The following is a 56,787-nucleotide window of genomic DNA, read 5'->3' on the forward strand; positions in this document are numbered from 1 at the left end:
GGGACGGGCAGCGCTGGGCCACTTCGGAGTGGAGTTGGCTGATGGCGAGGAATCGCAGGCCTGGGTGGCCGAGTACCACCAGCGGCAAACGGCCTACGTGCGCGCTTTTGCCGACGTCGCCGGGGTTCTCGACGCCCTCGATGCGGCCGGCGTTCCCTATGGAGCGGTCAGCAACAATGTCCACGACTACCAGCGGGCAAAGCTGGACGGCGCGGGCCTTGAGCGGATACGGATCCTGGTGGGCACGGACACGGTTGGCGTGGCGAAGCCGGACCCGGCTATCTACCTGGAAGGCGTTCGCCTGCTGCGAACCACGCCGGGGGAGACGCTTTACGTGGGCGATAACAGGCTCCTGGACGCCGACGGTGCGACGGCGGCCGGCCTGGTGGGCGTTTGGCTCAACCGGACCGGCGAAGTAGCGGAAGGCTTTACCGGTCGCCAAGTGGACTCCCTTTCGAGCTTGCTTGTGGAGGCTCCCGCGCCGGCGTGATGACCTGTGACGCAGCTAACGCCTGGACGATTTGTGCAGGTCAAAAGTCTCGGGTAGAGTAATTACTCGTGCTGAGGGGCACGGAGGGAAAAACCAAGGGAAACCGCGGTACGGAACTCCGGTCCGAAAGTCACTTTGGGATATGGTGTAATTGGCAACACTACGGTTTCTGGTACCGTCATTCTAGGTTCGAGTCCTGGTATCCCAGCTCTGGAAATTCAGTGATAAAACATTGAAGAATACGGAGAATCCGAATTGTTGAGGCAATTTGGAAACAGGTTGAAAGTGTGAAATACTCATTCAGCTTGATCGCCGGAAACGGTGATAAAAAAGTGCAAGGCCCCATCGTATAGCGGCCTAGTACGCCGCCCTCTCACGGCGGTAACGCGGGTTCGAATCCCGCTGGGGTCACAAGCGAATCCCCCGGAACTCAGGTTCCGGGGGATTTCTTTTTGCCGAATACCTGCCTGCTTCGGCTGGCAGGGCACTATCGGCTGGCATGATGAAGCAGTGACTGCAGATCGAGGAACGTCGGACAAGGGCAAGGTCCCTGCGCTGGAACAGGCGTTGGAAACCCTGGAAAATGCCCGGGCCGGCATCGCGGGGGTGCAGTTGCCACTGGCACTTCCGGACGCCGAAGAAGCCCGCAGGGCGGTCACCGAGATATTGGCCCAACTCGATGACTATGTGATTCCCCGGTACCGCAGCCTGGACGCCCCGCTCCTGGCTGTCGTTGGAGGCTCAACGGGTGCCGGCAAATCAACGTTGGTAAATGCCCTCGCAGGATTCCCGGTGACCCGCGCCGGAGCCATCCGGCCAACCACACGCCAGCCGATCCTCCTCCACCATCCGCTCGACGCCGAGTGGTTCGAGGGCAAGCGGATCCTTCCCAACCTGGACCGAATCAGGGGTTCAGCTGCTGCGGTACCGTCCACGGCCGGCGACCAACCCGTTCACCCGGCGGGGAGCCCGGCGGTCAGTTCCCTTGTCCTTGTTGCCCACGAGCACATCCCGCAAGGAATCGCCTTGCTTGACGCCCCGGACATCGATTCGATCTCCGACGACAACCGCCGGCTCGCGGGGCAGCTGCTTGCCGCTGCGGATCTGTGGGTCTTCGTCACCACCGCGAACAGATACGCCGACGCCGTACCCTGGCGCCTGCTCCTCGATGCGGCCGCGCGGGACATCACCGTGGCGGTTGTCCTGGACCGGGTGCCGCCCGCCGCTGAAGTCGAGGTACGTGAGGACCTGCGGGACATGCTCGAACGGCAGGGACTGGCGGGTGCCAGGCTTTTCGTTGTGCAGGAAACGGCGTTGGACAATCGCGGGATGCTCCCCGCGGGAGCGGCCGATGAGCTTGCCGAATGGCTCGGGGCACTTGCTGCCAATGCAGCAGAGCGCAGCAGCGTGGCGCGACGGACTCTCCATGGTGCGATCAAGTCCGCAGCAGTTCGGCTGGAGTCCGTCGCCACAGCAGCATCGGCCCAGGAAGCTGCTGCCCAGGGACTGCACAACACGGCTGTGGAGGAATACGCCGAGGCGCTCCGGCGGATTATCGATGCCACCAAGGACGGTGCCTTGCTGCGCGGCGAAGTGTTGGCCCGTTGGCAGGACTTTGTGGGCACGGGAGAGTTCTTCCGTGCCCTGGAACAGAATGTGGGTCGCCTCCGCGACCGGCTCGGTGCGTATTTCCGGGGCGAGCCGGCTCCGGCCGTGAAAGTCGAGACCGCCATTGAATCCGGGCTGCAGGCAGTGATCCTTGACCAGGCCGCAAACGCCGCGGAAAACGTGGAGCGTCGCTGGCGGTCGGATCCAGCCGGACGCCAACTCCTGGGCGACGAAATCCCAGGTGCCTCACCAGGGTTCGATGCAAGGGCGGCGGCGGCCATCCGGCAGTGGCAGGAAGGACTCATGGAACTGATCCGCACGCAGGGCCAAGGCAAAAGGACCCAGGCGCGCTGGCTTTCCTTTGGCGTCAACGGGCTCGGGGCGGCCTTGATGGTGGTGGTTTTTTCGATGACCGCCGGGCTCAGCGGCTTGGAAATTGGTATCGCCGGCGGTACGGCAGTGGTGGGCCAGCGCCTTCTCGAAGCGGTCTTCGGCGAGGACGCTGTGCGGCGACTAGCCAACCAGGCCCGGCAGGACCTGCAGGCACGATGCCAACAGCTCCTCGACGTCGAACGGGAGCGGTTTCTCGGGCGCCTTGATACCGCACGCCCGACCGGCGCCGCGTACCTCATGGACCATTCCAGGGAACTGCGCCGGCTGGCAGGCGAAGCATGAGCCGCCACAGCGAGGCCAGGAGGGCTTCCAGGCTGCAGGAGCGCCTCGAAGCGCTGAATACGGCCAGGGAGCTGGCCGCAGGTGTGCTTCCGGAAACAGAGCTCCAGATGGTCTACGACGTCCTGGAACGGGCAGCGTCCCGCCGTTCCCTGTCAGGCGGACATACTGTGGTGGGCTTTTTCGGCGCCACCGGCAGTGGCAAATCCTCCCTGTTCAACGCCGTCTCAGGTAGCAGCTTGGCTACCGCCGCTGCGCGCAGGCCAACCACCTCGGCGCCGTTGGCCGGTATCTGGGGCGCGGCCGGTAGCGGCCCGCTCCTGGACTGGCTCGGAGTCCAGGAACGCCATGAGCTGCCCGGGGTCGCGGACTTCGCGGACGAGGATACGGGGTTGATCCTGCTGGACCTGCCCGACTTCGATTCAACCAAAGCCGCGAATCGGCAACTGGTGCAGCATTTGGCGGGGATGGTGGATGTCCTGGTCTGGGTGCTGGATCCCCAGAAGTATGCCGACGCGGCGGTCCACAACGATTTCCTGCGGCCCATGGCAACGCATGGCGCCGTGACGCTTGTGGTGCTGAACCAGCTGGACAAGCTCAGCGGGAGCGATGCCAAAGCGGTCATGCAATCCCTGCACGGCATCCTTGACCGCGACGGACTGGGAAACGTCCCGGTGTTGGGAGCTTCAGCGTTGACGGGCGACGGCGTTTCGGCCGTCCGCTCAGCGATCAGGAACGTCGTGGTGCAGCGGGAGGCCGCGACGCAGCGGCTCTCCGCCGATGTCACGGCCGCTGCCGATGCCCTCGTCTCTGCCGCCGGGCCAGGGGAAGCGCGCGGTGTCACGGGCGCTTCCAAGGCAAAGCTGGCCGCTGAGCTGGCTGCGGCAGCGCACGTGCCGGTAGTGGTTGACGCAGTGGCGCGGTCCTTCGCGAGGGAGTCCGCGCGCAGGACAGGCTGGCCAGTGACGCGCTGGTTGCTCCGCTTCCGGCCGGATCCGTTGCGGCGACTGAACCTCGGCAGGGCGGACAGGAATCCGGAGCTGAACCGCACGTCGTTGCCTCCCGCCGGTGCCCCGGAACAGGCACGGGCCGACGCAGCGGTTCGGAGCTTTGCAGAGGAAGCCGCAGAGGGTGCACCCGGTCCGTGGCACGCCGCAATCCGCGGAGCCGCACGCGAGGCGCGTGAGGGCCTTCCTGATGCCCTCGACCAGGCCATAGCGGGGACGGACCTCAAGACCTCACGCCGTCCCTTTTGGTGGGCGCTGTTCAACACGTTCCAATGGCTCGCCTTGCTCCTTGCGGTGGGCGGCTTGGGGTGGTTGGGTGTCCTGGCAGCCCTGGGTTACCTGCAGCTGCCGGTGCCCGAGGTTCCCAGGACGGAGGGTTGGCCGTGGCCCACCCTCATGGTTGCCGGGGGAGTGCTGCTCGGCGTGGTCCTTGCCATTACCGGCAGGGTGCTGGGCCGTTTGGCTGCCAAAGCCCGTGCCCGTGGAGCCGGCCGGAGACTGAAGGCGGCGGTTGCGGCTGTGGCGGAGGAGCAGATCGCCCTGCCGGTGGAAGGCGAAACAGCCCGGCTCAAGGCTTTCAATACCGCGGTGAAATCTGCCCGCACCCGCTGACGCCCCCGCGGCAAAAAGGCGTACTGCGGCAAAAAGGCGCCCTGCGGCGAGCTGACTTCACAGTGCGGCGGCTGCGTCCCTGACCTTGATGAACGTACGGAGGTTCCGGGTGGTGGTACTGGCCTTGTATCGGGCCTTGGAGGACAACTTGCTGAACGGGCTGTCCAGCGTTCCGCCGGCAGGTGCCAGCCACGCCATCGCCTCCGGCCCCAAACGGACCTGTTCCATACCGTCCAGTTCCTCGCCCGCACGGAACAACTCATCCAGCATGGCCTTGTCCGAAGCCAGGGTGATGTAGCTGTGGGTTGCCTTATCGTCGGCGGGGTAAGGACAGGCCTCCACTAATGCAGCCACCCGCGAGGCCGTGAGAACAACCACCCAGGCGTCGTAACCAAAGCCGTCCCGGAGGCACTTTTCAAATTCCGATTTGACCTTTGCAGGGCTGAGTTCGCTTTGCAGGACCACGTTTCCGCTGGCCAAAAGGGTCTTGACCTTGGTGAAGGGATAGTCCGCCAGTGCTGTTTTGAGGTCGGCCATCTTGATATTGATGCCACCTACGTTGATGCCCCTGAGGAAGACCGCGTAGTTCTCCATCGGACCGGAACTCCTTAGTCGTTGCCCTTGCGCAGGGCCTCAGTCAGGACCCGTGCGGCGTTGCAGACGACCTCGGCGTGGAGGCGGCCCGGCTGCCGGGTGAGGCGCTCGATCGGACCTGAGATGGAGACGGCGGCGATGACGCGGCCCGAGGGCCCGCGGACGGGAGCCGAAACCGAGGCGACCCCGGGTTCCCGTTCGCCGAGGCTCTGTCCCCAGCCCCGACGTCGTACTCCCGCCAGGACGGTGGGCGTGAAGCGGGCGTTCTGCAGGCCTTCCAGCAGGCGGTCGTGGTCTTCCCAGGCGAGGAGCACCTGCGCTGCGGAGCCGGCTTTCATGGACAATTGGGTACCTACGGGAATCGTGTCCCTTAGGCCAATGGGCCGTTCAGCGGAGGCGACGCACACGCGCCAGTCACCTTGGCGGCGGAAGATCTGGGCGCTTTCGCCGGTGGCATCGCGGAGTTGGATCAGCACAGGACCGGCCGAGGCGATAAGGCGGTCCTCGCCGGCGGCCGAGGCGAGCTCAACGAGGCGGCTTCCGAGGACGAAGCGTCCTTGGATGTCGCGGCTCACCAGGCGGTGGTGAACCAACGCCAGGGCCAGGCGGTGAACCGTCGGCCGGGCGAGGCCTGTGGCGGCCACGAGCTGCGCGAGCGTGGTGGGCCCGGCCTCAAGGGCGTCCAGTACCTGGGCCGCTTTATCAATGACACCGACTCCACTAGAATTGTCCATGTAATGATATTGCCGTCTCAATATCTGAGATGCAAGTTGTTTCGCTGGCCTATCCTGCAGCCGTGCTGCTTCAGTTGATGTAGACCAACCAATAGTGAAGGGAGCAGGCCGTGGGAAAGACGCTGGCCGAGAAAGTCTGGGACGCGCACGTGGTGCGCAAGGGTGAAGGCGAAGGAGCCAATGCCCAGCCCGACCTTCTTTTCATCGACCTGCACCTGGTCCACGAGGTGACCTCTCCCCAGGCCTTCGAGGGCCTGCGCCTGGCCGGCCGCAAGCTGCGCCGCGTGGACCTGACCATCGCCACCGAAGACCACAACACCCCCACGCTGGATATCGACAAGCCGATCGCCGACCTCACCAGCCGGACGCAGATCGAGACCCTGCGCGCCAACTGCAAGGAGTTCGGGGTCCGCCTGCACTCGCTCGGTGACAAGGAACAGGGGATCGTGCACGTCGTTGGCCCGCAGTTGGGCCTGACCCAGCCGGGCATGACGGTGGTCTGCGGCGATTCCCACACCTCCACGCACGGCGCTTTCGGTGCCTTGGCCATGGGCATCGGCACCTCGGAAGTCGAGCATGTCATGGCAACCCAGACGTTGTCCTTGAAGCCGTTCAAGACCATGGCCATCAATGTCGAGGGAACGTTGCGTCCGGGCGTTACTGCCAAGGACATCATCCTGGCGGTCATCGCCAAGATCGGGACCGGCGGCGGCCAGGGCTATGTCCTGGAGTACCGCGGTTCGGCAATCCGCGCCTTGTCGATGGATGCCCGGATGACCATCTGCAACATGTCCATCGAGGCCGGTGCCCGCGCAGGCATGGTGGCCCCCGACCAGACGACCTACGAGTACATGAAGGGCCGTCCGCACGCGCCCGAAGGCGCGGACTGGGATGCCGCCGTCGAGTACTGGAACACGCTCCACACCGATGAGGACGCGACGTTCGACGTCGAGGTGGACCTGGACGCCAACACCTTGGAACCGTTCGTGACCTGGGGAACCAACCCCGGCCAGGGCGTGTCCCTGTCGGCCAGTGTCCCGTCCCCTGATGACTTCGGCGACGAAAACGCCAAGCTGGCCGCTGAACGTGCGCTGACCTACATGGGACTGGAAGCTGGAACGCCCATGAAGGACATCCGCGTGGATACGGTCTTCCTGGGCTCTTGCACCAACTCGCGGATCGAGGACCTGAGTGCCGCCGCGGACATCATCCGCGGCCGCGAGAAGGACCCGAACGTGCGCATGCTGGTGGTTCCTGGTTCCGCCCGTGTCCGTTTGGAAGCCGAAGCCATGGGCCTGGACAAAGTGTTCAAGGACTTCGGTGCCGAGTGGCGTTTCGCCGGTTGCTCCATGTGCCTGGGCATGAACCCGGACCAGTTGGCACCGGGGGAGCGTTGCGCGTCGACGTCCAACCGCAACTTCGAAGGCCGTCAGGGCAAGGGCGGCCGCACGCACCTGGTCTCGCCCGTCGTCGCGGCGGCCACCGCCATCCGCGGGACGTTGAGCTCGCCTTCGGACCTTGAACCGGCCTCGGCCGGAACGCTGACCGGAACCGCAGTCTAGGAGGATCCCATGGAAAAATTCACCACCCACACCGGCATCGGGGTCCCGCTGCGCCAGAGCAACGTGGACACCGACCAGATCATCCCCGCCGTGTACCTCAAGCGCATCACCCGCACCGGCTTCGAGGACGCACTCTTCGCCGCCTGGCGCAAGGATGAATCCTTCATCCTCAACCAGGCTCCGTTCAACGCCGGCTCGGTCCTGGTGGCAGGCCCGGACTTCGGCACCGGATCCTCCCGTGAACACGCTGTTTGGGCGCTGAAGGACTACGGTTTCAAAGCCGTCCTGTCTTCCCGGTTTGCAGACATCTTCCGCGGCAACTCCGGCAAGCAGGGCCTCCTGGCCGCAGAGGTGGCCCAGGATGACATCGAGCTCATCTGGAAGGTCCTGGAAAACAACCCCGGGGCCGAGGTCAAGGTGGACCTGGTGTCCAAGACCGTCGAATGCGGCAACGTCGTAGCCCCCTTCGAGATCGACGACTACACCCGCTGGCGCCTCTTGGAAGGCCTCGACGACATCGGGTTGACCCTCCAGCATGAGGAGGACATCACCGCTTATGAGGCCACCAGGCCATCATTCAAACCGACCACACTCCCTGCGAAAAGCTGAATGCTTTCAAGCCTTGGGCGGGGGTATTAGGCTCTCTGCACGATGACCGGCGGTCCCTTTCGAAAAGGGCCGCCGGTCTTTCTTTGCAGGGTAGTAAGGTTGCGTGTCAATTCGCCGACGCGCTGCATCCGCATTTCGGTTCGGTAACACGAGCTTCTATGCTTAGCTGGAGCCTTTGAAAGTTTTGGGGGGCGAGTAGTCGTAAGGAAACCGGTATAGATGAGTAGTGTTCTGACAATCCGCGGTGGGGTCCCATTGACTGGCCGGGTGACCGTACGCGGGGCCAAGAACCTTGTACCCAAGGCCATGGTTGCGGCGCTTCTTGGCAGCGAAGCTTCCGTGCTGCGGAACGTGCCGGAGATCAAGGACGTGGAGGTGGTTACCAGCCTCCTGCAGCTCCATGGGGTAACCGTGGCCAAGGATCCGGCGACGGGCGACCTGACGTTGGACCCCACGGAAGCCAAGACCGCTTCCAGCACGGCGATCGACGCGCACGCCGGTGATTCCAGGATCCCGATCCTGCTGTGCGGCCCCCTGATTCACGCGATCGGTGAGGCCTTCATTCCTGACCTTGGCGGCTGCAAGATCGGTGACCGCCCGATCGACTACCACCTCAACGTCCTCCGCCAGTTCGGGGCCGTGGTGGAAAAGCGCCCCGGCGGCATCCATATCTCCGCACCGCACGGACTTCACGGGGCCAAGATTTCCCTGCCCTACCCTTCAGTCGGGGCCACTGAGCAGGTCCTGCTCAGTGCGACCCGGGCAGAGGGCATCACCGAACTCAGCGGCGCTGCCACTGAACCGGAGATTATCGACCTCATTGCCGTCCTGCAGAAAATGGGCGCCATCATCAGCGTCCAGACGGACCGCACCATTCGGATCGAAGGCGTCAAGGACCTTCGCGGGTACAACCACCGCGCACTTCCGGACCGCAACGAATCAGCCTCCTGGGCCTCGGCTGCCTTGGTAACCCGCGGCGACATCTTTGTTGAGGGAGCTTCCCAGCGGGACATGATGACGTTCCTCAACACCTACCGCAAGGTCGGCGGCGGGATGGATATCGGCGACGACGGCATCCGTTTCTACCACCCGGGCGGCAAGCTCACACCGCTCGTCCTGGAAACGGACGTCCACCCGGGCTTCATGACTGACTGGCAGCAGCCCCTCGTTGTGGCGCTCACACAGGCCGAGGGCGTCTCCATTGTCCACGAGACCGTCTATGAGAACCGTTTTGGATTCACGGACGCCCTGGCCCGGATGGGTGCCAACATCCAGGTCCACCGCGAATGCCTTGGCAGTGTGCCGTGCCGGTTCGGCCAGCGGAACTTCCTGCACTCAGCAGTCATCTCCGGCCCCACCCCGCTGCGTGGCACCGAGATCGACATCCCCGATCTTCGAGGCGGCTTCAGCCACCTCATTGCGGCGCTGGCGGCTACGGGTACCTCCCGCGTTACCGGCATCGACATCATCAACCGGGGCTATGAGCGTTTCACGGAAAAGCTCGCCGGCCTCGGCGCCGATTTCGACATCACCACCACCAAGTAGCAAGGGACTCCTTTGAAGGAATCGGCCAAGAGCCGTGCCACGTTCGTGTTGCTGGCAAACATCGCGCGCCCGTTGATGAACATCCTCATGGACAAGAAGTGGGAGGGGACCGAGAGGCTCCCCAAGGGTGGTTTCATTGCCGCACCCAACCACTGCACCGAGCTCGACCCCATCGTGATCGGACACATGCTCTACAACCACAAACGGCCGCCGCACTTCCTCGCGAAGTCAGGGCTGTTCAAGGCGCCGGTACTTGGTTCCCTCTTGCGTGCCACCCGCCAGATTCCGGTGGAACGTTCGACGGCGGGTGCCAACCACTCGCTGCAGGTCGCCAAGGAGGTGGTGGACGCGGGAGGTGCGATCATCATCTATCCCGAAGGCACCCTGACCCGCGATCCGGACCTATGGCCGATGAAAGGACACACGGGAGCCGCCCGGCTTGCTTTGCAAACAGGCGCCCCCGTGGTTCCCATGGCCCATTGGGGAGCCCACGAGGTGTTCCCGCGCTACGCCAAACGCTTCCACATATTTCCGCGGAAGACGGTCCGCGTTTTGGTGGGGGACCCGGTGGACCTCAGCGCCTTCAGGGACCGGCCCTTGGACCGGACCACGCTGGCTGAGGCCACGGACGTCATCATGGACGCGATAACGGAACTCCTGGCCACACTCAGGGGCCAGGAAGCTCCCGCCGAGCGTTGGGATCCCGCCAACCACCAGCAAGCCAAGCATGGTCGCTTCGTGGAACGCGGAGCCAACGCGACGCCCACTTCAGCAGTGGTTGATGATTCCGTCCACGGGGCGCCCGCGGACTCCGCGCCCGAAACCGAGGGCGGCAAATGACCCTTCCCGAGCCTGCTGTCCCCGCTCCGGGCAAAGTAGCCGTCCTTGGCGCGGGCTCCTGGGGCACCACTTTCGCAAAAGTCCTCGCTGACGCCGCGGCCGCAGCCGGTGCCGAGCGGACCATCCAGTTATGGGGCCGCAGGGAGGGCGTTGTTGAGCAAATCAACTCCGTCCACCGCAATGAGCAATACCTTGACCACATCGCCCTTCCACCAGTGATCAGCGCGTCAACCGACGTCGCCGAAGTGCTGCGCGGGGCGGAACTCGTGGTGCTGGCGGTTCCCGCCCAGTCCCTGCGTCCCCAGTTGGGTGAGTGGAAACCGCTCCTTGAACCAAATGCGGTGGTTGTCTCCCTGATGAAGGGCCTCGAAATGGGCACTGACGCGCGAATGAGCGAGGTCATAGCCCAGGAACTCGGGATTCCCGCATCGCGCGTCGCCGTAGTTTCCGGGCCCAATCTGGCAATGGAGATCGCACGGGAACAACCCACGGCCTCCGTGGTGGCCTGCAGCGATGCCGAGACAGCCGCGGCCATCGCCCTCTGCTGCACCGCGCCGTACTTCCGCCCGTACACCAGCACCGACGTCGTGGGCGTGGAGATCGGCGGAATCGTCAAGAATGTCATAGCCCTGGCGGTCGGCATTTGCGAGGGCAAGCAATTGGGGGACAACACCAAGGCCTCGGTCATTACCCGGGGCCTGGCCGAAACCTCCAGGCTGGCCCTTGCGCTGGGCGGTGAGGCTCAAACCCTCGCCGGCCTCGCGGGCCTTGGAGACCTGGTGGCTACCTGCTCCTCGGCACTGTCCCGAAACCACACAGCCGGGCGGCTCCTCGGCGAGGGCCTCACTTTGGACCAAGTAGCCGTCCGGATGACCCAGACTGCCGAGGGGATCAAGTCCGGGCCTGCCGTGCACGAGCTTGCCGGAAAACTGAATGTCGAAATGCCGATTACCGCGGCCGTGGTTGCGGTCCTTGAAGGAAAGATGTCCGTTGATGACCTGGGGCCGCGTTTGCTGGCCCGGGCACTGAAGTCCGAAGGCGACTACTGATGGTGACCGAAGAATCCATTCCCTTAACCGGCCGGAAGCCCCGCGTGGCCATCCTGTTCGGTGGGCGTTCCAGTGAGCATGCTGTCAGCTGTGTGACGGCTGCCGGTGTCATGGGTGCCATCGACCGGGACAAGTACGACGTCGTGCCCATCGGCATCGCCAAGTCCGGCCAATGGGTGCTGGCCTCGGGTGACACCAGCCAGTGGTCCCTCAGTTCTTCCGCCCTCCCGGAAGTGGCTGCCTCGGATAAGACGGTGACCCTTGCCGAAATCGGCGGTGAGCACCAACTGATCGTTGCCGAGCCCAACGCCGTACCGCAGGAACTTGGCTCGGTGGACGTTGTGTTCCCCCTCCTGCACGGCCCTTGGGGCGAGGACGGAACCATTCAGGGCCTGCTGGAACTTTCGGATACCCGCTACGTGGGAGCCGGTGTCCTGGCTTCTGCCGTGGGCATGGACAAACACTTCATGAAGGTGGTTTTCGAAGCGGCCGGCCTGGCAGTGGGTCCCTATGTGGCGGTTACCGACAGGCAGTGGCTCACCGATCCCGAAGCCGTCCGCAAGCGCGTGGACAAGCTTGGCTTCCCCGTCTTCGTCAAGCCCGCCAGGGCGGGTTCATCCATGGGCATCTCAAAGGTCGACTCCCTGGAGCACCTTGACGAGGCCATCGAGGAAGCCCGCCGGCACGACCTCAAGCTGGTCATCGAGGCAGGCATTACGGGCCGTGAAATTGAGTGTGCAGTGCTGCAGGGGCGCGGTACGGATGCACCCCGGACGTCCATGCCGGGCGAAATCGCCGTAGCACCGGGCGATCACCAGTTCTATGACTTCGCCGCCAAATACGTCGAGGACGGGGCGGCCGCCTTGAGCTGCCCTGCGGACATACCGGACGAAGCCATCGCCCGTGTCCGTGAACTTGCCGCCGTTGCTTTCGACGCTGTCGGCGGCGAAGGGCTGAGCCGCGTTGATTTCTTCTACACGCCGGCCGGTGAGTTGCTGATCAACGAAATCAACACCATGCCCGGTTTCACTCCCAAGAGCATGTACCCGCAGATGTGGGCCGCCTCGGGAATGTCCTACCCGGAACTGATTGACGAACTGATCCACTTGGCGCTGACCAGGAAGACGGGCCTGCGCTGAGCCAGGCCTGCCGTCCGCCTACTTGCTGGACGGCAGGTTCTGCAGGTCTTCCTGTCCAACGCACTGACGGGTCGACTTGATCTTGCCCGCCGCAGCTGCGAGGTCGGCAAGAACCGTGGCTGAACTGATCTTGTCGGGATCCATCAGGATTTCCGTTGCCGGTTCCCTGCCGTAGGTGGTGAGGGTGTAGTACGGATCGCCTTCCTTGATGACCCAGTCGACGTCGTTGACGCTCACGCAGCGGTCGGTGGTGGGACCCGGAATGTTGACGCCGCACCGCAGGATCACCTGGGAGGGATCACCCCAGGCCGCCGTTGCCTGGCTGTTGGTCTTGCGCAGTTGGGCGTCCCCGATTTTGTCCGGAAGGGCCACCATCATAGGAGCGCACGCCGGGTTGGCAGCGTCGCCCGCCGCGGTAACATCCACGGGCGGAGAACAGGCAGACAGTGCAAGGACGGCGGTTCCTGCGGCGGTGATGGCCGCGGCTGCCCGCCGGAAGGTCTTTCGATGCATCAGTCAAGCCTATCCCGCATTATTCTGTCGGCCGCGCGCGATAGCGTAGTGCCGTGCCTGATGAACACCTGACAGTAGCCCACCTCTCGGAGTCCGAACTCCTGGCCAGGATTTTCCCGCGCCTGCGCCGCAGTCCAGGGGTGATCCTGGGACCCGGCGATGACGCTGCGCTGGTGGCCGCACCTGACGGCCGAGCCTTGATCTCCATAGACACCCAGACCCAGGACCAGGATTTCCGCTTGGAATGGAACAGTGGATACCGGACCACGGGCTTCGATGTCGGCTGGAAGTCGGCAGCCCAAAACGTCAGTGACATCAACGCCATGGGCGGAATTGCCATGTCTTTGGTTGTCAGCCTCACCATGCCCCCGTCGACCCCTGTGGCGTGGGTAGAGGACTTCGCGGACGGGCTTACCGCTGCCATTGACGGGCTTGGTGCAAGGGACTGTTCCGTGGCCGGCGGCGACCTCGGCCGCGGCCGGGAGCTTGCGGTGACCGTCGCCGTCGTAGGTTCACTAGGCGGGCAGCCGCCTGTGCTGCGTTCGGGAGCCCGGGCGGGGGATGTCGTGGCCGTGGCTGGAACGCTGGGGCGGGCAGCTGCTGGTCTGGCCCTGCTGGAAAGTGCTGTTCCTTTCCGGAACTTTACGGACGAACAACTTGCACTCGTTGCCAGCCAATGCAGGCCGGTGCCACCCCTCGCAGCGGGGCCCCTGGCAGCGCGGGTCGGGGCCACTGCCATGATGGACATCTCGGACGGTTTAATGCGCGACGGCGGCAGGCTCGCCGCTGCGAGCGGCGTGGTGCTCGACTTCGACCCGGTGGAGCTGAAGGCCCGCGCAGTTGCGCTGGAGCCGGCCGCCGCACTGCTGGGCCAGGACCCTGTTGCCTGGGTCCTGGGCGGGGGAGAAGACCACGGGCTGCTGGCTACGTTCCCAGCAGGAATTCAGCTGCCGGAGGGCTTTACTGCGATAGGCTCGGTTCAGGCCGTTGGCGAGTCACAACGCGGCGGCGTCCGGATCGCCGGGCAAGCTGCTGACACCGTGGGATGGGATCATTTTGCAGACTAAGATCGCAGCGAATGCGCACGCCATGAAGCGTTGGCTGACCAAGGCTGAGGTTGTCCTTGGCAATCACAGCGACCGCCTGAATGCGATCAATATCTTTCCTGTTGCGGACGGCGATACCGGCACCAACCTGTACCTTACGGTCCGCGCAGCGGCGTCGGCGTCGGATAGCGGGGCCGATCCGGCAGAGACAGGCAACGATGTTGGCGCTGTGCTGGCGCGCGCGGGACAGGCCGCCATGGAGAAGGCCCGCGGCAATTCCGGGACCCTGTTCGCTGTGTTCCTCTGCGCGGCAGCGGAACCGTTGGCAGGTAAGCCCCGGCTCAGCTCCCCGTTGCTAGCGGCTGCGTTGAACCGGGCACAGATCAGGGCGTGGTCGGCCTTGAGCGAGCCGGTGTCCGGAACCATGTTGTCTGTTCTTGAGGCCGCCGCCCATGCGGCCCAGGCCGCCGATGCCGCCCAAGGCGGCGACGACAGCAACCACGCCCTGGGACTCGCCCTCGACGCCGCCGTGGAAGCGGCTTTGCAGGCGGTAGTCCGGACCGAGGACGAACTGGCTCCCCTTCAGGCCGCGCACGTAGTGGACGCCGGTGGAGTGGGCATGCTGCTTGTCCTTGACTGCCTCCGTTCGGCCGTCTTGGGCGAAGAACTGCAGGACGAACTCCTGGACGGCCTCCACGGCTACCAACTGCAGGACCCCCACATCCATGAGCACATGCCTGCAGACGAGGGCGTGGAAGTCATGTGCACCATCGACCTTTCGCCGTTGGATGCTGCAGTGCTGCGCCAGCGGCTGGACGAGATGGGCGATTCCGTCATCATGAGCCAGGTGGGCGGCGTCTCCAATGATGACGACGACGATTCCCCTATGGACGCCGTATACCGGTGGCGGGTGCACGTGCATGTTCCGGAGCCCGAGCCGGCCGTTGCCCTCATCCGTTCACTGGGCGACCCCACGGACATAGCCGTCAGCCAGTTGGCAGTACCCCGGGATGCTCTGGGTGGGCATGACGACTGAACTTGAACTGCCGCTGGAACGCCGGATCGGTAAACGCTCCGCCGCCGTTATCGAGAAGCACCTGGGCTTGCGGACAACGGGTGCATTGCTGAACTACTTTCCCCGGCGCTATTTGAGCCGTGGCGAGTTGACCCCCATCAGTAAACTTCCCCTGGATGAGGAAGTGACCCTGATCGCCAGGGTCGTATCCAACAGCACGCGCCAGATGCGCGCACGGCGGGGATCCATCACCGATATCGTGGTGACGGACGAAGCCGGGGGTGCCCATGTCCCGGGAACGCTGAAGGTCAGTTTCTTCAACGGCTTCCGCGCCAAAGCCGAACTTCTCCCGGGCCGCCGGGCCATGTTTTCGGGCAAGGTTTCACGCTACGCGGGTGCGTTGGGGCTGACGAATCCGGATTTCCTCCTGCTGGATGAAGATCCGGACGCCGAGGGTGCCGCCGATCCCGAAAAGCTGGCAGCAATGCCCATCCCTGTCTACCCGGCCACGGCGAAGCTGACCAGTTGGTCCATCCACAAAGTCATCAAAGCCCTGCTTGAGACACTCGACCTGGACTCGCTGGCCGATCCACTGCCGGAAAATGTGGCCCGGAGGGACGGGCTGCCCGGCGTTGCGGAAGCGTACCGGTTGATCCACACGCCGGAGACCGCGAAGGATTGGCAGCGGGCACAGGGCCGCTTCCGCTACCAGGAAGCCTTGGTCTTGCAGACTGCCTTGGCACGCAGGCGCGCCCAGTTGGCCGCAGAGGAAGCGACGGCCCGGCGGGCCGTTAGCGGCGGACTCCTGGAGGAGTTCGACCGCAACCTGCCTTTCACCCTGACGGCCGGCCAGTCGGCCGTCGGGAAGACTTTGTCCGAGGAATTGGGCCGGGACACACCGATGAACCGGTTGCTCCAGGGCGAGGTGGGGTCCGGAAAAACCATCGTTGCCCTGCGCGCCATGCTGCAGGTGGTGGACGCCGGTGGGCAGGCAGCGCTCCTGGCCCCCACCGAAGTCCTGGCCGCCCAGCATTTCCAGTCCATCCGGAAGACCCTTGGATCACTGGCCCGTGACCAGTTGTTCGGCGGTTCAGGCATGCTCGGTGGCGAATCGGCCGGCGACGGTGTGCAGGTGACGCTCCTGACGGGATCCATGCCGACGGCGGCCCGCAAGCAGGCCATGCTGGATGCGGCTTCCGGGAACGCGGGGATCGTCATTGGCACGCATGCCCTTTTGAGCGATAAGACCAGTTTCCAGGACCTTGGGCTGATTGTGGTCGATGAACAGCACCGATTCGGGGTGGAGCAGCGGGATGCCTTGCGGGCCAAGGCACAGCGCCCTCCGCACCTGCTGGTGATGACGGCAACTCCCATTCCCCGCACGGTCGCCATGACAGTGTTCGGTGATCTTGAAACATCCATCCTGGATGAGTTGCCTGCAGGGCGAGCCCCCATTTCCACCCACGTGGTGGGCTTGGTGGAGAACCCCGGCTGGGTAGACCGGATCTGGAAACGTTCCCGGGAAGAAGTAGAGGCGGGACACCAGGTCTACGTCGTTTGCCCGAAGATCGGAACGGACGACGACGGCGATTTCAGTCCGGGGGAGAGGGAACCGAGCGATGCGGAACTCTCCGACGAGGGCCCGGCGCGCGAGCTGGCCTCCGTTACCGCCGTCGTCGAGAGCCTTCTCGACGAGCCTGCCCTGAAAGGCATTCCTGTTGCTCCCCTTCACGGTCGGCAGGAGCCGGAGGTGAAGTCTGCAACCATGGCCTCCTTCGCTGCCAATCAGACCAAGGTCCTTGTGTCCACCACCGTGATTGAGGTTGGCGTGGACGTCCACAACGCCACACTCATGGTGATCCTGGATGCGGACCGCTTCGGCATCTCCCAACTCCACCAGCTGCGCGGACGGGTGGGCCGCGGCGGCCTTCCCGGGACGTGCCTGCTGGTGACCACGCTCGAGCCCGGGCATCCCAGCAGGCGCAGGCTGGACGCCGTCGCTTCCACCACGGACGGATTCGAATTGTCGCAGGAAGACCTGAAGCTTCGCCGCGAAGGGGACATCCTGGGCGCTTCGCAATCCGGCGGGCGTTCCACGCTGAAGTTGCTGCGTGTACTGGAACATGAAGACCTCATTGCCCGTGCCCGGGCGGATGCGCAGTTGCTCGTGGCGGAGGATCCGTCGCTGGAGCACCGGCCGGCCCTTGCAGCCGCGATCGATGACTATTTGAACCCTGAGAAGGAGGCGTTCCTTGAACGCGGCTGACATGAACGCGGCTGGCATCAACCCGGCTGGGAAGCGCACGGCTGGCATCAACCCGGCCGGGAAGCGCGCGGGCCCCGGGCCCGTCGGCTCCCTCGTTCCGGGGGCCCGCGCATGAGCCGCATCATCGCGGGAGTTGCAGGCGGCAACCCGCTCACCAGCGTCCCCGGCACTGCCACCAGGCCAACAACAGACCGGGTCAAGGAGGCCTTGTTCTCACGCCTTGAATCTTTGGCGGTCATCGATGACGCACGGGTGCTCGATCTCTACGCGGGCTCGGGTTCGCTGGGTATCGAGAGTGCAAGCAGGGGTGCCCGTCGCGTGGAACTGGTGGAGTTCGACGCCCGTGCAAGCGATGTCTGCCAGCGCAATGCGGACATGGTCAACCAGGTCCTGGGCAGCAGGACAGTCTCGGTGCACCGCTCGAAGGTGGAGTCTTTCCTCGAGCGGGCGGGGGAGGACGTCCTTTGGGACCTTGTCTTCCTCGACCCGCCCTATCCGCTCGGGGAACCTGCCCTGAGCGCTGTGTTGGAGAAGCTTGCTTCGCACTTGGACGAAGGCGCGGTGGTGGTTGTCGAACGCTCCTCACGCAGTGACGAACCTGCCTGGCCGGACGCCCTGGAATGCTTTGCCGGGAAGAAGTACGGCGAAACCATGCTCTGGTTTGCCGAACCGGCCTAGCCTGAGAGCCTGTCCAGCTCTACGCCGGTGAGCACGGCGGCGGGGTGGGGGCCGCGGGCCAACAGTTCGCGCGTCCACCCGGCAGGCCACGGATCCTGGGTGCCCACCAGGATGATGTTGCCGGGATAGCGGCCCTCGAACATGCCTGATTCCGCGAAGGCGGCAACGTCGGTCATTGCCTGCCGCATCGCGGCGGCCTGGCTGCGAACCAGCGTCAGCGCGGGTTCGTCTCCCACGTTGACTATCAGCACGCCACCGGGCCGCAACCGCTGTGCTGCCTCTTCGTAGAACTCGCGGCGGGCGATGTGAACAGGCGCCTCGGGTCCGGAGAAGATGTCCAGGATCACGACGTCGAAACGCAGGTCCGCGGGCAGTTCCGCCAGGGCTTCCCGGGCGTCGGCAATATGCGTGGCCAGCCGGGTGCCTTCCGGCATCGGGAGCTTCTGCAGGACGAAGTCCAACAGTTCCCGTTCCAGCTCGACGGCATGCTGGTCCGAGCCGGGCCGCGTGGCCTGGATGTAGCGGGCCAGAGTCAGGGCCCCGGCTCCAAGGTGAAGGGCGCTGACCGGCCTTCCTTGTTCGGCAACCAGATCCACCACGTGGCCGATTCTGCGCAGGTACTCGTAAAAGATTTCCGCCGGGTTGGCGAGATTTACATGGGATTGCTCGGCGCCGCCGATGCTGAGGATGTAGCTGCCGGGGACAAGGGTGTCCGCTTCAATGGTGGCGTGCACGCCGGTGGTCCGGAGGAAACGTGACGCCGTGTGCTCGCCGCCTTTGCTGTTCAGAGCTTTTCCTTCAGAGTCGCCAGGCGCGATGCCGCGTCTTCAAGGATCCCGGTCTTCTTGCAGAAGGCGAAGCGCAGGAGGCTCTTGGTGCGCTCGGCTCCTTCCTCATGGCAGAACACCGGAACAGGGATCGCCGCTACGCCCACCAGGGCGGGGAGCCGGCGCGCCAGGTCGACTGAGTCTCTGATTCCCAACGGAGAGGTGTCCACGTTGATGAAATAGGTGCCCTGCGGGATGTAGACGCGCAAGCCGGCCGCGACGAGCCCGTCGGCAAGGATGTCCCGCTTTTGCCTGAGCGTGTCCGCGATCCCTGCGAAGAAGGCATCAGGCATGGACAACCCCTCGGCAACCGCTCCCTGGAAAGGTGTGCCCGAACTGTAGCTAAGGAACTGCTTGACGGTACGGGCGGCGCCCACGAGGTGGGCTGGTCCACTGAGCCAGCCGATCTTCCATCCCGTGAACGAGAATGTCTTTCCCGCAGACGAGATGGTGATGGTCCGCTCTGCTGCCCCGGGAAGCGAAGCAATCGGGATATGCGGTGTCCCGAACGTCAGGTGCTCATAAACCTCGTCGCTGACAATGATGGCGTTGTATTTGCCGGCCAGTTCAACCACCTTGGCAAGGACCTCCCTGGGAAAGACCGTGCCCATCGGGTTGTGGGGATTGTTAAGCAGTACCACCTTCGTCCTGTCGCTGAACGCCTCTTCGAGGGTGTCAAGGTCAGGCAGGAAGTCGGGGGCCAGCAGGGGGGCTGTGACATGGCGGGCGCCGGTCAACCCAATGATGGCGCCGTACGAGTCATAGAACGGCTCAAAAGTCAGGACTTCGTCGCCGGGCTGAACGAAGGCAAGGAGCGAGGCGGCAATGGCCTCGGTTGCGCCCGTGGTGATCACCACTTCAGTCTCCGGATCAGGTTTGAGTCCGTAGAACCTCTCCTGGTGGTCCGAGACCGCCTGGCGCAGCAGGGGGATGCCTTTCCCGGGAGCGTATTGGTTGGCCCCGGAGGCGATGGCGGATTGTGCTGCGGCCAGCATGCCTGCCGGCCCGTCCTCGTCGGGAAAACCCTGACCGAGGTTGATGGCTCCGGTGGAGTTCGCGAGGGTGGTCATCTCCTCGAAGATGGTCACCCCGAGGTTCCCTTCGGGGGAGAGCAAATTGGCGCCCTCGGCTGCCCGCTGCCAGGGCGTACTTGCATGGTCCGGGGCGCTGGTTCCTGCCGTTGACATGTCTGCCATGGTATCCCGGCAAAGCTTTGCGGTAGGTTCGATCCATGAGACGTGCGGTTTGCCCCGGATCCTTTGACCCCATCCACAACGGACATCTCGAAGTCATTGCCCGCGCCGCCGGGTTGTTCGACGAAGTCATCGTGGCCGTGTCCACCAATTACGCCAAGAAGTACCGTTTCGGCCTTGAGGAACGCATGGAGATGGCCCGCGAGACGCTTGCCTCCCTGCGCGGCATCATCGTTGAGCCGATGGGTGAGGGATTGCTCGCCGAGTACTGCAGGCAGCGCGGTGTTTCTGCGATCGTCAAGGGTCTGCGTTCTTCCTCGGACTTCGATTACGAATTGCCCATGGCCACGATGAACAGGCAACTGTCGGGCGTTGAGACGGTCTTCCTGCCCGCTGAGGCCCATTACGTGCATTTGTCTTCCACCCTGATCAAGGAGGTCAGTGTCCTGGGCGGCGACGTTGCGGACTTTGTCCCCAAGTCCGTCCTCAGGCGCCTGCTCTCCGGCGAGCCTCCGGCAGAGCATGGCCGCAGGGGGTAGTCTTTAAGCCGTACTCCGCAGCCTGGTGCCGGAGGTCCCGCACCGAATTCCGTGGCGTTTTGGCGCGCACGGCGCCGGTTTGAGTCGGCACCCGCGATCAGGCTAAGATGGTACGTCGGTCATATGTTCTACAGGAGTTCTCATTAAGCGAGATGCAAGTTCGCCCTTGGCGCTGGTAGTCAAGGACCTTGGACGCAGTCCAGGGACCATGCGGACACTCAACGAACATGTACCAGCACCAAGTGACCTTGGTGTGGCACTCATTGGCGTGAAGGAAGGCTCGGATGTCGAGCTGGATCTTCGGCTTGAGGCCGTACACGAAGGAATTCTGGTATCCGGTACCGCATTGGTTGAAGTAACCGGCGAATGCGGTCGATGCCTGGATCCCCTTGCGTATGACCTTGAGGTCAATGTGCAAGAACTTTTCTTCTACGAAGGCGAAGAGCTTTCGGCGGAGGAAGACGATGAAGAGCAACGTCGAGTCGAGCACGATCTGATCGATCTTGAGCCGGTGTTGCGGGACGCAGTAGTCACTATGCTGCCGTTCCAGCCGGTGTGCCGGGAAGACTGCCAGGGCCTTTGCTCCGAATGCGGAGTGCGCCTGGAAGACGAGCCGGGGCACCACCACGAGGTCCTGGACCCTCGCTGGGCTGCCCTAGCTGATCTGGCTAAGACTGACCGGCAAACTGATTAGTAACTGTTGGACTAAGAGAGAAATGAGATAGCCGTGGCTGTTCCCAAGCGGAAAATGTCTCGCGCAAACACACGCGCCCGCCGTGCCCAGTGGAAGGCAACTGCCCCTGCCCTGGTCAAGACCATCGAAAACGGACAGGTCACCTACAGCCTGCCGCACCAGGCAAAGGTCGTCACCGACTCCGCCGGCACTGCGCTGTTCCTTGAATACAAGGGCCGCAAGGTCGCAGACGCCTGATCTGCCGCATAGGCTGACAAAGGATGTCTTCAACTGAAGAGCTTCTGAAGCGTCTCGGTGTCTCCATTGACACCGAGACGCTTCGTCTTGCTCTGACACATCGCTCGTACGCGTACGAGAATGGCGGAATCCCCACCAATGAGCGACTCGAGTTCCTTGGCGATTCCATCCTGGGCTTCTCCGTTACCGATTCCCTGTATCGGGAGCACCCCGAACTGCCTGAAGGCGAGCTCGCAAAGAGGCGCTCCGCCGTCGTCAGTACACGCGCGCTGGCAGGTATTGGCCGGAAGCTCGGCGTCGGCGAATTCATTTACCTCGGTCAGGGCGAAAAGCTGACCGACGGGAAGAACAAGGCCTCCATCCTGGCCGACACCATGGAAGCCCTTATCGGGGCGACGTACCTGTCCAACGACATGGAAACGGCGCGCCAACTGGTCATGCGGCTTGTAGGCCCGCTCCTGAAGGACGCGGGCGCACTGGGAGCAGGCACCGACTGGAAGACCAGCATTCAGGAGTTGGCCGCCAGCCGGCAGCTCGGGGCAATCCACTATGCCGTAGAAGGCTCGGGGCCGGACCATGCCCGGACCTTCGAAGCAGTCCTCCACGTCGGTGGTACCCCTTACGGCCGCGGCTCCGGGCATTCCAAGAAGGAAGCCGAACAGGAAGCCGCTGCCGACGCCTGGCGCGTGCTGAATACCCTCGACCAGACTTCGGCCGGACCGGCTTCAGCCTGAGAAATGCCTGAACTCCCGGAGGTCGAGGTGGTGCGCCGCGGGCTGGCCCGTTGGGTGCGCGGTCGCCGCATCACAGGGGTGGACGTCCTCGATTCCCGTTCAATTCGAAGGCACGTCCTCGGCTCGCAGGACTTCACGGGTAACCTTGAGCAGGCAACCGTCCTGGACGTCGTGCGCCGCGGCAAGTTCCTCTGGATGCCCCTTGCCATGGAGGACGCCGACGATTCCCTTCCCAAGACGGCGCTCATGGCGCATCTGGGCATGAGCGGCCAGTTGCTGATGCAGGATCCCCGTGTTCCCGATGAGAAACACCTCAAAGTCCGGATCCGGTTGAGCGAATCGGAAGGCATGCCGGAGCAGCTTCGATTCGTTGACCAGCGCATTTTCGGCGGGTTGTTCGTGACTTCCTTGGTACCCACACCGGACGGTGGACCCGGCGGGCTGGGTGAGACTCCGCTGCCCGAGATCGCCGAAGAGGCATCGCATATTGCCCGTGACCCCTTGGACCCTTGGTTCTCCTTCGAGGCGTTCTACCGCAAGGTCAAGGCGAAGAAGACCGGAATAAAGCGGGCGCTGCTGGATCAGTCGCTCATTTCCGGCATAGGCAATATCTACGCAGATGAGGCCCTTTGGCGGGCGCGGATGCATTATGCCCGGCCCACGGACAAGTTGCGGCGGAGTGATGCTGAGCGACTCGTGGATGCAGCCAGGGACGTCATGAATGCTGCCCTCGAGGCCGGAGGAACCAGCTTCGATTCGCTGTACGTCAATGTCAACGGCGATTCCGGCTACTTTTCACGGTCACTCAACGCCTACGGCCGCGAAGGCGAGGTGTGCCGGCGTTGCGAAGCCGGCACCATCAAGCGCGAGCAGTTCATGAACCGTTCGTCCTACACCTGTCCGGTCTGCCAGCCCCGGCCGCGGAACGGTCGCTGGTAGCGCCGGTTTCACAGGGCCAAAACTGTTCCGCATTCCCGGGCGCAATGGTTTACTGTCCCCATGAAAAGCTTGGCGGTTCGAATCGCCATCGCATTGGTTTTCAACGCCATCACACTGTGGGTGGCGTCAGTTCTACCCGGGGTGCGCCTGGGAGCCGGGTTCCCCTGGGCTGTAGTGGTGTTCACGGCGGCCACGTTGCTGGTCAAGCCCCTCATCACGTGGCTCTTACGCCGTCGGCGGGACGGACGCCCCCATCGGAATACGTGGCTGGCCGGCAAGGCTGCCACATCGTGCGCCGGTCTTGTGGCTACATGGGCCATCCTGATGGTGACCGGAATCTTCTCCAACGGTTTCCGCATCAGCGGCCTTGTGGGCTGGGTAGCTGCAACCGTGGTGATCTGGCTGGCCTCGCTGATCTACGATTTCGTCGATGACGGGCTCGAAGCGAGGGCCCACGAGTTCCTCGGCGGCACTGCAGGAACGGCAAAGCCATGAACGCCCGGCGCCTGGTCATCGCCGGCATAGCCCTGGCTGTACTGATCGCCGTAGTGGCCATCGTGTTCGATCAGCTCGCGGTCCGCTCCGGCCAGACCACCGCCCAAGCCTCCAACTCCGCAAGCCCGACTTCCGGCGGGGACGGTGCCAACGGTTCCGGCGCCGGAGCGCAAAGCTCCGGAAGTCCGACGTCGGGCGCTCCCTCAGGTACTGACGCCCCCAACGGGGGCGCGTCCCCGAGCTCCAAGCCCTTGGAGGTCTTGCCGCCTGTGGCTGCCACTCCCACGGGCCTGCCTGAACCTTCCAGCCCGGCACCACTGATCAAGGGAAGCCTGCCCGCCCCGGGAAGTGCCACGGGAGCCGTGGTTGCCGGTTGGCCCAGCGACATCCTGGGCCTGCCGGCAGGGACCACGATCGGAACCACGGCGATATCCACCTCAGGCAACGTCATGCAACTTACTGCCGACGGGGTGGTCGGAAAGCCGCAACAGGCAGTCATCGATTCCTTCACCGCCTCACTGGTGCCGCATGGTTTCTGGTCGGAGAGTGCTCCGGCAGCCGACGGATCCCGGGCCGTAAGGTTTGTCCGCGGCACTGACACTGTCACGGTGTCCGTTTCCCTGACAGGCACAGGAAACTCGAGGTTCCAGCTTTTGGGCAACCTGCACTCGACGGCGGAATAGGGGCATGCGTGTACATCTCACTCTCGGACCGCAGCGGCGGCAAGCGGGATAATTCCAAGAGCGCAACGACGGCACTGAAGGGCGCAGTGCCGTTTCGTTTGTCTCCCGTCATCTTGTGGCTTGGCATTGTCAGCATGGTCACCGACGTTTCATCCGAGTCGGTGACGGCGATCCTGCCTCTCTATGTCACCGGGTTCCTGGGGTTGTCCACCATCGCTTTCGGTTTCATCGACGGCATCAACCAGGGCGCGAGCGCAATAGTCCGGATCGCTGCCGGGTGGGCCGCCGACCGCAGCGGCCATCCCAAACGGATTGCACTGGCGGGGTACGGACTGTCCATGCTGGCACGCATCGGCTTCCTGTTCGCAGGCGGGTTCTGGGCAATAGCCGCCATTGTCACGGGGGACAGGATCGGTAAAGGCATCAGGACCGCACCACGTGACGCCCTCATAACGGTATCGGCCCAGCCCGAGCATCTGGCGCGTTCCTTTGGCATGCACAGGATGCTGGACAACATTGGTGCCGCCGCCGGCCCGTTGATCGCCTTCCTTGTCCTCCTGCTCATCCCCAACGGATTCAGCACCGTATTTGTGGTTTCGCTGGCTTTCGCGGTAATCGGCGTGACGATTCTGGGGCTCGTCGTACCCGACGTCCGTGCTGACGGGATCCGCGAAGCGCAACCGAAGCGCCGGCTCTTCGCTTTCTCCTGGAGCCAGCTCAAGGAACCGGGGCTGGGGAGGCTGTTGATCGCCGCGGGGCTGCTGGGCTTGGTGACCATTGGAGACGGGTTCATCTACTTGGTGCTGCAGGACAGGGATTCGTTTGCCGTGCAGTGGTTCCCGCTGTTGTTCGTGGGTACCAACGTGGTCTTCCTGCTCCTGGCTGTACCTCTTGGCCGGCTTGCAGACAGGTTCGGCAAGGTCCCGGTGTTCGTGGGCGGCCACCTTGCGCTGCTCGCCTGCTATTTCCTCGCTGCGGCGCCGCTGGGCGGCGTGTGGGCCACGGCAAGTTGCCTGGTGCTGCTGGGGGCTTTCTACGCGGCCACGGACGGCGTGCTTGCCGCCTTGGCGAGCCAGCTCACCCCTGCAGGAAAGCTTGCAACCGGCATCGCCTCGGCGCAGACGGTGGTTGCTTTGACCAGGATGGCGGCTTCTGCGGGATTCGGAGTGCTGTGGTACGCGGTGGGGGCATCCTCGGCTGTCTTGATTGCCGGCACGGCGCTTGGCGCGGCCGTGGTTGCAGTGATCTTCATCCTGCCCGGAGCCCGGCCCAAGTCGGGTGCCCGCCCCAAGCCCGGTGCCCGCCCCAAGCAGGGCAACGCATGAGCGGAACGGTCAAAGCCGGCCGGCTGCGATGGGGCATCCTTTTGGCCGTTACCGCGCTGGTCCTGGCCGCAGCAGGTGTTTACGCGGTGGGCGCGTACCAGCGGTTCGAAGAAAGCCGTACGGCTGCCCCGTCAGTTGGAGTCACGGCCGGAGAGCCCCTGCCGGGTGTCCCGTTCGTCCTCTTCCGGAACACGGCGGCGGGCCAGGGTTACGGCAACGCCGCCACGGTGTCCTTGTCCGCCCCGGCCGGCACCCGCGCAGTAAGTGACAAGGCCTGCGACAGGGTCTACGGCACGGCATCGGAAGTCGTCTGCCTCAAAGCCAACCGCGGGCTGGTGACTTCCTATCAGGCGGACCTTCTGGACTCCAGGTGGCAAGTGCAACGATCCTGGCCGCTCCCCGGCATCCCCAGCAGGACCCGCCTCAATGCCGACGGATCGATGATCGCCACCACGGTCTTTGTGACCGGCCATTCCTATGCCACGGCAGGCTTCTCCACCGAAACGGAGATCAGCACAGCATCAGGCAGCGCGGGGAACCTTGAAGACTTTGCCCTGACAGTGAACGGGCAGCGTTTGCTGGCTACGGACAGGAACATCTGGGGCGTAACCTTCGTGCCGGGACAAAGCGACGTCTTCTACGCTACTGCCGCCTCTGCCGGCAGGATCTGGCTGGTCAAGGGCAGCCTGGCTGCCCGGACCCTGACGGCGGTTCATGACAACGTCGAGTGCCCTTCCATTGCACCCGACGGCACCCGGATTGCTTTCAAGAAGAACGACGGCGGCCAGTTGACCGCGCATTGGAGCGTCGCAGTCCTTGACCTCGCGTCGGGACGGGAAACTGTCCTGTCCGAGAAGCGCAGTGTCGATGACCAGATCGAGTGGCTGGACAACAACACTGTGCTTTACGGCTTGTCCGACGAGAACTCCGAGGGGGACAGCAACGTCTGGCAACTCGGCACGGACCCTTCCTCGCAGCCCGCCCTGTTCATACCCCACGCCTGGTCTCCCAGCGTCGTGCGTTGATACAGGGTCAGCGTCAGGGAGATTCAGCAGAGGCCCAGCAGTCCGCAGAGCACGCCACCCGACTGCGTTGGCGTGGGTGACGGACTCGCTGAAGGCGTGGCGGTGGCGGTGGCGGTGGCGGTTGGCGTTGCGGTGGCGGATGGCGTCGGCGTTGCCGTCTGGGTCGGCGCCGGGGCCTGCGTCTGGCCGCCGGTGGCGTACACCACGTCCACGAAGTAGTTGGTGGCGTTCCAGGAGCTATTCGGCATCACGCCGCCGGTACCGTAGCGGTATAGGCCGTTGTTCGGTCCGGCGGCCGTGAAGACGCCGCTGGTCCAGGTGGTGTTGAAGAAGCCCTGGGTGTACGAGTACCTCCCGTTGGGAGCCCGGTAGGACACCACGTACGTCTGTCCCGTGGACAAGGCAACCGGTGTGGACAGCGTAGCGGTTTGCCAACCCGTGGCCGTCTCATTGGTGAACGTGACCTGGGCCAGGCGCGTACCTGCGGAGTTCCAGAGAGATCCGACGTGCGTGCCCGTGTTCCCGGTGCCCTTGTAGAACCGGATACCCGTGACGTTGCCCGTTTGCGAAACGGTAAAGGCTGTCCCGAGTTCCACGGACTTCGTATCGGTCGAAGCCGCCACCTGTGGAGCAAGCGATCCAAAGATGGTGCTTTGCTGGACTGTGGCGGTTGCGGTCGTGAACTGCCAGGTGCTTGGCGGCAGGGTTTGGCCCTGCGGGCTCGCGATGTTGGACACGTTGGCCGTGACGACGGTGCTGGCGGGCAGGGCCGCCGCAGGGGTGAACGTCACGGTCCTTGAGTCCGCGGACAATGCCGCAGTACCGGCAATTGACGAACCGTTTGCCGTGAGGGTGAAGGTGACACCCGGGTTGACGGCAGTCGAGAAGGTGATGGAAGGCTTCACGTCGGTCGGGATGGCTGTGGCGCCCGGGGCGGGAACCTGGGCGGTGACGCTCAGGGGTTGCGAGGGTTGGTTGAAGACCACATCAACCAGGTAGCTCGCCGTTGAGGCGGTGCCCGGGAAGTCGCTGCTGTAGGAATAGGCGCCGGAGTCCGTCACCACGTGCAGCGGGCCACTGGCGAAACCGTCTCCGAATGCGCCTGAGCTGTAGGAGTACTTTCCTGTAGGTGTCTTGTAGGCGGCGATGTATTCAGTGTCGGCCTGGATGGTGACAGGCTGGCTGAAGGTCGCTGTCTGCCAGCCCATGCTGGATTCATTGGTGAAGGTCACGGTGGCCAGCTGTTGTCCTGCGAGCGTGTACAGGGCGCCAGTGTGGGTGCCGGTGTTGCCGCTGGACTTGTAGAAGCGGATCCCGCTGATCTGCCCGGCAGTATCGCTGCTGAACCGAACGCCCAAGGCAACCGGTACGCCGTCGTTAACTTCAGCCGTGGTGGGTGTCTCCGTGTCCTGGTACAGCGTGCAGGGGCAGACGCCCGGTGTCCGCGGGGCCGGCACGGTGGTGAAGGTCCACGTGCTGCCGGTGGTCAGGGGGGTACCGGAAACGGAAGTTGCCGTGACGGTTGCCGTGTAGGACGTCCCTTGGGCCAGAGCCGCCGCGGGGGTGAAGGTCACCTTGCGGCTGGTTTGGTCATAGGCGCTGGTGCCGGCCACGGCCGTGCCGCTGGATGTCTTCACATCGAGCTTGACGCTGGAAGCCACGGCCGCCTCGGAGAGTACGCCGCTGACGGTCGTGCTGAGCGGAACGCTCGAGGCACCCGCCACTGGGTTCTGGCTCCCCACCGTGAACGGCGGAGCGGAGACCATCACAACAACGTCCACGAGGTAGCTGGCGGTCGAACGCGAGCTGGGGAAGTCGGTGCTGTACGAATACGCGCCGGCGTCCGAAACCGTCCGCAACGGACCTACGCTCATTCCCGTGCCGAAACCGTTGTTGGTGGCCGAATACGCGCCGGTGAGGGACTTGTACGCGGCGATGTACTCCGTATTGGCGGCCATCTGCACGGGCTGGCTGAACATGGCGGTCTGCCAGCCTGCGCTGCTCTCATTTGCGAAGGTAACTGTTGCCAGCAACTGTCCGGCGGCTGTGTACAGCGAGCCGGTGTGGGGGCCTGTGTTGCCGGCCGACTTGTAGAAGCGGACCCCGTTGACCGTCCCGGCCGACACGCTTGTGAAGCGGACGCCCAGGGTCAACGGCACGCCGTCCTGGATCTCCGCGATGCCGGGAGTGACGCTGTCGTCATAGAGGCTGCACGGGCAGGCCCCCGGTGCCGGAGCCGTGGCGGCCGTGGTGAAGGTCCACGTACCACCGGAAGTTACCTGGCCACCCACTGAATCGGTTGCAGCCAGGGTCGCGGTGTATTGGGTGCTGTAAGCCAAAGGGGCCGACGGCGTGAAAGTCGCCTTGCGGGCGGTCGCATCATAGTTTGTGGTTCCGGCTACCGCCCCGGCAGCCGACCGTAGCGTCAATTGGACACTGGAAGCGGTCACGGGCTTGGAGAAGACGCCGCTCACTGTGGTGGCGATGGAAACACTCGACGAGGAGGGGATCGGTGTCTGGTTCGAGACGGTCAGCGGCGAGTTGTCCACAGTGCTGAAGATGGCATCCACAAAGTAGTTGCCGCCGTTGAAGCTCGATGTCGGGAGGCCCTGTGACGTGCTGTAGACCCCGGCCGGTTCGGCACCAAAGCCACCTGCCACCTTCATCGGCGCATCATTGAACCCGGTGTAGGCCCATTGGTAGTCCTTGGTGGCGTAGTGGCCCTTCGGTGCCCAGTAGGAGACCGTGTACTTCTGCCCGGCCGTTACCGGAACGGGTTGGCTGAACAGCACGCTCTGCCAACCGGAAGCGGTCTCGTTGGCAAAGGTGGCCGTGGCAATCCGGGTCCCGGCGGCATTCCAAAGAGAGCCGATGTGGGTTCCGGTGTTCGCGGTGCTCTTGTAGAAACGGGCGCCGGTAACAAAGCCGTCAACAGAGGGAGTGAAGCGCAAGCCCATCTCGTAGGCACCGCCGTCGCCCGAGTCGACTACGGAAGGTACGGCTTGGCCGAAAACAGTGTAGGGACCGTTGAGGGTCAGGTTCCGGGTGGCGACGGCGCCGATGTTGGCGCTGTCATCAATCGCCCGGACCTGGACCGTGGCGGTGGCGAGGCCCTTTTGGGTGTAGGTGTACGTCCACGTCGACTTGCCGGTGGCCGGGTGCCAGGTGGCGCCCCCATCTGTGGAGACCTCGACGCCGGCCACTACTCCGCCAACGTCAGTTGCCGTTCCGCTGACGGTCACGTTAGCGCCCTGGGCAATCGTGGCACCGTTGGCCGGAGCGTTGATGGCGACGGTGGGCCCTGTCTTGTCGGCGCTCGCCGTTGTGGCGACCAGCCCGGCAGCGAGGGTCGCCGGCTGTGCCCCCATGTCCGCCAAGAGGTTCACCTGGGCTTGCCGCATGCGGACATCGGCCGGGGCGCCGTTACCGTCGTGTTCCTGGTCAAGTCCCCAGGTCCATTGCACGCTGCCGGCCGAGAAGACCAACGCGCCGCTGGCGGCCTTGTACAGCGTGATGTTGTGCGTGGTGGTTCCTGCTTTGACAGTGCTGCCGAAGTCCTGCAGGTATTCGGACACCGCCCCTGTGGTGGTGGACAGGCGGATCAAACCGGCGGGCCGGAAGCCGTTGTCGATGTCCTCGTCCGATTCATAGCCAATGGTGTGCGCGGCCAACGCCGTCTTTGTTCCGGCGGCCATCGAGGTAAGTGACGTGTTCCGCCAGAGCCGGGTTTTGCCTTCCTCGGCCGAAACCGTCACGGGAAGGTCGGTGAAGTTGGACATGTACAGCGTTCCGGTCAGCCCGTTCTCCGGTAGGCCGCCGCCGTTGGCTTGGGAAGCAAAACGGGGATCGCGCCAAGTTCCGGTCCATTGGGTGCTGGGGTCGATCTTTGCGTTGGACCACGTCTCCTTGTAGCAGGTCAGTGTCCGCCCGGCCGTTCCGTCCACGCTGGAGGCTTCAAAGCGCGTGCGCCAATACATCTCGTTGCCGGAAAGGAACTGGAGGTTCACGCCGGCGTCCCGGGCTGCAGTGATGTTGGCTCGTTGGTTTCCTGACACGTATTCGTCGTGTCCCACGGAGAGGAAGACTTTGTGGTTGAGCAGCTCGGCGCCACGGGTGTCCGTGTCCAGGCCGCTGATGTAACTGACGTCGTAGCCGTTCTGCTCAAGGAACCTCACCAACGGGTATTCGTTGGCGAAGTAGAAATCCCGGCCGTCGGGGCCGCTGCGGCTGGCCATGGGGCGGTTGTAGCTGATTTTGTAGGCCCTGCCGTTGACGGCGCCCTGGTAGAAGTCAGCACCGCCGTAGGTGTTGTAGGCCTGCCAGGTCGTGTCCGAGGTTTGGAAGATCACGCTGGAGCGGTTGCCGTCGTTCCGCACAATAAAAGTGATGTGGCTCTGGCCGCCTGTATCAGGCCTCGTCAGCAGGGCGAAGTAGACACCTGACACCGCAGTTGCCGGAACCTGCCACGTTGCCGAGACGGCCCAGGTTCCGCAGTCGTAGAGTTCCGTGGCCTGGTCGCTGCGGCAGGCTGGCTGGTTCTGCCGGAATGCCGACGGCGTCACGGAAGCCACCTTGCGGGCGCCGTTGCCCCCGTACCAGCCGGAACGGTAGATATCGATCGTGTAGGTGGACGCCGAGGTATCCACCTTGAATTGGATCGGCTGCCCGGCGTTCACGCTGATTGCCGTGGAGAAGCCTTGGATGCTGTCATCGCCGGCGCCGGTGATGTCCCATTCCGACGGCGGGCTTCCCGGCTTGGAATTTTCGCAGACCACCGGATTCACCACCGGATTGCACGGATCCGCGGCGACCGCCGCCGGCGCAGTGAAAGGCAACAGGGATGCAACCATGGCGACCACCAAGGGCGCGAAGATGCCCTTGAAGAAACGCTGTGGTCGGGAAGCTGAAGGACCGGGCATCAGGACTCCTGGGTGGTACGCCAATTGCAACTTTGGGTCCGCGTGTACACACGGTCCCTGCTTGCCGCTCCCCAGCCAGGGTCAAACCAAGATCTTCAGTTGGAAATACAAACCGGGCCGCCGTTGCTTACGCGTTCAAACCTCAGACCAAAACCCGGCCGGACTGATTGGACCCTCAGAACCAAACCGGATTACCGGAACGCATACGCCAAGTAACCCTTGGCAGGAGTGTAGGGATGCCGGGAGCCGGCCGCAAGGCTTTCCGGCCATGGATCCGCGGATTTCGACCAAACCGCAGTAGATTTGATGAGTATCGCCACCGGGTCCATTCCAGGAGAACCGAACCACCTTGCATCTGAAAAGTCTGACTGTCCGCGGATTCAAGTCGTTTGCGTCGGCCACGACGTTCGACTTCGAGCCCGGCGTCACCGCGGTGGTGGGTCCGAACGGTTCCGGCAAGTCCAACGTTGTGGATGCCCTCGCCTGGGTCATGGGCGAACAAGGCGCCAAGACCCTGCGCGGCGGAAAGATGGAAGACGTCATCTTCGCCGGAACCTCCGGCAGGCCGCCGCTTGGACGGGCGCACGTCTCCCTGACCATCGACAACTCGGACAACGCGCTGCCGATTGAATACAGCGAAGTCACGATCTCCCGGACCCTGTTCCGCACCGGCGGCTCGGAATACGCAATCAACGGAGCGCCTTGCCGTCTCCTGGACATCCAGGAACTCCTCTCCGATTCCGGACTCGGACGCGAAATGCACGTCATTGTGGGTCAGGGACAACTGGACCGTGTCCTGCACGCCACTCCGGAAGACCGCCGCGGATTCATTGAGGAAGCCGCGGGCATCCTCAAGCACCGCCGGCGCAAGGAGAAGACTGTCCGGAAACTTGAAGCGATGCAGGCAAACCTCGCCAGGCTCAGTGACCTGACGGTCGAGATCCGTCGCCAACTGACGCCTTTGGGCAAACAAGCGGAGATCGCCCGCCGCGCCCAGACCGTCCAGTTCGACGTTCGCGACGCGCGGGCCCGCCTGCTGGCCGACGACCTCGTCCAACTGACGTCAACCCTGGAACAGGATGTAGCCGACGAAGCCGCGCTCAAGGAACGCCGTTTAATCGTCGAAACCGAGTTGGAGCACGGCCGCCGCCAACAGGCCACCCTCGAACAGCGGGCTGCACAGGCAACCCCACGGCTCAATGCGGCCAGGGACAACTGGTATCAATTGTCGTCGGGACGGGAGCGGCTCCGTTCCCTGGGCTCGCTGGCGTCCGAGCGGCGCCGCCTCCTCGGTTCCGCAGAGGCACCGGTGGACCAGGGACGTGATCCCGGGCAGCTTGACCGCCAGGCAGCCAAAGTGCGTGAGGAACAAGCAGCGCTGGAACACGACATCGTTGCCAAGCAAGCCGCCCTCCTTGAAGCGACAGTGGCCAAGGATGCCGCTGAAGCGCTCGCAGCCGCCGAAGACAAACGCCTGACCGCCATGTTGCGGGCGGCCGCCGACCGCCGAGAAGGATTGGCCCGGCTGGCTGGCCAAGTGGCTGCGGCACGTTCACGCGCGGAGGCAGCGGAGGCCGAGCGGGGCCGTATCCGGGAGTCGCTGGGAGCCGGCGAGGAGCGGCGGAGGCTTGCACAAAGTGAGTTCACCGCACTTGAGTCACAAGTGGCCGGGGTGGAAGACGGCGAAGAAAGCCTCGATGCCGAATACGAAGCTGCAACCGAGGCCCTTGATGAGGTCATGGCCGAGATCGAGCACCTGAAATCCGCAGAGCGGGAAGCGCTACGTGAGCGCGACGCCCTCACCGCCCGCCGCGACGCGCTCCAATTGGGGCTCAACCGCAAGGACGGCTCAGGCCGTTTGGTGGATGGCCAGGCCGCAGGAATTCTGGGTCCCCTGGCCGCAATGCTCAGCATCGAGCCTGGCTTCGAGGCCGCAGTTTCGGCCGCCCTCGGACATGCCGCGGATGCGCTGGTGGCCGAGGACGCGGAAGCCGCCATCGCTGCCCTGTCACTCCTGAAGGAGGAAGACGCGGGCAAAGCGGTGCTGCTTCTGTCCAATCCGGCTGCAACCACCACGCCAACGACGTTCGGAGAGCTGCCGGCCGGCAGCCGCCGGGCAGTCGACGTCGTCACCGTCACCGATCCGGCAGCCCAAGGCGCCCTGGCGCTGCTGGCGGGGACCGTCGTCGTCGACGACCTCACCGCAGCCCAAAAAGTCGTTACGGGCCACCCTCAGGTCAATGCCGTGACGAAGGACGGCGATGTCCTCACGGGAGTAACGGCACACGGTGGTTCGGCTGCCGCGCCGTCCTTGCTCGAGGTCCAGGCCGCAGTGGACGACGCCGTTGCCCGCCTTCAGGAGGTCACTTCGGCTTTGGAACGGGGCCGCTTTGCCCTGGCCGGTGCCGAGGCGAGGCGCGCCGAGGCCCAGGATCGCGCAGACGCGGCGCTCGAAAGATTGCACGAATCCGATGCCCGGCTCGCCGCGGTCGCCGAGCGCCTGGGCCACCTGAATTCGGTGCTGCGCAGTGCAGTGGGCGAGAGCGACCGGCTGGCCGAATCCCTTGCCCGGGCCGAGGCGAATATTGCCGAGGCACAACTCGATCTCGAGGTTGCGGCCGAACGGCTCGAGGCTGCGCAGGAAGCCCCGGATGAAGAGCCGTCCACCGATCACCGCGATCAACTGGCCGCTGAAGCCAGGACTGCCCGTGCCCTGGAAATGGAGGCCCGTCTTGCCCTCCGGACGGCCGAGGAACAACTTGGAGCGCTCAGCAACAGGGCAGCTTCCTTGGAAAGGGCGGCCGCCGCGGAGCGCCGGGCCCGCGAGGAGGCGGCGCGAAGGGCCCAGCGCCGCCGGGCCCAGGCGCAACGCGCAGCGGCTGTTGCGACGGCCGTGGAACATGCGCTGCGGTTTATCGACATTTCCGTTGATCTGGCGGCTCAGGAGCGCGATCTTGCGGAGCAGGTACGCGAGCAGCTGGAGAAGGAACTTTCCGAAGTGCGGAAGGGTAACGAGGCCCTCGCCAAGGAACTGGCAGAATTGACGGACTCCGTCCATAAAGACGAGTTGGCCAGGGCCCAGCAGCGGCTTCGTATCGAAGCTTTGGAAGCCCGGTCCATCGAGGAACTGGGCATGGCAGCAGAGCAGCTTGTTGCCCAATACGGCCCTGACCAGCCCGTACCCGTCCCGGCAGGAACCGGCACCGACAAGTGGGCCGAACTGCGCGCTCCCGTGGATGAGAACGGCGAACCTGTTATCGAGGGAGCTCCGTTCGTCCGCGCTGAGCAGGAGAAGCGGCTCAAGAAGGCCGAGCGGGAACTTGCCGCCTTGGGCAAGGTCAATCCGTTGGCGCTGGAAGAATTCGCTGCCTTGGAGGAGCGCCACCAGTTCCTGAGTTCGCAGTTGGAGGACCTCAAATCCAGCCGAAAGGACCTCCTGGACATCATCAAGGAGGTGGATGCGCGCGTCCAGCAGGTGTTCACGGAAGCCTTCGCGGACACCTCGGCACAGTTCGACCACGTTTTTGCCCGCCTGTTCCCAGGCGGTGAGGGCAGGTTGGTCCTTACCGATCCGGAAGACATGTTGACCACCGGCATCGAGGTGGAAGCACGTCCGGCGGGAAAGAAGATCAAGAGGTTGTCCCTCCTCTCCGGAGGCGAGCGGTCCCTGACTGCCGTCGCGCTGCTGGTAGCGATCTTCAAGGCCCGTCCCTCTCCGTTCTATGTCATGGACGAGGTCGAGGCCGCCTTGGACGACACCAACCTGGGGCGGCTCATCACGATCTTCGAAGAACTGCGGGAATCCAGCCAGTTGATTGTGATCACCCACCAGAAGCGCACCATGGAAGTTGCTGATGCCCTTTACGGCGTCACGATGCGTGGTGACGGCGTATCCACCGTCATCAGCCAGCGGCTCGGTGCCGGGGCGTAGCTGTGTGAGAAGGTAGGGGAGTGAACGATTTCCTACCCATTATTCTGTCCATTGCCGCTGCGCTCGTCGTGGTCGGCGGGCTGGTTCCGGCACTCCTCAAGGCCCGGAAGTCCGGCTCCAAGTACCCGGGTACACGGGACGCCAACGACCCCGTCCAGTCGCCGGCCGCGGGCGGCGGAACCTTGGTGGAGGACCGTCCCGGCTCCGTGGAGGCCCCGGCCCCCGGACTGGGTGGTTCGGTGGACGAGGGCCTGGTCCCCGACGACGCCGCGGGGCTGGAAACCATTGCCGTCGAAACCCCGGCTCCCGTCGAAGGAAGGCTGGCCCGCCTCCGCGCCCGCCTGGTGAAGTCCAACAACGTCCTGGGCAAGGGCCTGCTGGCGTTGCTTTCCGGGGACAAGATCGATGAAAACGTCTGGGACGAGGTGGAGGAGACCCTGCTCCTGGCTGATCTCGGCACCGAGCCCACCATGCAGCTGGTTGAATCGCTCCGCGAACGCGTCAAGGTACTTGGCACCCGCGATCCGGAGCACGTCAAGGCGATGCTGCGCGAAGAGCTCATCAAGCTGGTCGATCCGTCCATGAACCGTTCCCTGAACGTCGAACGGCAAGGCGACCGTCCCGCCGTCGTACTCGTTGTTGGCGTCAACGGCGTCGGCAAAACCACTACCGTAGGCAAGCTGGCGCGCGTGCTGGTCGCCGAGGACAAGGACGTGTTGCTGGGCGCCGCCGATACCTTCCGCGCCGCAGCCGCAGAGCAGCTGGCCACGTGGGGTCAGCGCGTCGGCGTGCCCACGGTGAAGTCGGATATCGACGGCGCCGATCCCGCCTCGGTAGCGTATGAGGCCGTCAAGGCAGGCATCGACCAAGAGGTGGACGTGGTCATGGTGGACACCGCCGGACGCCTCCAGAACAAGACCGGCCTCATGGACGAACTGGGCAAGGTCAAGCGTGTCATCGAGAAACTCGCCGAGGTGGACGAGGTCCTGCTGGTCCTCGATGCGACCACCGGCCAGAACGGCCTGAACCAGGCGCGCGTCTTTGCGGAGGTCGTGAACATTTCCGGCATCGTCCTGACCAAGCTTGACGGCACCGCGAAGGGTGGAATCGTTGTCGCCATCCAGAAATCGCTGGGTGTCCCGGTCAAGCTCATCGGCCTCGGTGAAGGCCCTGACGACCTCGCTCCCTTCGAGGCCGAGGGCTTTGTTGACGCGCTGCTGAACTAGCCCGCCGCAACCCCGGAGGAGTGCTTCGAAGGTTCACGCGCAGGCAGCCACGCTGCCGCCGTGAGCAGAAGCACTCCTCCTGTTATTCCAAAGGCCCATCCGTAGCCCAACTGGTCTGCCAGGAGGCCCGCCACCACGGGACCGATGATGGCACCGGTGTCCGCAGCCATCTGGAACACGGCCAGCACCTTGCCACCCGAGCGTCCCCGGCCGATGACGTCGGCCACCGCCGCCTGTTGTGCGGGGCCGAGAAGACCCGAGCCGAAACCCGCCACAGCCGAGGCCACGAAGAACAGCGGCAGGCCAGTGGTCAGGCCAATGACACCGGTGGCCGCCCCGGTCACCACCAGACCGGGTATGAGAAGTGGTTTCCTGCCCCACGCGTCCGAGAGCCGACCGGAGAAGGTCAGCGCCAGTGCGTTGCCCACGGCGAAGACGGCGAGTGCCCAGGCGGCAGTTTCCGGCCGCGATTGCAGGACCGCCGTGGCAAAGAGGGGGATGGTGGCCATGCGCACGCCGAACGTCACCCAGCCGTTGCCGAAGCTGGAGAAGACCGCCGCCCTGTAAGCAGAGTCGCCGATTGCCTCTTTGAGCGACATGGCAGGAAGGTGGCCTGTTTCCTTCCTCCCCGTGTCCCGGCCGCTCAACATCGTCCGGACGACGAGGGCTGCCACCAGCAACGCGCCGGCGTACGCGAGGAACGGTACCCGCAACCCGAACCCGGCCAGGAGTCCGCCGACCACCGGTCCCAGCACGCTTCCAATGAGGAAAGCAGAGGCGTAGGCGCCTGAAACCCGACCCCGCCGTTCCGGTGGTGCGAGCCTGATCAGCAGTCCCATGGCCGCGACGGTGAACATCACGGAACCTGCGCCTCCCAGGCCACGGAAGATCAGCAATTGCCAGTAGTCCTGCGCGAAAGCGCACGCGGCTGTTGATGCCGCCACAATCAGCAGGCCTGAAACGTAGACGTTCCGTTCCCCGAACCGGCCAATGAGGGCGCCGCCGGCCGGGGCGAAGACGAGCCGCATGAAAGCGAAGATGCTGACGATCACCGCCGCAGCGGTGGCACCGACGTCGAAAGAGGTGGCGAACTGGGGGAGCACGGGTGCAACCAGCCCAAAGCCCAACGCAATCAGGAACGCGGCGGCAAGCATCACCTTGATATCGCGGGGGAGTGGTTCCTTGTCCCGCGTGCTCCCTGGCTTTTGTACGGATCGGGGCGCCTGGGGCATAGGGTGTCGGTCCTTCATTCTTCCGGTTGCGGCTGCAGTGGTGCAGGTGGCGGGTGTGACCCATGAAACATATATGTAACAACGCGGTGATGCACCATTTACGTTCGGGAGGTTGTTGTAACCAGCCCGCAACTTAATTCCCGCGCAGGTGAAACACAGCGGCACAAAACTTTATTGCAGGACGCAAACGGCGTCAGGACAGCGGTTGAACCGCAGAACCAGCAAGAGAGGAACGTGCACCATGGAACTTACCGCAGGTCACGTATGGGTCATGGTGGCGGCAGCGCTCGTGCTGTTCATGACTCCTGGGTTGGCATTCTTCTACGGCGGCATGACCCGCGCCAAGGCAGCCCTGAACATGATGATGATGAGCTTCATCTCAATTGGCATCGTCGGCGTTGTATGGGTGCTGTGGGGTTCGTCCATGAGCTCCGGCGAAGGTTTCCTGGAGATCGTGGGCAACCCGTTCGCCACCTTCGGCCTCGAAGGCATCAGCACGCCCGACGGCCTGATCAAGGTCGGCTACGCTGCAACCTTCGCCATCATTACGGTGGCCCTCATCAGCGGTGCGATTGCGGACCGCGCCAAGTTTGGCGCCTGGAGCCTCTTCGTGCCCGTCTGGGTCACCCTCGTCTACGCCCCCTTGGCCTACATGGTGTGGGGTGGAGGACTGTTTGGTCCTGAAGGCGAGATCGGAAAGGCCCTGGGCCCGGCCATCGACTTTGCCGGCGGCACCGTGGTGCACATCAATGCCGGTGTTGCTGCGCTTGTCCTGGTGCTCATCATTGGCAACCGTCGGGGCTTCGGCAAGGATCCCAACCACCGCCCGCACAACATCCCGTTCGTCATGCTCGGTGCGGCAATCCTCTGGTTCGGCTGGTTCGGCTTCAACGGCGGTGCCGCAACGACCGCTGAACAGGGCGGCTTGATCTGGATCAACACCCTCGCGGCCCCTGCCGCTGCCATGATTGGTTGGCTTGTCACCGAACGGATCCGCGATGGCCACCCGACCTCGCTCGGCGCAGCATCTGGTGTGGTTGCCGGTCTGGTTGCCATCACCCCGGCCTGTGCCAACGTGAGCCCCGTCGGTGCCCTCGGCCTCGGCGTGGTCGCCGGTGTGGCCTCCGCCCTTGCCGTTGGCCTGAAGTTCCGCTGGGGCTTCGATGACTCCCTGGACGTTGTAGGCGTCCACCTGGTCTCCGGCATCATCGGTACCGTGGCCATCGGCTTCATTGCGACTCCGAGCGAAGGCGTCACTGCGGGCGGCCTGTTCTACGGTGGCGGTTTCACCCAGCTGTGGGCACAGCTCGCAGCAGCCGGTGTGGCGATCGTCTTCTCCGCCGTCATGACGGCCATCATCGCCTTCGCCATCCACAAGACCATGGGCTTCCGGGTCTCCACCGAGCAGGAGAACGTGGGCGTCGACCTCAGCCTCCACGCTGAGACCGCTTACGAGTTCGGCGTCAACGGCCACGGTGGCACCTTCCAGCCGCTGCACGAACTGGTCACCGGCAAGAACGAGTCCACCGCAGAATCAAAGACCCCCGCCGCAGGCAAGGAGAGTGTCCAGGCATGAAGCTCATCACCGCGATCGTCCGACCCGAGAAGCTCGAGGCAGTCCGGGAAGGACTGGAAGCCTACGGGGTCCAGGGTCTGACGGTCAGCGCAGCAAGCGGCTACGGCCGGCAGCGCGGCTACACCGAGGTGTACCGCGGCGCCGAGTACAACGTGGACTTGCTGCCCAAGATCCGGATCGAGGTCCTTGCCACCGACGAGCAGGCCGACGATATCCTGGATGTCCTCATCGCCAGCTCCAACACCGGCCGCGCCGGTGATGGCAAGGTCTGGACAGTGGATGTCTATGAAGCAGTAAGGGTCAGGACCGGAGAACGCGGAGCAGCCGCGATCTAGGACCCAGCCAAACGAAAAGGGCCGGATACCACTCGTGGTATCCGGCCCTTTTCGTTTCCGCTCCCGTCGTTTCCGGACCCGTGCGAACGGCAGCCGACGACGGCGGGCGGCCGGGCCTGCTCAGCTGTCCGCGTTGGTCGACCAGCCCGCCGGACCGGCGCTTCCGGCGTCGTACTCCTCCATCGGGACGTTGTTGTCCGCCCAAGCCTGCAGGACCGGCTCGATGATGCGCCAACAGTCTTCGGCCGTGTCGCCGCGCACGGACAACAACGGATCGCCGGTCAGTATGCCTTCCAGGACTTCACCGTAGGGAAGCAGGTCAGGCGCATTCAGTTCGGCAACCAGGCTGGCGCGGTCCAGGCTGAAGACGTCCCCTGGACCATTGACGTCCACGTCCAGTTCCAGGACGTCGGGTCCGAACCCGATGCGCAGTTGGTTGGGGGAGTCCACGCCGGTAAATCCAGTGGGCAGGTGCGGGACCGGGCGGAACGTGATGACCGCCTCCTTGCGCTTGCGGCCAAGCGCCTTCCCTGACCGGAGAATGAACGGGACGCCCTGCCACCTCCAGTTGTCCACGCTGACCTCCACCTCGGCGAGGGTTTCGGTATTGCGTGCGGGATCGACGCCCTCCTCGGCCGTGTAGTCCGGAACGGACCGCTCGCCCAGCGTGCCGGCGGTGTATCTCGCGCGCCGGGTAGTCTCCGTAAAGGGTGCCTTCACGTTGCTGGCACGCAGGACGGTGGCAATCGCGTCGCGGAGGTCCCGCTCATGGAGCGTGGCAGGGGCGTCCAGTGCGAGCAGGGCAAGGACGTGGACCAGGTGGCTTTGGATCATGTCCCGGAGGGCGCCCGCACTGTCGTAGTACCGCGCCCGGCCTTCAAGGGCGAGGTCTTCATCGAAGATGATTTCAACCTTTTCGACGTGGTTCCGGTTCCAGACCGGTTCCAGGAACCGGTTGGCAAAACGCAAGCCCAGGATGTTGAGTACGGTGGCTTTTCCGAGGAAGTGGTCAACCCGGTGGATGTGGTCCTCGGAAACCAGCGTGGCCAGCGTCCTGTTGAGTTCGTGGGCTGATTCCTGGCCGGAGCCGAATGGCTTTTCCATGACCAGCCGGGTTCCTGGCGGCAGTTGGTCGCGGCGCAGGACTTCGCAGGCCTTTTGGCTGACCTGTGGCGGAAGCGCGAAATAGATGGCCACCGGTCCCTCAAGCCGGGACAAGAGTTCGGCCAAAGGGCCATCCGCAGTGACGTCAACCTGGTGGTAGGCGGTTGAACCGGCGACGGCGGCCAGCGATTCCTTTCCGGCGGAGTCGGCCTTTGCGTCCGCAGCTGCGAAGGCCTCGTCCACCCGCGTCCGCCACTGTTCGGCAGTCCAGGAGTCCGAGCCTGCGCCGACGAGCCGCAGACCGGCAGCGCGTCCGCTCGCCAGCAGTCCCGCAAGGCCCGGGAGCAGCAACCTTCCTGTCAGGTCCCCGGACGCGCCGAGGATAAGCAACGTTTTCACAGTTGTTTTGTTGGTCACTGTGCCAGCATGCCATCTTGCCGACGCGACTTGGTACCCTAGATAGTCGAGTCCCCTGCTTGGCGTGTTTTTGGTTGACTTTTTAGTTGACTCAGTCCAGTTGGGGTCGAAACAGCTTTATTGGGGCAAGAAACGTCAGGACTCCGGCGGTCCGCATTGGCCGCCATCCGCAGACCATCGAAAGAAGTGCACGGCGCGTGTTCAATTCACTCTCTGACCGGTTGACAGCAACCTTCAAGAACCTCCGTGGCAAGGGCCGACTCTCCGAGGCGGACGTCGATGCCACCGTCCGGGAGATCCGCCGCGCCCTGCTGGATGCGGACGTAGCCGTGACAGTCGTCCGCGAATTCACTGCGCGGATCCGCGAGCGTGCCCTCGGCGCCGAGGTCTCGGGCGCGCTGAACCCGTCGCAGCAGATCGTGAAGATCGTCAACGAGGAACTCGTGGAGATCCTTGGCGGGGAAACCCGGCGTATCCGCCTGGCCAAGAACGGGCCCACCATCATCATGCTTGCCGGCCTCCAGGGCGCCGGAAAGACCACGCTCGCTGGAAAGCTGTCCAAGTGGCTCAAGGCCCAGGGTCACAGCCCCTTGCTGGTTGCTTGTGACCTGCAGCGCCCCAACGCCGTCACCCAGCTCCAAGTGGTTGGCCAGCGTGCCGGCGTTCCGGTGTTCGCTCCCCACCCAGGTGCGACCTCGGAGCTTGAGCACCCCGCCGGTGACCCGGTGGCCGTTGCCCAGGCTGGTGTAGCCGAGGCCCGCCAGAAGCTGCACGACGTCGTGATCGTGGACACCGCCGGCCGTCTTGGCGTCGACGCCGAGATGATGGACCAGGCCCGGCGCATCCGCCAAGCGATCATCCCCAACGAAGTCCTCTTCGTCATTGACGCCATGATCGGCCAGGACGCCGTGAACACGGCCATGGCCTTCGATGAAGGCGTCAACTTCACCGGCATCGTGCTGTCCAAGCTCGACGGCGACGCCCGCGGCGGTGCCGCGCTTTCGGTAGCGTCCGTCACGGGCAAGCCGGTCATGTTCGCCTCCACCGGTGAAGGCCTCGACGACTTCGAGCTTTTCCACCCGGACCGCATGGCCTCACGCATCCTGGACATGGGCGACGTCCTGACCTTGATCGAACAAGCTGAAAAGGCCTGGGACAAGGAAGAAGCCGCCCGGATGGCGAAGAAGTTCGCCGACCAGGAAGACTTCACCCTGGACGACTTCCTCGCCCAGATGCAGCAGATCCGCAACATGGGCTCCATGAAGAAGATGCTCATGATGATGCCCGGCGCCCAGAACATCCGCCAGCAGCTGGAGAACTTCGACGAGCGCGAGATCGACCGCGTTGAAGCAATCGTCCGTTCCATGACGCCGCACGAGCGGGTCGCGCCCAAGATCATCAACGGATCACGCCGCGCCCGTATCGCCAAGGGCTCGGGCGTGCACGTATCCGAAGTCAACGGACTCCTGGAGCGCTTCGCCCAAGCGCAGAAGATGATGAAGAAGCTGGCCCAGGGTGGCGGGATGCCGGGAATGCCCGGGATGCCTGGCCTCGGCGGCCCGGGCGGCGGACGCAAGGGTGGAAAGAACGCTCCCAAGAAGAAGGCCCGCTCGGGCAACCCGGCCAAGGCGGCGCAGGAACTCCGCGAGGCGGAGGCCAAGCGCGCGGCAGCAGCCTCTGCGCCCAAGGGTGCAGCTTTTGGCCAGGGTGCCGCGGATTTCGACCCCTCTTCGCTGAACCTTCCCAAGGGTTTCGACAAGTTCCTGGGTAAGTAGATACCCTTACTGGCCGGCGGGTCGCCACGGCGATCCCGCCGGCCGGTCAGCAGGGTTGTCAGTGCCGTGGAATAGGCTTATCCAATGCACAAGCAGCGCGTGGTTTTGGTCCATGGCCTGGACACCTTCGGTGCTGCGGCGTGGCCAAAACAGCACGGGCTGGCGTTGTCTTATGACGCACTTTTCCTGCGCCGCCACGGCTTTGATCCCGTGGCTGAGCCTGTGGAGTCCGACGTCGGAACGGACGTCGGGATCCTGCTGGACTCGCTTGCCTCGGCGGGCGGCGGGCACGTTGTCGCCCACGAACAGGGGGCTGTTTCGGCAATGCTGGCGGCAGTCGAACGTCCCGGCCTGGTTCATTCCCTGGTCCTGGTGGAACCTGCTTGTTTGTCCCTGACCGCGGAACTTCCAGCAACAGCGGCATACCGCACCCTCATGCAGCCGCTTTTCGATGTCCGGAAGCAGCTCAATGACGCCGACTACGAACGCGAATATTTCCGGCGCGCTTTCTCGGCTGCGACGGGAGGGCGTGACACTCCCGAGGCCCGGCGCTCGGCACGGAGGCTGCGGCTGCAGGCGCCGCCATGGGAAGCTCCCCTGGAGATCGTGCCCGGTGTCCCCACCCTTGTGCTGACGGGCGGATGGGAACCGCTCTACGAGGAAATCGCCGCTTACCTGCAGGAAACCGGCGCCCTCCACCGCATTGCGGCCGGAGGGCACCGGCCTCAGGATTCTGCCGAAGGTGACCGGTACATCCGTTCGTTCATTGCCGATGTTGCACGATCGATGTCAGTCCAGGCCTCTTGAGCTGCTGACCACCGGTTGCCCGGGGACAGAAGGCTCCGGCAGGTAGACCTTTCCGCCGGAGGCCAGGAACTCCTCGCTCTTTTCCCGCATTCCGCTGTACACGCCGGCGATGGCAGCCTGGACATCGGCCGAGCCGTACTCGTCCCGGATGTCCTGGCTGATGCGCATGGAGCAGAACTTTGGGCCGCACATTGAGCAGAAGTGGGCCGTCTTGGCCGGTTCCGCAGGGAGCGTTTCGTCGTGGAAAGACTCCGCGGTGACCGGATCCAGGGAAAGCGCGAATTGGTCCCTCCACCGGAACTCGAACCGGGCCTTGGACAAGGCATCATCCCGTTCGTTCGCGCCAGGGTGTCCTTTGGCAAGGTCCGCGGCGTGCGCGGCGATCTTGTAGGTGATCACGCCGGTTTTCACGTCGTCCTTGTTGGGCAGCCCAAGGTGTTCCTTCGGCGTGACATAGCAAAGCATCGCCGTGCCGTAGCGGGCGATCTCAGTGGCGCCGATGGCGGAGGTGATGTGGTCATAGCCGGGAGCGACGTCGGTAACCAGCGGTCCGAGGGTGTAGAAAGGGGCTCCCTTGCACAGTTCCTGTTGGCGTTCGACGTTCTCACGGACAAGGTGGAACGGAATATGCCCCGGACCCTCCACCATGACCTGCACGTCGTATTTCCAAGCGCGCTCGGTCAGCTCCGCCAGAGTATCGAGCTCGGCAAATTGTGCGGCGTCGTTGGCATCGGCCGTAGCGCCCGGGCGCAGGCCGTCTCCCAGGGAAAACGCGACGTCGTACCGGGCGAAGATTTCACAGAGCTCATCGAAGTGGGTGTAAAGGAAGTTCTCTTCGTGGTGGGCCAGGCACCACCCGGCCATGATGGAACCGCCGCGGGAGACGATGCCCGTGACGCGGTTGGCGGTGAGCGGCACATACCTCAGCAGCACTCCGGCGTGGATGGTCATGTAGTCCACGCCTTGTTCGCACTGCTCGATCACGGTGTCACGGAAGATCTCCCAGGTCAGCTTGTTGGCCTCGCCGTTGACCTTTTCCAAGGCCTGGTAGATGGGAACCGTGCCGATCGGAACAGGGGAGTTGCGGATGATCCATTCGCGGGTGGTGTGGATGTCGTCGCCGGTGGACAGGTCCATGACGGTGTCCGCCCCCCATTGGGTGGCCCACTGCAATTTGTCGACTTCCTCGGCGATGGAGCTGGTGACGGCCGAGTTTCCGATGTTGGCGTTGATCTTCACCAGGAACGCCTTGCCGATGATCATCGGCTCCGACTCGGGGTGGTTGATGTTGTTGGGGATGATCGCCCGCCCCGCGGCCACTTCGCTGCGGACCAGCTCAACGTCGCAGTTCTCACGCAGGGCCACGAACCGCATTTCGGGGGTCACCATGCCCTTCCGCGCGTAGTGCATTTGCGTGACTCGCTTGCCCTCGATGGCCCGGCGCGGGACGGGCTGCGCCCCCTTCCATTCTGCGGAGGCAGCGCCACGACGGACGGCGGATTTGCCGTCGTCGAGCAGGTTTCGCTCCCGGCCGGTGTATTCCTCGGTATCGCCGCGCTCCATGATCCACTTTTCCCGGAAAGGCTCGAGTCCCACTACGGGATCGCTCCCGGGTCCGGCGGTGCGGTACACCTGGAGTGGGTCATTGGCTTGGCCGTTGGGCGAGGACTCCAGCGCAATTTCGGTCACCGGCACACGGATGCCATGGACGGAATCTTCCAGCCAGGCCAACGAATGGGACTTCAGCGATTGCGTGACTGTCACCGGGTCGACTTCAGCAGGAACTTGCTGGTTTTGGGCAGGGCTGTGCTGTGTTTCTGTGGTGCTCAAGGATTACTCACTTCCTTCGCCGGCATTACCCGGACAGGTTCAACGGTCGCAGACTGCGTCAGTCCGATCTCAGCCCCTGCAGGGGCCCCCGTGTGGTCGTAGACGAAGCTACCACAGCCTTGCGGGTGGCCGCAGTCATGAGTCACCGGGCATGTGGGGGCACTCGACGGCGGACTAGGCTTCTGCCATGGCCAACATCATTGAATTCAGTGGTCCCGTGCTGGTGGCAGCCAATGAAGAACGGCAGGGGCTGTGGTCCGTGGACGGCCGGCTGACTTTCGTGCGTCCGCACGCTAAGCCGGACGCAGTGCTGGATGGCTGGGTCCTGCCCGGTTTTGTGGACGCCCATTGCCACATCGGCCTCGGTCCAGGTGGCCAAGTGGATGAGCCCACAACCCTCGGTCAGGCCCAGGCCGACCTCCGGGCGGGCACCCTGTTGATCCGGGATGCGGGGTCCCCAAGCGACACCCGTTGGGTGCAGCAGCGGCACGATCTTCCGCGGCTCATCCGTGCCGGTCGGCACATCGCGCGCAGTCGCCGCTACCTGCGTGGCCTCGGCCACGAGGTTGAGCCGGAGCAGCTGGTGGAAACGGTCCGCAAGGAGGCGCGCGACGGCGATGGCTGGGTCAAGCTGGTCGGTGACTGGATTGACCGCGGCCTCGGCGACCTTGCCCCTTCCTTCCCGGCGGCGGTAGTCAAAGATGCCATCGCAGCGGCCCACGACGAAGGGGCCCGGGTGACTGCACACTGCTTTGCCGAAGAGACCATGGACCAGATGCTCGACGCCGGCATCGACTGCATCGAACACGCCACGGGACTGCTGCCGCGGCACATTCCACGCTTGGTCGAACAAGGGGTGCCGATCGTCCCGACCCTGGTCAACATCGCCACCTTCCCGGACATTGCCGCGCAAGCCCGGCCCAAGTTCCCCGACTATGCCCGCCACATGACCGCGCTCTGGGAGCGGCGGCGCGAGCGCGTCCTTGAAGCGTTCGAGGCGGGGGTCTCCATCTACGCGGGAACCGACGCCGGCAGTGTGATCAAGCACGGCCGGATTGCTGACGAAATGCTGGAACTGCACGACGCCGGCCTGCCGCCGGCCGCTGTTCTCAACGCCGCCGCCTGGGACGCGCGCAAGTGGCTGGGAGCCGAGGGCATCAGCGAAGGCGGGAGTGCCGACGTCGTGCTGTGCAGGGACGATCCCAGACTGAACCTGGCCACGGTCGCCGAACTCAAGAACGTGGTTCTGCGGGGGAGGACCGTCGACTGGGAATAAATTGAAGCTTCAAGTAATTTGGTAAGGTAGAACGCGCCGAACGGCGGCCGCCTTAGTACCGGAGCATCGCATGAACACCACATCCAGCCAAGACTTGTTACCCGCCGAACTCACCATGGGCACTGTGATGCTCAAGGTTGGCGACATGAAGCTCATGAGTGACTACTACCAGCGGGCCCTGGGCCTGCAGGTGGTGGCTGAGCAGGATGGCGGCCTCTATCTGGGGCGCCTGGGCAAGCCGGTGGTGCACCTTGCGCCGGCTGCGGGTTTGCAGATCCCCGGCCGGGGCGAGGCGGGTCTCTTCCACACTGCGATCCTGTTCGAGGACCAGCCCTCTTTGGCAGCGACGATCGCCACGGCTGCCCAGTATGAGCCGCGCGCCTTCGTGGGCAGTGCCGACCACCTGGTGAGCGAGGCCTTCTACTTCACCGACCCCGAGGGCAACGGCATCGAGCTGTATTACGACAAGCCCCGCGAGGTCTGGCAGTGGGACGGAAAGAACGTAGTCATGGACAACGTGGCGCTCCCGCCCCAGGCGTATCTCCAGCAGTACCTGAGTGAGGCTGCCGTGACGGGACAGGCGCAGGCAGGTGCCGGGATCGGACATGTCCACTTGCAGGTGGGAGACGTAGCTACGGCCCAAAAGTTCTACGTGGAGACGCTCGGCTTCGAAAGGACTGCCGGTTGGCACGGGCAGGCCTTGTTCGTTTCCGCGGGTGGGTACCACCACCACATGGCCATGAACGTTTGGAACAGCCGTGGCGCCGGACCGCGCCGCGACACGCTGGGGCTGGGGGAGGTCCTGATCGAGTTACCCACCGGCGACGACGTCTCCGCCTTGGCGGACCGCCTCAAGGTGGCCGGGCTGCAAAGCCATCACACGGGCAAGGAACTGCGCTTCGAGGATCCCTGGCGCAACCAGTTGCGGGTTGCTGTCCGCTAGGCGAGCTTGCTGTGCGGGCGCCGGGCTGCGCTAGGCTGGCAGTGTTGGGTAAGGAGCAACGCGGTGCATGCCCGCTCCTGCGCAACGGAACGTGTCAGCACGACGGGACGGGATGACTTTCCATGGGCTTTGCCGAAATTTTTGTAGCCACCCACGACGAAGCACTTAAGCGGGCGGGAGCGTTGGAGCGCGGCGCCGAGGTGGCAGGTTCTGCTGTCCGGATCGAGGGCATCACCGACTTCGAGGTCGAGCAGCTTGGCGACCTCGCCGGGCAGGCCGTCCATGCTGCCGGGGCGGATTACGAACTCGCGTTGGTCGATGTAACCAGTGATGCCCTGCTGGGGGTTCCCGAGGCGATGGTCCGGGCACTGGCGGACCTGCTGAGCTACGAAAGCGAGGGCGAGGGCAACGTGCTTGATGACGTTGCCGCCGCTTGGGCGGAGCAGGACGACATGCCCTTTGGCGCTGCGGAATCGAAAGGCTATGTCCAGCAACTCGCGGCGCTGGCCGCGGACGTCGAGAACGCCGAGCGTACCGGCCTGTATGTCTGGTCGGTGTCCTGACTCCGGCTTGATGCCGCGAGTGTGGGCAATGCCACATGCCGTGTACGTGCCCAAGTCGTAATTGCGCAGCCCATCTGGCACAATGGACAGGTACTCGATCGGTGCGGCCCCTCTCTCCGTGCTCGTATCTTGTCCTTCGAACCCCCAAGTATGGCCCGCCCCACGGGTGCAGAACACAGGGTTCAACCCCGTTTCAGAAACAGGAGTGACCACAAAAGTGGCCGTAAAGATTCGCCTTAAGCGCTTCGGTAAGATGCGCGCACCGTACTACCGCATCGTCGTCATGGATGCCCGCGCCAAGCGCGATGGCCGTGCCATTGAAGAAATCGGCAAGTACCACCCCACCGAAGAGCCGTCGTACATCGAGGTCGCTTCCGAGCGTGCCCAGTACTGGCTTTCCGTTGGCGCCCAGCCCACCGAGCAGGTTGCTGCGATCCTCAAGATCACCGGTGACTGGCAGAAGTTCAAGGGCCTGCCTGGCCAGGAAGGCACCCTGAAGACCAAGGCTCCGAAGGAAGCTTTCGTGGCTCCGGAGAAGGGTTCCGTCATCATTCCGGAAGCCATCACCAAGAAGGCCAAGAAGGACGAAGCTCCGGCCGAGGCTGAAGCAGAGACCACCGAGGCTGAGTAAGTTGCTGGCAGAAGCGCTCGAGCACCTGGTCCGTGGGATCGTTGACAGCCCTGAGGATGTCAAGGTCAGTGCCAAGAACAACCGCCGCGGGGAATCCCTCGAGGTTCGCGTTCACCAGGACGACCTCGGTCGGGTCATCGGCCGCCAGGGACGCACCGCCCGCGCTTTGCGCACGGTGGTAGCAGCTTTGGCCGGTGGCGATCAGGTCAGGGTCGACGTCGTCGATACTGACCGTCGCCGGTAGCGCGCCCGGCATCATTTGCCTTAAATCCGGCCCCTTCACCGAATATGGTGGAGGGGCCGGATTGCTTTATTGAACATGCACACGCCGTGGCTGGACCGCGGACAAACCAGAATTCAGAGGAACCCATGCAGCTCCAGGTGGCAAGGATCGGCAAACCCCATGGCATCCGCGGCGAGGTCACGGTCCAGGTGCTTACTGATGCACCTGCCGAGCGCTTTGTTGCCGGAACCGAGTTCGTGGTGGAGCCCGCTTCTTCGGGGCCGCTGACCGTCCGGAGCGCACGGTGGAACAAAGACATCCTCCTGCTGGGCTTCGAGGAAGTCGCGGACCGCAACGCAGCGGAACTCATCCGTGGCGCGAAGCTCTTCATCGAGACGGAAGAACTCGACGACGACGGCGAGGAAGGCTGGTACGAGCACGAACTCGTCGGCCTTGAGGCGCGAGTGGGTGCCCAAGTAGTTGGCAAGGTTGCCGCTCTCAACACCATGCCCGCCCAGGACCTGTTGGTCATTGAAACCGAAGCCGGCAAGGAGATCCTCGTTCCCTTCGTCGATGAAATCGTCCCCGAGGTCAACGTCGAGGCAGGCTACATCCTGATCACTCCGCCGGCGGGCCTCTTCGAGCTCAACGACGAAGACGCCGGGGAATCCAGCGGGGAGACTCCTGCATGAGGATCGACGTCGTCAGTATCTTTCCGGAGTACCTTGCTCCGCTCGAACTGTCGCTTATCGGCAAGGCCCGGCAGGACGGCATCCTTCAGCTGAACGTCCACGACCTCCGATCCTTCACCACGGACAAGCACCGCACCGTTGACGACACGCCTTACGGCGGTGGCGCCGGCATGGTGATGAAGCCGGAGCCCTGGGCCCAGGCCCTCGAGGCTGTTTCCCAAGGCGGTGCCTCCAAGCCGGTACTCATCGTTCCATCCCCGGCGGGGGAGCGGTTCACCCAGGCGCTGGCCTATGAACTGGCGGAAGAGCAGCAGTTGGTGTTCGCCTGCGGCCGGTACGAAGGCATTGACGAGCGCGTCATCGACTGGGCCCGCGAGCACTTCACGGTCCGTCCGGTGAGTTTGGGTGACTACGTACTCAACGGCGGCGAAGTAGCGGTGCTTGCCATGGTCGAAGCGATCGGGCGCCTGCTGCCTGGTGTCGTGGGCAATCCCGAATCACTCATTGAGGAATCGCACTCGGACGGGCTCCTTGAATACCCGGTCTACACCAAGCCCTCGTCCTGGCGGGAGCATGAAGTCCCGGCCGTCCTGTTGAGCGGAAACCACGGCAAAATTGCCCAGTGGCGCCGGCATGAGCAGTTTCGCCGCACCGTTGAGCGCCGACCGGACCTCATGGACACGTTCGACGCCGGCCAGTTGAGCCGTGCCGACCGTAACGCCCTTGCGGAACTTGGCTACGACGTCGTCGGTGGGCGCCTGCGCAAGCGCCCCGAGGGTGGCCCGCAAGGCTAAGGCGGCCTCCGGCGTCGACACCTCCGCGGGGACCGGCGTGATTGGCCGGATGCTTACACATATGGCAGAATTAACCCTTGTGTCTGCTGGGCTGACGCCTGCCACAGGGGGAGTTGAGCCAACAGTCGGACAACCGGTAAAGCCAATCAGTGGCTGAGCCGGCCACTAATGATCTTCGGCGGAGATTTCCGCGGGCCATGAGCGCCCGGGGCTTGTCCGCCGTGACCCAAAGTGAATGACCTGTGGCGTTCACCAGGAGTGGATTAATGCATATCCTCGATAGCGTAGATGCAGCCTCGCTGCGTAACGATGTTCCGGAGTTCCGCGCGGGCGACACCCTCAAGGTTCACGTCAACATCATCGAAGGCAAGAACTCCCGTGTCCAGGTATTCCAGGGCTTCGTCCTTGGCCGCCAGGGTGACGGCGTTCGCGAAACCTTCACCGTGCGCAAGGTTTCCTTCGGTGTGGGCGTAGAGCGTACCTTCCCGGTGCACTCCCCGATCATCGACAAGATCGAGGTCGTCACCAAGGGTGACGTCCGCCGCGCCAAGCTTTACTACATGCGTGCACTGCGCGGTAAGGCTGCGAAGATCAAGGAAAAGCGCGACTTCGCCAAGTAAGTCCACCAACTTACGCAACGGGTCCAGGATTCGTGCCCGGGGTTCCGGAGCAATCCGCAACGCAACAGGGATTACGAGTCATGGACACAACAGAACGCCAGCCCCGGAAACAGGGCTGGCGTTTTGCGTTGCTGGCCCTGGTGCTCGCCGTGGCCATCAGTGGGCTGGTCCGTTCGCTGTGGATCGACGTGTATTACATCCCGTCGGAATCGATGGAACCCCTGCTCGGGACCGGAGACCGGATCCTGGTTTCCCGCACGGCCTTCAGTTCAGAACCAATCCGCCGCGGCGATATCGTGGTATTCGATGGCCGGGGCTCGTTCGCGCCGCTCAGCAGCGGCAAGGGACCGCTCGTGGACGCAGTGAATGCGGCCGGACAATGGTTCGGCCTGGTCGGAAGCGAAACCACGTATGTCAAACGTGTCATCGGCGTTGCAGGCGACCACGTGCAATGCTGTGACGCGTCCGGGCACCTCACAGTCAACGGTCAGGTTTTTGAGGAATCCTATCTTTATCCCGGGGACCAACCCAGCAAGCAGAAGTTTGACGTGGTGGTGCCCGACGGTCGGCTCTGGCTCATGGGGGACCACCGGTCCCGCTCGGCGGACTCACGCGGACTGCTCGGAGCTCCCGGGGGTGGCATGGTCCCCGTAGAACGCGTTATCGGCAGACCCGTCCAGATCATCTGGCCACTTGATAGATTTGCAGAGATGCCTCGCTCCACGCAGGCGGACACGACGAAGAACGGACAATAAATGCCGGATAGAGTTCCAGAAAATCCCGAGAGGCACGACGACGCGCGGCTCTTGGATGGAACCCCCGGCACTGCCGGAGCCAACGAACCGGAGCAGCCGGAGCGAACTGTGGATGCCGGGCCGGTGGCGGAAGACCAACCCCGCCAGAACGTGGCATTGGTCTGGCTCAAGGAAATCGTCACGGTAGTGGCGATCGCCCTCGTCCTGTCCTTCCTCCTGAAGACTTTCCTGTTCCGTGCTTTCTGGATTCCGTCGGAGTCCATGGAAAGCACGCTGGACGTCCACGACCGTATCTTCATCAACCTCCTGGTTCCGGGGCCGTTCGACCTGCAGCACGGGGACGTCGTGGTTTTCAAGGACACCCAAGGATGGCTGGCTCCCGTGGAGAAGAAACCGGCCGGGCCGATGGACTGGGTAGGCAACACCCTGGAGTTCGTAGGCCTGATGGCGGACGAAGGGGAGCAGCACCTGGTCAAGCGCGTCATCGGCCTTCCCGGCGATCACGTGACCTGCTGCGATGCGGGAGGTCGGGTTAGCATCAACGGAGTACCCCTGGACGAGACGTACATCAACCCGGCCGAGGTTCCCAATCCCGAACAGTTCGATGTCACAGTCCCCGAAGGGAAGGTGTGGGTGATGGGCGATAACCGCAACCACTCGGCAGATTCCCGCCTCCACCAGGGAACCAACGGCGGCTTCGTCAACATCGAGGACGTGGAAGGCAAGGCGACCGTCATAGCCTGGCCCATCAATCGATGGACAGTCCTGGACAACTATCCGGACGTCTTCAAGAACGTACCCGCAGGCAAACCAGGGAAGTAACAATGGCACCGGCCGCACTCCGATCGAAGACCAAGGCAGCAGGCAAGCCAACGTCAAAGGCGAAACCCAAAGCAGTGCTCCAGTTTCCCACCCTCGACTTCGAACGATCTTTCCTGTCCTCGGGAGCCCGGCTCCTGGCAGGGGTGGACGAGGTTGGGCGCGGTGCACTTGCGGGGCCCGTCAGTGTCGGCATTGCCGTGGTGAACCTTGAAGACCATGAACTGCTTGAGGGGGTGCGGGACAGCAAACTCCTCAAGCCCGAGGACCGGGACAGGCTTGAGCCCCTGGTCCGCGAATGGGCCCTGGCCAGCGCAGTGGGACATGCCTCATCCGAGGAGATTGACCGGATCGGCATTATCGCCGCCCTGCGTCTTGCCGGAACGCGGGCCTGGTTCGAGATCCTTGCCGGCGGCGTAACCCCCGACGTCGTGCTCCTCGATGGCAGCCACAACTGGTTGTCGCCGGAGGTCCAGGCCTCCCTCTTCGATCCGGCTCCTGGGGGACTGGGCTGCGATGCACCTGTACACACCCGGGTCAAGGCGGACATGAGTTGCTTGAGCGTCGCCGCAGCAAGTGTCCTGGCCAAGGTTGCGCGGGACCGGATCATGGTGGACCTTCACTCCGAGGCACCCGCGTACGGGTGGAATGTCAACAAGGGTTATGCCACTCCATCGCACCGTGACGTGATCCGGCTGCAAGGACCGAGTGCCTATCACCGGACCAGCTGGCACCTGACAGGCCCGGGCGACGATTGAGGGCTACGCCGCAGCCTAGGTGGCGCTCCGGGTCCGGCCGATGGTGCAAGATGGAACTATGAGCGCCGAGGACCTTGAGAATTACGAAACCGACATGGAGCTTCAGCTCTACCGCGAGTACCGGGACGTAGTTGGCCTGTTCAGCTACGTTGTCGAAACGGAACGGCGTTTCTACCTGGCAAACCATGTCGATCTGCAGGCACGCAGCGCCGATGGTGAGGTCTACTTCGACCTCACGCTCCAGGACGCGTGGGTGTGGGACGTTTATCGCTCCGCGAGGTTCGTGAAAAATGTCCGCGTGATCACCTTCAAGGACGTCAACGTCGAAGAGCTCCCCCGGAACGAGGACCTGGCGCTGCCGAAAGACGGCGACCTTGGGGACCTGGGCAACTAGCCTGCCTGCGTTCGGCCTTTCCTCCACAATCTCCCTCGACTGCCCGGTTACCCACATAGCGCCGTAACTGCCTCCCTGCACGACTACACGCCCGGAATGCTGGGTCGTGGAGGTGGTGCTCGTGCGAGCAAAAGACGTACTTGGCAGGGAAGGCGAAGGACTGGCCGCCGCTTTCCTTGAAGGTCAGGGAATGCAGGTGGTCGACCGCAACTGGCGGTGCAGCGAAGGCGAAATCGACATCGTTGCCATGGATGGGCAAACGCTTGTTGTGGCCGAAGTAAAAACGCGCCGAACCCTTGCGTTCGGTCACCCGTTCGAGGCCGTGGGGCCGGAAAAACTGGCACGCCTTCATCGGCTCTCGGCTTCGTGGTGCCGTGAGCACCATGTGAATCCCCGGAGCAGGCGCGTGGACGTTGTGGGCGTTATCCATGACGGCGCGGCAGCACCGCAGCTGGAACATCTGCGCGGTGTGTCCTGATGGGCGTTGGCAGGAGCTATTGTGTTGCCTTGGTGGGGCTTAACGGATTCGTCGTCGAGGTCGAGGCGGACATCGGCCAGACCCTCCCCGCATTCGTCATTCTGGGCTTGCCCGATGCTTCCCTGAATGAGGCCAAGGAACGGATCCGTTCCGCAGCTTTGAATTCCGGCATTCCGCTGAGCCGGCGGAAAATTACGGCCAACCTGATTCCCGCGTCCTTGCCCAAGCGCGGCTCCGGATTCGACCTCGCCATCACCATGGCCGTGCTCCGGGCAGCGGGTGACATCCGCTCCATCAGCGAAACGGTGTTCATGGCAGAGCTCGGCCTGGACGGACGGCTGCGACCGGTCAGGGGCATCCTCCCTGCGGTCATGGCCGCAGTCCAGGCCGGATATCCGGACATTGTGGTGGCAGAGGCGAACGTGGCCGAGGCAATGCTGGTACCAGGAGCCAAAGTCCGGGGCTACAAGACCCTTGCCCGGCTTGCCTACGATTTCGGTGCCGATCCCAAGGACCTCGCCCTTGATTACGACCCTCCGGCCGATGAAGTTCACGACGACGACTCTTCAGCACGTCCTGTCCCCGACCTTTGCGACGTGTCCGGTCAGTCCGAGGGACGTCGTGCTTTGGAGGTTGCTGCCGCAGGCGGACACCACATGCTCCTGACGGGTCCGCCCGGTGCAGGAAAGACCATGCTGGCCGAGCGGCTTCCTGGTCTCCTGCCGGACCTGCAGGATACTGCGGCAATGGAAGTGACGGCCATCCACTCACTGGCGGCCATCCGGACCTCAGCCGTGCGGTTGATACGGCGGCCGCCGTTCGAGAGCCCGCACCACAACGCGACTTCTGCGGCCATCATCGGCGGGGGTTCGGGCCTTCCCCGGCCCGGAGCGGCGTCGCGGGCGCACAGGGGAGTACTCTTCCTGGACGAGGCTCCGGAGTATGAGCGCCGGGTGCTGGATGCCCTGCGCCAGCCGTTGGAAAGCGGAGAACTGGTGATCCACCGTTCGGCCGGGACTGCGGCATACCCTGCGCGCTTTCAATTGGTGTTGGCAGCCAACCCTTGTCCCTGTGGTAAAGCGTCGGGCAAAGCCAAGGACTGCACTTGCACGCCCACCATGCGTCGGCGCTATTTCGGACGGATCTCAGGGCCCCTGCTGGACAGGGTGGACATCCAACTGCAGGTGGAGCGGGTCTCCCTGGCCGAATTTGGACAAAGCGGCGCCGAAGAAGACACGGCTTCGGTTGCGAAGCGTGTTTCTGCTGCCCGCCACCGGCAGTTGGATCGCCTGGGGAGCTTTGGGTTTGAAACGAATTCCCAGGTTCCTGGCCGGGTATTGCGCGGCAAGCTCCGTTTACCCCCTGGTTCCACGCAGGTCCTGGATACCGCACTCGAGCGCGGGCTGCTGACAGCCAGGGGTTACGATCGCGTGCTGCGCCTCGCTTGGACGCTGGCTGACTTGGAACACTCCGCCGCTCCCAATGCCGACCACATCGGGCGAGCCCTGGGGCTGCGCCAGGCGACCGCGACGTCATGAACAACAGATCGGAAGGAAGAGGCTTGGGAGAGTTGGGGATGCGGGAGAGGGAACGGTTGGCCCGGGCCGCGCTGGCCAGGTTGATGGAACCACAGGACTCGGTCGGACTTGCGCTTGTCCAGGCGGTCGGACCGCTCGACGCGCTCGGTATTGCCACGGGAGAATTGTCGGCTGGTCCTGCGGTGGAACGCGAAGTCACCGCCTTGCTTTCGCAGGATGGCAGCCTGGCATCGTGGCCCGGCCTGGTTGCCAGCCAGCGACGCTGGGCCCCGCGGGTCCGCGATCTTGCGCCGGAACGCGATGTGGAGACGATGCGGCGGTTTGGCGGCCGCTTGATTGTTCCGGGCGACGATCTATGGCCGGAGCAGTTGGCCGACCTCGGCCTTAAGGAGCCGCTGTGCCTGTGGTGGCGAGGCCAGGAACAGGCGATTCCGCCGGCACGGGAGACGATCGCCTTGGTGGGATCGCGCGACAGCACCGG

At 64.1% G+C, this 56,787-nt stretch carries 52 protein-coding genes, 2 tRNA genes and 1 riboswitch (2 of these 55 cut by a window edge); of the genes, 45 read left to right on the forward strand and 9 right to left on the reverse strand.

The window, feature by feature from the left end:
- From ACIPY2_RS02700 to ACIPY2_RS02720, 5 genes are all read left to right on the forward strand, one after another.
- On the forward strand, window positions 1-490 hold the 3' portion of the coding sequence (locus tag ACIPY2_RS02700; protein WP_400264831.1) for an HAD family hydrolase. Its footprint begins 239 nt before the window's first position; 490 of the gene's 729 nt are visible here — the last part of the coding sequence; its start codon lies off the left edge, out of view; its stop codon occupies window positions 488-490.
- A 136-nt stretch (window positions 491-626) separates the two neighbouring features.
- Window positions 627-698: transfer RNA gene (locus tag ACIPY2_RS02705), tRNA-Gln, on the forward strand.
- A gap of 130 nt (window positions 699-828) precedes the next feature.
- A tRNA-Glu gene (locus ACIPY2_RS02710) sits at window positions 829-901 on the forward strand.
- A 99-nt stretch (window positions 902-1,000) separates the two neighbouring features.
- Complete coding sequence (locus ACIPY2_RS02715) at window positions 1,001-2,773, forward strand: dynamin family protein (protein WP_400264832.1); 1,773 nt, start codon at window positions 1,001-1,003, stop codon at window positions 2,771-2,773.
- Window positions 2,770-4,389, forward strand: a complete 1,620-nt coding sequence (locus ACIPY2_RS02720; RefSeq protein ID WP_400264833.1) for a GTPase — start codon at window positions 2,770-2,772, stop codon at window positions 4,387-4,389. The genes ACIPY2_RS02715 and ACIPY2_RS02720 overlap by 4 nt, the downstream gene beginning before the upstream one ends.
- Before the next feature lie 57 nt (window positions 4,390-4,446).
- On the opposite strand, the gene ACIPY2_RS02725 is transcribed toward ACIPY2_RS02720, so the two are convergent.
- Window positions 4,447-4,983 (reverse strand): DUF1697 domain-containing protein, encoded by a 537-nt coding sequence (locus tag ACIPY2_RS02725; RefSeq protein WP_400264834.1) that lies wholly within the window; start codon window positions 4,981-4,983, stop codon window positions 4,447-4,449.
- A gap of 14 nt (window positions 4,984-4,997) precedes the next feature.
- Window positions 4,998-5,717 (reverse strand): IclR family transcriptional regulator, encoded by a 720-nt coding sequence (locus tag ACIPY2_RS02730; protein WP_347107735.1) that lies wholly within the window; start codon window positions 5,715-5,717, stop codon window positions 4,998-5,000.
- Between the two features lie 110 nt (window positions 5,718-5,827).
- Between ACIPY2_RS02730 and leuC the strand changes: the two genes are divergently transcribed.
- From leuC to ACIPY2_RS02760, 6 genes are all read left to right on the forward strand, one after another.
- On the forward strand, window positions 5,828-7,279 hold the full coding sequence (leuC, locus tag ACIPY2_RS02735) for a 3-isopropylmalate dehydratase large subunit (RefSeq protein WP_400264835.1): 1,452 nt from the start codon (window positions 5,828-5,830) through the stop codon (window positions 7,277-7,279).
- A gap of 9 nt (window positions 7,280-7,288) precedes the next feature.
- A complete protein-coding gene (leuD, locus tag ACIPY2_RS02740; RefSeq protein WP_400264836.1) occupies window positions 7,289-7,888 on the forward strand; it encodes a 3-isopropylmalate dehydratase small subunit in 600 nt (199 codons plus the stop codon).
- A 219-nt stretch (window positions 7,889-8,107) separates the two neighbouring features.
- Entirely contained in the window at window positions 8,108-9,433 is a 1,326-nt protein-coding gene (gene murA, locus ACIPY2_RS02745; protein WP_400264837.1) for a UDP-N-acetylglucosamine 1-carboxyvinyltransferase, read from the forward strand.
- A gap of 12 nt (window positions 9,434-9,445) precedes the next feature.
- A complete protein-coding gene (locus ACIPY2_RS02750; protein ID WP_400264838.1) occupies window positions 9,446-10,273 on the forward strand; it encodes a lysophospholipid acyltransferase family protein in 828 nt (275 codons plus the stop codon).
- Window positions 10,270-11,322: an NAD(P)H-dependent glycerol-3-phosphate dehydrogenase gene (locus ACIPY2_RS02755; protein ID WP_400264839.1), complete on the forward strand. Its 1,053-nt coding sequence runs from the start codon at window positions 10,270-10,272 to the stop codon at window positions 11,320-11,322. Before ACIPY2_RS02750 ends, ACIPY2_RS02755 begins: the two co-directional genes overlap by 4 nt.
- Complete coding sequence (locus ACIPY2_RS02760; RefSeq protein ID WP_400264840.1) at window positions 11,322-12,461, forward strand: D-alanine--D-alanine ligase family protein; 1,140 nt, start codon at window positions 11,322-11,324, stop codon at window positions 12,459-12,461. The genes ACIPY2_RS02755 and ACIPY2_RS02760 overlap by 1 nt, the downstream gene beginning before the upstream one ends.
- Window positions 12,462-12,479: 18 nt before the next feature.
- On the opposite strand, the gene ACIPY2_RS02765 is transcribed toward ACIPY2_RS02760, so the two are convergent.
- A complete protein-coding gene (locus ACIPY2_RS02765; protein ID WP_400264841.1) occupies window positions 12,480-12,974 on the reverse strand; it encodes a DUF3515 domain-containing protein in 495 nt (164 codons plus the stop codon).
- Window positions 12,975-13,027: 53 nt separating this feature from the next.
- Between ACIPY2_RS02765 and thiL the strand changes: the two genes are divergently transcribed.
- From thiL to rsmD, 4 genes are all read left to right on the forward strand, one after another.
- On the forward strand, window positions 13,028-14,041 hold the full coding sequence (gene thiL / locus ACIPY2_RS02770; RefSeq protein ID WP_400264842.1) for a thiamine-phosphate kinase: 1,014 nt from the start codon (window positions 13,028-13,030) through the stop codon (window positions 14,039-14,041).
- Between the two features lie 22 nt (window positions 14,042-14,063).
- On the forward strand, window positions 14,064-15,056 hold the full coding sequence (locus ACIPY2_RS02775; protein WP_400265101.1) for a DAK2 domain-containing protein: 993 nt from the start codon (window positions 14,064-14,066) through the stop codon (window positions 15,054-15,056).
- Window positions 15,046-17,301, forward strand: a complete 2,256-nt coding sequence (locus ACIPY2_RS02780) for an ATP-dependent DNA helicase RecG (RefSeq protein ID WP_400264843.1) — start codon at window positions 15,046-15,048, stop codon at window positions 17,299-17,301. Before ACIPY2_RS02775 ends, ACIPY2_RS02780 begins: the two co-directional genes overlap by 11 nt.
- A gap of 111 nt (window positions 17,302-17,412) precedes the next feature.
- The gene (rsmD, locus tag ACIPY2_RS02785) at window positions 17,413-17,979 is read left to right on the forward strand and encodes a 16S rRNA (guanine(966)-N(2))-methyltransferase RsmD (protein WP_400264844.1); all 567 of its coding nucleotides are present in this window, start codon (window positions 17,413-17,415) and stop codon (window positions 17,977-17,979) included.
- On the opposite strand, the gene ACIPY2_RS02790 is transcribed toward rsmD, so the two are convergent.
- Together ACIPY2_RS02790 and ACIPY2_RS02795 are read right to left on the reverse strand one after the other, a co-directional pair.
- Window positions 17,976-18,713 carry a spermidine synthase gene (locus ACIPY2_RS02790; RefSeq protein ID WP_400264845.1) on the reverse strand — a complete coding sequence of 246 codons (738 nt, stop codon included), beginning with the start codon at window positions 18,711-18,713 and terminating at the stop codon, window positions 17,976-17,978. The two genes, rsmD and ACIPY2_RS02790, sit on opposite strands and share 4 nt — an antisense overlap.
- Before the next feature lie 50 nt (window positions 18,714-18,763).
- Entirely contained in the window at window positions 18,764-20,002 is a 1,239-nt protein-coding gene (locus ACIPY2_RS02795; protein WP_400264846.1) for an aminotransferase class I/II-fold pyridoxal phosphate-dependent enzyme, read from the reverse strand.
- A 35-nt stretch (window positions 20,003-20,037) separates the two neighbouring features.
- Between ACIPY2_RS02795 and coaD the strand changes: the two genes are divergently transcribed.
- The 9 genes from coaD (at window position 20,038) to ACIPY2_RS02840 (ending at window position 26,670) form a co-directional block, all read left to right on the forward strand.
- Window positions 20,038-20,538 carry a pantetheine-phosphate adenylyltransferase gene (coaD, locus tag ACIPY2_RS02800; protein WP_400264847.1) on the forward strand — a complete coding sequence of 167 codons (501 nt, stop codon included), beginning with the start codon at window positions 20,038-20,040 and terminating at the stop codon, window positions 20,536-20,538.
- Window positions 20,539-20,704: 166 nt separating this feature from the next.
- Window positions 20,705-21,232: a YceD family protein gene (locus ACIPY2_RS02805; protein ID WP_400264848.1), complete on the forward strand. Its 528-nt coding sequence runs from the start codon at window positions 20,705-20,707 to the stop codon at window positions 21,230-21,232.
- Window positions 21,233-21,265: 33 nt separating this feature from the next.
- On the forward strand, window positions 21,266-21,469 hold the full coding sequence (gene rpmF, locus ACIPY2_RS02810) for a 50S ribosomal protein L32 (protein WP_347107729.1): 204 nt from the start codon (window positions 21,266-21,268) through the stop codon (window positions 21,467-21,469).
- Between the two features lie 23 nt (window positions 21,470-21,492).
- Complete coding sequence (rnc, locus tag ACIPY2_RS02815; RefSeq protein ID WP_400264849.1) at window positions 21,493-22,203, forward strand: ribonuclease III; 711 nt, start codon at window positions 21,493-21,495, stop codon at window positions 22,201-22,203.
- 3 nt (window positions 22,204-22,206) lie between these two features.
- Window positions 22,207-23,142, forward strand: coding sequence for a bifunctional DNA-formamidopyrimidine glycosylase/DNA-(apurinic or apyrimidinic site) lyase (mutM, locus tag ACIPY2_RS02820; protein ID WP_400264850.1), 936 nt, complete (start codon window positions 22,207-22,209; stop codon window positions 23,140-23,142).
- Window positions 23,143-23,202: 60 nt separating this feature from the next.
- A complete protein-coding gene (locus tag ACIPY2_RS02825; RefSeq protein WP_400264851.1) occupies window positions 23,203-23,637 on the forward strand; it encodes a hypothetical protein in 435 nt (144 codons plus the stop codon).
- Window positions 23,634-24,320 carry a hypothetical protein gene (locus tag ACIPY2_RS02830; protein WP_400264852.1) on the forward strand — a complete coding sequence of 229 codons (687 nt, stop codon included), beginning with the start codon at window positions 23,634-23,636 and terminating at the stop codon, window positions 24,318-24,320. The genes ACIPY2_RS02825 and ACIPY2_RS02830 overlap by 4 nt, the downstream gene beginning before the upstream one ends.
- An 8-nt stretch (window positions 24,321-24,328) precedes the next feature.
- Window positions 24,329-25,645, forward strand: coding sequence for an MFS transporter (locus ACIPY2_RS02835; protein WP_400264853.1), 1,317 nt, complete (start codon window positions 24,329-24,331; stop codon window positions 25,643-25,645).
- Window positions 25,642-26,670 carry a TolB family protein gene (locus ACIPY2_RS02840; RefSeq protein ID WP_400264854.1) on the forward strand — a complete coding sequence of 343 codons (1,029 nt, stop codon included), beginning with the start codon at window positions 25,642-25,644 and terminating at the stop codon, window positions 26,668-26,670. Before ACIPY2_RS02835 ends, ACIPY2_RS02840 begins: the two co-directional genes overlap by 4 nt.
- A 23-nt stretch (window positions 26,671-26,693) precedes the next feature.
- On the opposite strand, the gene ACIPY2_RS02845 is transcribed toward ACIPY2_RS02840, so the two are convergent.
- On the reverse strand, window positions 26,694-31,589 hold the full coding sequence (locus ACIPY2_RS02845; RefSeq protein WP_400264855.1) for a DUF4082 domain-containing protein: 4,896 nt from the start codon (window positions 31,587-31,589) through the stop codon (window positions 26,694-26,696).
- Between the two features lie 349 nt (window positions 31,590-31,938).
- On the opposite strand from ACIPY2_RS02845, the gene smc reads away from it, so the two are divergent.
- Both smc and ftsY read left to right on the forward strand, forming a co-directional pair.
- Window positions 31,939-35,520, forward strand: coding sequence for a chromosome segregation protein SMC (gene smc / locus ACIPY2_RS02850; RefSeq protein ID WP_400264856.1), 3,582 nt, complete (start codon window positions 31,939-31,941; stop codon window positions 35,518-35,520).
- Between the two features lie 20 nt (window positions 35,521-35,540).
- Window positions 35,541-36,746: a signal recognition particle-docking protein FtsY gene (gene ftsY, locus ACIPY2_RS02855; RefSeq protein WP_400264857.1), complete on the forward strand. Its 1,206-nt coding sequence runs from the start codon at window positions 35,541-35,543 to the stop codon at window positions 36,744-36,746.
- Here ftsY and ACIPY2_RS02860 read toward each other — a convergent pair.
- Window positions 36,743-37,978 (reverse strand): MFS transporter, encoded by a 1,236-nt coding sequence (locus ACIPY2_RS02860; protein WP_400264858.1) that lies wholly within the window; start codon window positions 37,976-37,978, stop codon window positions 36,743-36,745. The two genes, ftsY and ACIPY2_RS02860, sit on opposite strands and share 4 nt — an antisense overlap.
- 241 nt (window positions 37,979-38,219) lie before the next feature.
- Between ACIPY2_RS02860 and ACIPY2_RS02865 the strand changes: the two genes are divergently transcribed.
- A complete protein-coding gene (locus tag ACIPY2_RS02865; RefSeq protein WP_400264859.1) occupies window positions 38,220-39,554 on the forward strand; it encodes an ammonium transporter in 1,335 nt (444 codons plus the stop codon).
- On the forward strand, window positions 39,551-39,889 hold the full coding sequence (locus ACIPY2_RS02870; protein ID WP_017199639.1) for a P-II family nitrogen regulator: 339 nt from the start codon (window positions 39,551-39,553) through the stop codon (window positions 39,887-39,889). Before ACIPY2_RS02865 ends, ACIPY2_RS02870 begins: the two co-directional genes overlap by 4 nt.
- A gap of 120 nt (window positions 39,890-40,009) precedes the next feature.
- On the opposite strand, the gene ACIPY2_RS02875 is transcribed toward ACIPY2_RS02870, so the two are convergent.
- The gene (locus ACIPY2_RS02875) at window positions 40,010-41,410 is read right to left on the reverse strand and encodes a glucose-6-phosphate dehydrogenase (RefSeq protein WP_400264860.1); all 1,401 of its coding nucleotides are present in this window, start codon (window positions 41,408-41,410) and stop codon (window positions 40,010-40,012) included.
- Window positions 41,411-41,607: 197 nt separating this feature from the next.
- Here ACIPY2_RS02875 and ffh point away from each other — a divergent pair, with 197 nt between their 5' ends.
- Together ffh and ACIPY2_RS02885 are read left to right on the forward strand one after the other, a co-directional pair.
- A complete protein-coding gene (gene ffh, locus ACIPY2_RS02880) occupies window positions 41,608-43,185 on the forward strand; it encodes a signal recognition particle protein (protein WP_400264861.1) in 1,578 nt (525 codons plus the stop codon).
- An 84-nt stretch (window positions 43,186-43,269) separates the two neighbouring features.
- Window positions 43,270-43,992: an alpha/beta fold hydrolase gene (locus tag ACIPY2_RS02885; RefSeq protein ID WP_400264862.1), complete on the forward strand. Its 723-nt coding sequence runs from the start codon at window positions 43,270-43,272 to the stop codon at window positions 43,990-43,992.
- Here the strand turns inward: ACIPY2_RS02885 and thiC are convergent.
- Window positions 43,975-45,822: a phosphomethylpyrimidine synthase ThiC gene (gene thiC / locus ACIPY2_RS02890; RefSeq protein WP_400264863.1), complete on the reverse strand. Its 1,848-nt coding sequence runs from the start codon at window positions 45,820-45,822 to the stop codon at window positions 43,975-43,977. The two genes, ACIPY2_RS02885 and thiC, sit on opposite strands and share 18 nt — an antisense overlap.
- A riboswitch (TPP riboswitch) is annotated at window positions 45,817-45,924 on the reverse strand. Its footprint overlaps the gene before it by 6 nt.
- A gap of 85 nt (window positions 45,925-46,009) precedes the next feature.
- On the opposite strand from thiC, the gene ACIPY2_RS02895 reads away from it, so the two are divergent.
- The 15 genes from ACIPY2_RS02895 to dprA form a co-directional block, all read left to right on the forward strand.
- Complete coding sequence (locus ACIPY2_RS02895) at window positions 46,010-47,098, forward strand: amidohydrolase family protein (protein WP_400264864.1); 1,089 nt, start codon at window positions 46,010-46,012, stop codon at window positions 47,096-47,098.
- A gap of 70 nt (window positions 47,099-47,168) precedes the next feature.
- Complete coding sequence (locus ACIPY2_RS02900; RefSeq protein ID WP_400264865.1) at window positions 47,169-48,041, forward strand: VOC family protein; 873 nt, start codon at window positions 47,169-47,171, stop codon at window positions 48,039-48,041.
- Window positions 48,042-48,163: 122 nt separating this feature from the next.
- Window positions 48,164-48,604, forward strand: coding sequence for a hypothetical protein (locus ACIPY2_RS02905; protein ID WP_400264866.1), 441 nt, complete (start codon window positions 48,164-48,166; stop codon window positions 48,602-48,604).
- A gap of 217 nt (window positions 48,605-48,821) precedes the next feature.
- Entirely contained in the window at window positions 48,822-49,235 is a 414-nt protein-coding gene (gene rpsP, locus ACIPY2_RS02910; RefSeq protein ID WP_400264867.1) for a 30S ribosomal protein S16, read from the forward strand.
- A gap of 1 nt (window position 49,236) precedes the next feature.
- On the forward strand, window positions 49,237-49,479 hold the full coding sequence (locus ACIPY2_RS02915; RefSeq protein ID WP_347107714.1) for an RNA-binding protein: 243 nt from the start codon (window positions 49,237-49,239) through the stop codon (window positions 49,477-49,479).
- 125 nt (window positions 49,480-49,604) lie between these two features.
- On the forward strand, window positions 49,605-50,150 hold the full coding sequence (gene rimM / locus ACIPY2_RS02920) for a ribosome maturation factor RimM (protein ID WP_400264868.1): 546 nt from the start codon (window positions 49,605-49,607) through the stop codon (window positions 50,148-50,150).
- Window positions 50,147-50,944, forward strand: a complete 798-nt coding sequence (trmD, locus tag ACIPY2_RS02925) for a tRNA (guanosine(37)-N1)-methyltransferase TrmD (RefSeq protein WP_400264869.1) — start codon at window positions 50,147-50,149, stop codon at window positions 50,942-50,944. Before rimM ends, trmD begins: the two co-directional genes overlap by 4 nt.
- Before the next feature lie 266 nt (window positions 50,945-51,210).
- A complete protein-coding gene (gene rplS, locus ACIPY2_RS02930) occupies window positions 51,211-51,564 on the forward strand; it encodes a 50S ribosomal protein L19 (RefSeq protein WP_014922079.1) in 354 nt (117 codons plus the stop codon).
- A gap of 80 nt (window positions 51,565-51,644) precedes the next feature.
- On the forward strand, window positions 51,645-52,319 hold the full coding sequence (gene lepB / locus ACIPY2_RS02935) for a signal peptidase I (protein WP_400264870.1): 675 nt from the start codon (window positions 51,645-51,647) through the stop codon (window positions 52,317-52,319).
- The gene (gene lepB, locus ACIPY2_RS02940) at window positions 52,320-53,141 is read left to right on the forward strand and encodes a signal peptidase I (RefSeq protein WP_400264871.1); all 822 of its coding nucleotides are present in this window, start codon (window positions 52,320-52,322) and stop codon (window positions 53,139-53,141) included.
- A 2-nt stretch (window positions 53,142-53,143) separates the two neighbouring features.
- Window positions 53,144-53,896, forward strand: a complete 753-nt coding sequence (locus tag ACIPY2_RS02945; protein WP_400264872.1) for a ribonuclease HII — start codon at window positions 53,144-53,146, stop codon at window positions 53,894-53,896.
- Between the two features lie 58 nt (window positions 53,897-53,954).
- On the forward strand, window positions 53,955-54,290 hold the full coding sequence (locus tag ACIPY2_RS02950; protein WP_021470793.1) for a DUF2469 domain-containing protein: 336 nt from the start codon (window positions 53,955-53,957) through the stop codon (window positions 54,288-54,290).
- Window positions 54,291-54,402: 112 nt separating this feature from the next.
- The gene (locus tag ACIPY2_RS02955; RefSeq protein WP_400264873.1) at window positions 54,403-54,768 is read left to right on the forward strand and encodes a YraN family protein; all 366 of its coding nucleotides are present in this window, start codon (window positions 54,403-54,405) and stop codon (window positions 54,766-54,768) included.
- A complete protein-coding gene (locus ACIPY2_RS02960) occupies window positions 54,768-56,306 on the forward strand; it encodes a YifB family Mg chelatase-like AAA ATPase (RefSeq protein WP_400264874.1) in 1,539 nt (512 codons plus the stop codon). Before ACIPY2_RS02955 ends, ACIPY2_RS02960 begins: the two co-directional genes overlap by 1 nt.
- A gap of 38 nt (window positions 56,307-56,344) precedes the next feature.
- A protein-coding gene (gene dprA, locus ACIPY2_RS02965) for a DNA-processing protein DprA (protein WP_400265102.1) crosses the window boundary here: on the forward strand, window positions 56,345-56,787 show its start. It continues 742 nt past the right edge of the window; 443 of the gene's 1,185 nt are visible here — the first part of the coding sequence; it begins with the start codon at window positions 56,345-56,347; its stop codon lies beyond the right edge, outside the window.

Origin of the sequence: Paenarthrobacter sp. NPDC089675 (assembly GCF_044749185.1) — a bacterium.
GTDB lineage: Bacteria > Actinomycetota > Actinomycetes > Actinomycetales > Micrococcaceae > Arthrobacter.

What these genes read in the sequence shown, in the direction of transcription:
- leuD (WP_400264836.1), top strand. Translation starts at nt 7,289, where the DNA reads ATGGAAAAATTCACCACCCACACCGGCATCGGGGTCCCGCTGCGCCAG.
- ACIPY2_RS02755 (WP_400264839.1), top strand. Translation starts at nt 10,270, where the DNA reads ATGACCCTTCCCGAGCCTGCTGTCCCCGCTCCGGGCAAAGTAGCCGTC.
- ACIPY2_RS02720 (WP_400264833.1), top strand. Translation starts at nt 2,770, where the DNA reads ATGAGCCGCCACAGCGAGGCCAGGAGGGCTTCCAGGCTGCAGGAGCGC.
- ACIPY2_RS02775 (WP_400265101.1), top strand. Translation starts at nt 14,064, where the DNA reads ATGAAGCGTTGGCTGACCAAGGCTGAGGTTGTCCTTGGCAATCACAGC.
- ACIPY2_RS02730 (WP_347107735.1), bottom strand. Translation starts at nt 5,717, where the DNA reads ATGGACAATTCTAGTGGAGTCGGTGTCATTGATAAAGCGGCCCAGGTA.
- ACIPY2_RS02885 (WP_400264862.1), top strand. Translation starts at nt 43,270, where the DNA reads ATGCACAAGCAGCGCGTGGTTTTGGTCCATGGCCTGGACACCTTCGGT.
- ACIPY2_RS02845 (WP_400264855.1), bottom strand. Translation starts at nt 31,589, where the DNA reads ATGCCCGGTCCTTCAGCTTCCCGACCACAGCGTTTCTTCAAGGGCATC.
- ACIPY2_RS02840 (WP_400264854.1), top strand. Translation starts at nt 25,642, where the DNA reads ATGAGCGGAACGGTCAAAGCCGGCCGGCTGCGATGGGGCATCCTTTTG.
- mutM (WP_400264850.1), top strand. Translation starts at nt 22,207, where the DNA reads ATGCCTGAACTCCCGGAGGTCGAGGTGGTGCGCCGCGGGCTGGCCCGT.
- trmD (WP_400264869.1), top strand. Translation starts at nt 50,147, where the DNA reads ATGAGGATCGACGTCGTCAGTATCTTTCCGGAGTACCTTGCTCCGCTC.
- ACIPY2_RS02780 (WP_400264843.1), top strand. Translation starts at nt 15,046, where the DNA reads ATGACGACTGAACTTGAACTGCCGCTGGAACGCCGGATCGGTAAACGC.
- ACIPY2_RS02900 (WP_400264865.1), top strand. Translation starts at nt 47,169, where the DNA reads ATGAACACCACATCCAGCCAAGACTTGTTACCCGCCGAACTCACCATG.
- ACIPY2_RS02950 (WP_021470793.1), top strand. Translation starts at nt 53,955, where the DNA reads ATGAGCGCCGAGGACCTTGAGAATTACGAAACCGACATGGAGCTTCAG.
- lepB (WP_400264870.1), top strand. Translation starts at nt 51,645, where the DNA reads ATGGACACAACAGAACGCCAGCCCCGGAAACAGGGCTGGCGTTTTGCG.
- ACIPY2_RS02830 (WP_400264852.1), top strand. Translation starts at nt 23,634, where the DNA reads ATGAACGCCCGGCGCCTGGTCATCGCCGGCATAGCCCTGGCTGTACTG.
- ACIPY2_RS02860 (WP_400264858.1), bottom strand. Translation starts at nt 37,978, where the DNA reads ATGCCCCAGGCGCCCCGATCCGTACAAAAGCCAGGGAGCACGCGGGAC.
- rsmD (WP_400264844.1), top strand. Translation starts at nt 17,413, where the DNA reads ATGAGCCGCATCATCGCGGGAGTTGCAGGCGGCAACCCGCTCACCAGC.
- ACIPY2_RS02795 (WP_400264846.1), bottom strand. Translation starts at nt 20,002, where the DNA reads ATGGCAGACATGTCAACGGCAGGAACCAGCGCCCCGGACCATGCAAGT.
- murA (WP_400264837.1), top strand. Translation starts at nt 8,108, where the DNA reads ATGAGTAGTGTTCTGACAATCCGCGGTGGGGTCCCATTGACTGGCCGG.
- rnc (WP_400264849.1), top strand. Translation starts at nt 21,493, where the DNA reads ATGTCTTCAACTGAAGAGCTTCTGAAGCGTCTCGGTGTCTCCATTGAC.
- ACIPY2_RS02765 (WP_400264841.1), bottom strand. Translation starts at nt 12,974, where the DNA reads ATGCATCGAAAGACCTTCCGGCGGGCAGCCGCGGCCATCACCGCCGCA.
- ACIPY2_RS02895 (WP_400264864.1), top strand. Translation starts at nt 46,010, where the DNA reads ATGGCCAACATCATTGAATTCAGTGGTCCCGTGCTGGTGGCAGCCAAT.
- ACIPY2_RS02905 (WP_400264866.1), top strand. Translation starts at nt 48,164, where the DNA reads ATGGGCTTTGCCGAAATTTTTGTAGCCACCCACGACGAAGCACTTAAG.
- ACIPY2_RS02870 (WP_017199639.1), top strand. Translation starts at nt 39,551, where the DNA reads ATGAAGCTCATCACCGCGATCGTCCGACCCGAGAAGCTCGAGGCAGTC.
- rimM (WP_400264868.1), top strand. Translation starts at nt 49,605, where the DNA reads ATGCAGCTCCAGGTGGCAAGGATCGGCAAACCCCATGGCATCCGCGGC.
- rplS (WP_014922079.1), top strand. Translation starts at nt 51,211, where the DNA reads ATGCATATCCTCGATAGCGTAGATGCAGCCTCGCTGCGTAACGATGTT.
- ACIPY2_RS02760 (WP_400264840.1), top strand. Translation starts at nt 11,322, where the DNA reads ATGGTGACCGAAGAATCCATTCCCTTAACCGGCCGGAAGCCCCGCGTG.
- ACIPY2_RS02825 (WP_400264851.1), top strand. Translation starts at nt 23,203, where the DNA reads ATGAAAAGCTTGGCGGTTCGAATCGCCATCGCATTGGTTTTCAACGCC.
- lepB (WP_400264871.1), top strand. Translation starts at nt 52,320, where the DNA reads ATGCCGGATAGAGTTCCAGAAAATCCCGAGAGGCACGACGACGCGCGG.
- ACIPY2_RS02865 (WP_400264859.1), top strand. Translation starts at nt 38,220, where the DNA reads ATGGAACTTACCGCAGGTCACGTATGGGTCATGGTGGCGGCAGCGCTC.
- ACIPY2_RS02725 (WP_400264834.1), bottom strand. Translation starts at nt 4,983, where the DNA reads ATGGAGAACTACGCGGTCTTCCTCAGGGGCATCAACGTAGGTGGCATC.
- ACIPY2_RS02945 (WP_400264872.1), top strand. Translation starts at nt 53,144, where the DNA reads ATGGCACCGGCCGCACTCCGATCGAAGACCAAGGCAGCAGGCAAGCCA.
- ACIPY2_RS02960 (WP_400264874.1), top strand. Translation starts at nt 54,768, where the DNA reads ATGGGCGTTGGCAGGAGCTATTGTGTTGCCTTGGTGGGGCTTAACGGA.
- coaD (WP_400264847.1), top strand. Translation starts at nt 20,038, where the DNA reads ATGAGACGTGCGGTTTGCCCCGGATCCTTTGACCCCATCCACAACGGA.